Annotated in this window: 41 protein-coding genes and 1 pseudogene (1 of these 42 running past the window's edge); 18 read left to right on the forward strand and 24 right to left on the reverse strand. The window is 51.6% G+C overall.

The window, feature by feature from the left end; all coding sequences use genetic code 11:
• Positions 1 to 100, forward strand: partial view of a flagellar assembly protein A gene (locus ACQ76X_RS23790; protein WP_438496211.1) — the final stretch only. Its footprint begins 1,769 nt before the window's first position; the window shows 100 of its 1,869 coding nt (coding positions 1,770–1,869); its start codon lies beyond the left edge, outside the window; it ends in the stop codon at positions 98 to 100.
• 49 nt (positions 101 to 149) lie between these two features.
• Here ACQ76X_RS23790 and ACQ76X_RS23795 read toward each other — a convergent pair whose 3' ends face one another.
• The gene (locus tag ACQ76X_RS23795; RefSeq protein WP_438496212.1) at positions 150 to 752 is read right to left on the reverse strand and encodes a flavin reductase family protein; all 603 of its coding nucleotides are present in this window, start codon (positions 750 to 752) and stop codon (positions 150 to 152) included.
• 15 nt (positions 753 to 767) lie between these two features.
• On the reverse strand, positions 768 to 1,658 hold the full coding sequence (locus ACQ76X_RS23800; protein ID WP_438496213.1) for a DMT family transporter: 891 nt from the start codon (positions 1,656 to 1,658) through the stop codon (positions 768 to 770).
• A gap of 96 nt (positions 1,659 to 1,754) precedes the next feature.
• On the opposite strand from ACQ76X_RS23800, the gene ACQ76X_RS23805 reads away from it, so the two are divergent.
• The 3 genes and pseudogenes from ACQ76X_RS23805 to ACQ76X_RS23815 all read left to right on the forward strand — a co-directional run.
• Complete coding sequence (locus ACQ76X_RS23805) at positions 1,755 to 2,642, forward strand: LysR family transcriptional regulator (protein ID WP_438496214.1); 888 nt, start codon at positions 1,755 to 1,757, stop codon at positions 2,640 to 2,642.
• Between the two features lie 39 nt (positions 2,643 to 2,681).
• A complete protein-coding gene (locus ACQ76X_RS23810; RefSeq protein WP_438496215.1) occupies positions 2,682 to 3,656 on the forward strand; it encodes an aldo/keto reductase in 975 nt (324 codons plus the stop codon).
• 51 nt (positions 3,657 to 3,707) lie between these two features.
• Positions 3,708 to 3,896: pseudogene (locus ACQ76X_RS23815) on the forward strand (hypothetical protein); the annotation flags it as partial.
• A 379-nt stretch (positions 3,897 to 4,275) separates the two neighbouring features.
• Here the strand turns inward: ACQ76X_RS23815 and ACQ76X_RS23820 are convergent.
• Both ACQ76X_RS23820 and ACQ76X_RS23825 read right to left on the reverse strand, forming a co-directional pair.
• A complete protein-coding gene (locus ACQ76X_RS23820) occupies positions 4,276 to 4,503 on the reverse strand; it encodes a hypothetical protein (RefSeq protein WP_438496216.1) in 228 nt (75 codons plus the stop codon).
• On the reverse strand, positions 4,455 to 4,790 hold the full coding sequence (locus tag ACQ76X_RS23825) for a sigma factor-like helix-turn-helix DNA-binding protein (protein WP_438496217.1): 336 nt from the start codon (positions 4,788 to 4,790) through the stop codon (positions 4,455 to 4,457). Before ACQ76X_RS23825 ends, ACQ76X_RS23820 begins: the two co-directional genes overlap by 49 nt.
• Before the next feature lie 527 nt (positions 4,791 to 5,317).
• Here ACQ76X_RS23825 and ACQ76X_RS23830 point away from each other — a divergent pair.
• Positions 5,318 to 5,575, forward strand: a complete 258-nt coding sequence (locus ACQ76X_RS23830; RefSeq protein WP_438496218.1) for a hypothetical protein — start codon at positions 5,318 to 5,320, stop codon at positions 5,573 to 5,575.
• Positions 5,576 to 5,849: 274 nt separating this feature from the next.
• On the opposite strand, the gene hcp is transcribed toward ACQ76X_RS23830, so the two are convergent.
• On the reverse strand, positions 5,850 to 7,502 hold the full coding sequence (hcp, locus tag ACQ76X_RS23835) for a hydroxylamine reductase (protein WP_438496219.1): 1,653 nt from the start codon (positions 7,500 to 7,502) through the stop codon (positions 5,850 to 5,852).
• A 145-nt stretch (positions 7,503 to 7,647) separates the two neighbouring features.
• On the opposite strand from hcp, the gene ACQ76X_RS23840 reads away from it, so the two are divergent.
• Complete coding sequence (locus ACQ76X_RS23840; RefSeq protein ID WP_038597753.1) at positions 7,648 to 8,355, forward strand: Crp/Fnr family transcriptional regulator; 708 nt, start codon at positions 7,648 to 7,650, stop codon at positions 8,353 to 8,355.
• 74 nt (positions 8,356 to 8,429) lie between these two features.
• Positions 8,430 to 9,821: an aldehyde dehydrogenase gene (locus tag ACQ76X_RS23845; protein ID WP_438496220.1), complete on the forward strand. Its 1,392-nt coding sequence runs from the start codon at positions 8,430 to 8,432 to the stop codon at positions 9,819 to 9,821.
• A gap of 70 nt (positions 9,822 to 9,891) precedes the next feature.
• Here the strand turns inward: ACQ76X_RS23845 and ACQ76X_RS23850 are convergent, their stop codons facing one another.
• Positions 9,892 to 12,852, reverse strand: a complete 2,961-nt coding sequence (locus ACQ76X_RS23850; protein ID WP_438496221.1) for an ABC transporter substrate binding protein — start codon at positions 12,850 to 12,852, stop codon at positions 9,892 to 9,894.
• A gap of 501 nt (positions 12,853 to 13,353) precedes the next feature.
• Here ACQ76X_RS23850 and ACQ76X_RS23855 point away from each other — a divergent pair.
• The 7 genes from ACQ76X_RS23855 (at position 13,354) to pepT (ending at position 21,988) form a co-directional block, all read left to right on the forward strand.
• Positions 13,354 to 14,331 (forward strand): LacI family DNA-binding transcriptional regulator, encoded by a 978-nt coding sequence (locus tag ACQ76X_RS23855; protein WP_438496222.1) that lies wholly within the window; start codon positions 13,354 to 13,356, stop codon positions 14,329 to 14,331.
• A 248-nt stretch (positions 14,332 to 14,579) separates the two neighbouring features.
• Positions 14,580 to 14,987: a BlaI/MecI/CopY family transcriptional regulator gene (locus ACQ76X_RS23860; RefSeq protein ID WP_438496223.1), complete on the forward strand. Its 408-nt coding sequence runs from the start codon at positions 14,580 to 14,582 to the stop codon at positions 14,985 to 14,987.
• The gene (locus tag ACQ76X_RS23865; protein ID WP_438496224.1) at positions 14,984 to 17,251 is read left to right on the forward strand and encodes a M56 family metallopeptidase; all 2,268 of its coding nucleotides are present in this window, start codon (positions 14,984 to 14,986) and stop codon (positions 17,249 to 17,251) included. The genes ACQ76X_RS23860 and ACQ76X_RS23865 overlap by 4 nt, the downstream gene beginning before the upstream one ends.
• A 233-nt stretch (positions 17,252 to 17,484) precedes the next feature.
• Positions 17,485 to 18,498 (forward strand): LLM class flavin-dependent oxidoreductase, encoded by a 1,014-nt coding sequence (locus tag ACQ76X_RS23870; protein WP_081966042.1) that lies wholly within the window; start codon positions 17,485 to 17,487, stop codon positions 18,496 to 18,498.
• 464 nt (positions 18,499 to 18,962) lie between these two features.
• Positions 18,963 to 19,970 carry a hypothetical protein gene (locus tag ACQ76X_RS23875; RefSeq protein ID WP_438496225.1) on the forward strand — a complete coding sequence of 336 codons (1,008 nt, stop codon included), beginning with the start codon at positions 18,963 to 18,965 and terminating at the stop codon, positions 19,968 to 19,970.
• A 31-nt stretch (positions 19,971 to 20,001) separates the two neighbouring features.
• A complete protein-coding gene (locus ACQ76X_RS23880) occupies positions 20,002 to 20,664 on the forward strand; it encodes a class D sortase (RefSeq protein WP_342437556.1) in 663 nt (220 codons plus the stop codon).
• A gap of 91 nt (positions 20,665 to 20,755) precedes the next feature.
• On the forward strand, positions 20,756 to 21,988 hold the full coding sequence (pepT, locus tag ACQ76X_RS23885; RefSeq protein WP_438496226.1) for a peptidase T: 1,233 nt from the start codon (positions 20,756 to 20,758) through the stop codon (positions 21,986 to 21,988).
• Between the two features lie 359 nt (positions 21,989 to 22,347).
• Here pepT and ACQ76X_RS23890 read toward each other — a convergent pair whose 3' ends face one another.
• The 7 genes from ACQ76X_RS23890 to ACQ76X_RS23920 all read right to left on the reverse strand — a co-directional run bounded on the left by ACQ76X_RS23890 (position 22,348) and on the right by ACQ76X_RS23920 (position 30,828).
• Positions 22,348 to 23,481: an NADH-dependent flavin oxidoreductase gene (locus ACQ76X_RS23890; protein ID WP_438496227.1), complete on the reverse strand. Its 1,134-nt coding sequence runs from the start codon at positions 23,479 to 23,481 to the stop codon at positions 22,348 to 22,350.
• Between the two features lie 88 nt (positions 23,482 to 23,569).
• Entirely contained in the window at positions 23,570 to 23,944 is a 375-nt protein-coding gene (locus ACQ76X_RS23895) for a winged helix-turn-helix transcriptional regulator (RefSeq protein WP_038597780.1), read from the reverse strand.
• A gap of 148 nt (positions 23,945 to 24,092) precedes the next feature.
• Positions 24,093 to 25,481, reverse strand: coding sequence for an extracellular solute-binding protein (locus ACQ76X_RS23900; RefSeq protein ID WP_438496228.1), 1,389 nt, complete (start codon positions 25,479 to 25,481; stop codon positions 24,093 to 24,095).
• A gap of 91 nt (positions 25,482 to 25,572) precedes the next feature.
• The gene (locus tag ACQ76X_RS23905; protein WP_438496229.1) at positions 25,573 to 27,234 is read right to left on the reverse strand and encodes a response regulator; all 1,662 of its coding nucleotides are present in this window, start codon (positions 27,232 to 27,234) and stop codon (positions 25,573 to 25,575) included.
• The gene (locus tag ACQ76X_RS23910) at positions 27,209 to 28,972 is read right to left on the reverse strand and encodes a sensor histidine kinase (RefSeq protein WP_438496230.1); all 1,764 of its coding nucleotides are present in this window, start codon (positions 28,970 to 28,972) and stop codon (positions 27,209 to 27,211) included. Before ACQ76X_RS23910 ends, ACQ76X_RS23905 begins: the two co-directional genes overlap by 26 nt.
• A 50-nt stretch (positions 28,973 to 29,022) precedes the next feature.
• On the reverse strand, positions 29,023 to 29,886 hold the full coding sequence (locus ACQ76X_RS23915) for a carbohydrate ABC transporter permease (RefSeq protein ID WP_438496242.1): 864 nt from the start codon (positions 29,884 to 29,886) through the stop codon (positions 29,023 to 29,025).
• Positions 29,887 to 29,931: 45 nt separating this feature from the next.
• The gene (locus tag ACQ76X_RS23920; RefSeq protein WP_038597786.1) at positions 29,932 to 30,828 is read right to left on the reverse strand and encodes a carbohydrate ABC transporter permease; all 897 of its coding nucleotides are present in this window, start codon (positions 30,826 to 30,828) and stop codon (positions 29,932 to 29,934) included.
• 497 nt (positions 30,829 to 31,325) lie between these two features.
• On the opposite strand from ACQ76X_RS23920, the gene ACQ76X_RS23925 reads away from it, so the two are divergent.
• On the forward strand, positions 31,326 to 33,971 hold the full coding sequence (locus tag ACQ76X_RS23925; protein WP_438496231.1) for a heparinase II/III domain-containing protein: 2,646 nt from the start codon (positions 31,326 to 31,328) through the stop codon (positions 33,969 to 33,971).
• Between the two features lie 203 nt (positions 33,972 to 34,174).
• Entirely contained in the window at positions 34,175 to 34,495 is a 321-nt protein-coding gene (locus ACQ76X_RS23930) for a cupin domain-containing protein (RefSeq protein WP_038597789.1), read from the forward strand.
• Between the two features lie 79 nt (positions 34,496 to 34,574).
• Here ACQ76X_RS23930 and hxlB read toward each other — a convergent pair whose 3' ends face one another.
• Both hxlB and hxlA read right to left on the reverse strand, forming a co-directional pair.
• Positions 34,575 to 35,132, reverse strand: a complete 558-nt coding sequence (hxlB, locus tag ACQ76X_RS23935) for a 6-phospho-3-hexuloisomerase (protein ID WP_438496232.1) — start codon at positions 35,130 to 35,132, stop codon at positions 34,575 to 34,577.
• A gap of 7 nt (positions 35,133 to 35,139) precedes the next feature.
• Positions 35,140 to 35,772: a 3-hexulose-6-phosphate synthase gene (gene hxlA / locus ACQ76X_RS23940; protein ID WP_038597793.1), complete on the reverse strand. Its 633-nt coding sequence runs from the start codon at positions 35,770 to 35,772 to the stop codon at positions 35,140 to 35,142.
• A 494-nt stretch (positions 35,773 to 36,266) separates the two neighbouring features.
• Between hxlA and ACQ76X_RS23945 the strand changes: the two genes are divergently transcribed.
• Positions 36,267 to 37,652, forward strand: a complete 1,386-nt coding sequence (locus ACQ76X_RS23945; protein WP_438496233.1) for an MATE family efflux transporter — start codon at positions 36,267 to 36,269, stop codon at positions 37,650 to 37,652.
• Between the two features lie 129 nt (positions 37,653 to 37,781).
• Positions 37,782 to 38,387, forward strand: coding sequence for a class I SAM-dependent methyltransferase (locus ACQ76X_RS23950; protein ID WP_438496234.1), 606 nt, complete (start codon positions 37,782 to 37,784; stop codon positions 38,385 to 38,387).
• On the opposite strand, the gene ACQ76X_RS23955 is transcribed toward ACQ76X_RS23950, so the two are convergent.
• The 9 genes from ACQ76X_RS23955 to ACQ76X_RS23995 form a co-directional block, all read right to left on the reverse strand.
• Positions 38,377 to 39,261, reverse strand: a complete 885-nt coding sequence (locus tag ACQ76X_RS23955) for a carbohydrate ABC transporter permease (protein WP_038597797.1) — start codon at positions 39,259 to 39,261, stop codon at positions 38,377 to 38,379. The genes ACQ76X_RS23950 and ACQ76X_RS23955 overlap by 11 nt on opposite strands.
• A gap of 35 nt (positions 39,262 to 39,296) precedes the next feature.
• A complete protein-coding gene (locus tag ACQ76X_RS23960) occupies positions 39,297 to 40,178 on the reverse strand; it encodes a carbohydrate ABC transporter permease (RefSeq protein WP_438496235.1) in 882 nt (293 codons plus the stop codon).
• Between the two features lie 93 nt (positions 40,179 to 40,271).
• Entirely contained in the window at positions 40,272 to 41,627 is a 1,356-nt protein-coding gene (locus ACQ76X_RS23965) for an extracellular solute-binding protein (RefSeq protein ID WP_438496236.1), read from the reverse strand.
• A gap of 112 nt (positions 41,628 to 41,739) precedes the next feature.
• A complete protein-coding gene (locus tag ACQ76X_RS23970; protein ID WP_438496237.1) occupies positions 41,740 to 42,540 on the reverse strand; it encodes a response regulator transcription factor in 801 nt (266 codons plus the stop codon).
• Complete coding sequence (locus tag ACQ76X_RS23975) at positions 42,500 to 44,230, reverse strand: sensor histidine kinase (protein WP_438496243.1); 1,731 nt, start codon at positions 44,228 to 44,230, stop codon at positions 42,500 to 42,502. Before ACQ76X_RS23975 ends, ACQ76X_RS23970 begins: the two co-directional genes overlap by 41 nt.
• Before the next feature lie 253 nt (positions 44,231 to 44,483).
• Entirely contained in the window at positions 44,484 to 44,714 is a 231-nt protein-coding gene (locus tag ACQ76X_RS23980) for a cold-shock protein (RefSeq protein ID WP_076110972.1), read from the reverse strand.
• Between the two features lie 120 nt (positions 44,715 to 44,834).
• Entirely contained in the window at positions 44,835 to 45,035 is a 201-nt protein-coding gene (locus ACQ76X_RS23985) for a cold-shock protein (RefSeq protein ID WP_019914790.1), read from the reverse strand.
• A 263-nt stretch (positions 45,036 to 45,298) separates the two neighbouring features.
• Positions 45,299 to 45,577 carry a hypothetical protein gene (locus ACQ76X_RS23990; RefSeq protein WP_438496238.1) on the reverse strand — a complete coding sequence of 93 codons (279 nt, stop codon included), beginning with the start codon at positions 45,575 to 45,577 and terminating at the stop codon, positions 45,299 to 45,301.
• Between the two features lie 75 nt (positions 45,578 to 45,652).
• Positions 45,653 to 46,366 carry an HAD family hydrolase gene (locus tag ACQ76X_RS23995; protein WP_438496239.1) on the reverse strand — a complete coding sequence of 238 codons (714 nt, stop codon included), beginning with the start codon at positions 46,364 to 46,366 and terminating at the stop codon, positions 45,653 to 45,655.
• Positions 46,367 to 46,729: the final 363 nt, after the last annotated feature.

Raw genomic sequence — 46,729 nt, forward strand, 5'->3', positions numbered from 1 at the left:
CGAAGTGACGATTGGAGAATATACCGCCAAGATTGACGGGACAGATGAAGAACTTGTCTTCACCGCCCAAAGCCTGCGGTTAAGAAATCAGGCGCAGTAGCTTTCCTCTGCCCCAAAATATCTGATCTAGCTGCTAATACCCAGCCTAATCAAGATTCATACTGAGGTCTGTCCAGCTCAAAAGTCCGGCCAATTGCTGCATAGGATGCGCCGGCCAGACGGCTGACCGGCTTCAGCTTGCCGACATCAATTCGGCCGTTATGAATCAGCTCATCCTCTACATGAAAACCTAGCACTTCGCCGATAACCATATCGCAATGTCCGAGCTCCACAAGCTGCACCAGCCGGCATTCCATCGCAATCTTACATTCCTGTACACGCGGGACCTTGACGGCTTGTCCGGGTACCGCCGTCAGCCCGGCCAGCTCAAGTTCGCTGATTCCGCCGGGTGCATTGATTGAGGTATGGTTGACTGCAGTGATATTGTCCTCATCGACGATATGGACCACAAATTCCTTATTCGCGGCTATATTGCGCGGCGTATGCTTCATTTCTCCGCCTGCTTTGCGGACACAGGAGAACATGACCATAGGCGGATCATCATTTACAATATTAAAAAAGCTGAACGGGGCGGCATTCACGATCCCCGCTTCATCCACCGAGGTTACAAAGGCAATCGGCCTGGGCACAATGCTGCCGATCAGCAGCTTATAATTATCATGTGCCGTTTGTCCATCCGTCTGAATATACATGATTATCCCCCTGTCTTAACTTGTCAGCCGCCGTGCGGCCCGGCCTATCTTAACATTCACCAGAATAATGCTGCATACGATCAGCAGCATACCCACTACCAGATTCAGCGTAATCCGCTCATTTAATAATACTACACTTGACCCGATTGAGATCAGCGGAATCAGGAAGGTGAATGAACCGACCTTGCTGGCCTCTCCTTCATTGATCAGCTTGAAATAAACCATCCACCCCAGCGCAATGACGAACACCGAAATGAACAATGTGTTCACGATAAAGGTGCTGTTCCACGTAATATCAGACCAGCTCTCCACAGCCGAACCGGCAGCCAGCAAAATGACGCCCCCGATCATGATCTGCATTGCCGTCATCCACAGCATATCTACCCGCACCGCATTTCGTTTCGTATACACCGTCGCCAAGGCCCAGCTTAGCGCGCTGGCCAGGGCAAGCCCTACGCCCAAGGCGGAGATGCTTCCGGTAAATCCGCCAATGCTGAGCGCAGCTACCCCGAGAAAACCAAGCAGCAAGCCGAACATCTTCATTCCGTACATACGCTCTCCCAGCCAGATCCAGGCAAAGATGCCGAGCAGCACAGGCTGCAGAAAGACGATGGCCGAGAACAGCCCTGAGGGCATATACTGCAGGCCGATCGTCTGGAACCCGTAATAGAAAACGATGCTGAGAAAGGCCGAAGTCAGATAGACCGGCCATAGCTTGCTGAAATGAAGGGCCTTCCGCTTAGGAAGCGCAGCAACAATGAGGATCACCCCGGCAATAACCGTACGGATTCCGGCAAACAACAAGGGCGGAGCGTAGGCTAGAGCAATCTTGGACAGCGGCCAATTGATCCCCCAGACAATAACCAGAAATATAAGCAAAGCAATGTTTTTCTTCCGCTGCTGCATCTCATCACCCCTTGTTCTATTTTCATTCCAAATGATACAATAAGCACAGTCATAATTGAAATGAATTATATTCATGAGGGGCATACCAGATTCGATATGAACAACAATCAAATTCGCCTATTCGTCAAAATTGCCGAGAGCGGCAGCTTCACCAAAGCCGGGCTGGCACTGAACATGACCCAACCTGCAGTCAGCCGGGCCATCTCCGCGCTAGAGTCTGAGCTTGCAGTGAAGCTGCTGCTGCGCGACCGGCGCAGTGGGCTGATGCTCACTGATATCGGTAAGCGTGTTCTGATTATTTTCCGGGAAATTCTAAATGGGTTTGACAAGGTTGAGCAGGAAATCTCCGCTGAGAAGGGCCTGGAGAAGGGACTCATCCGCATTGGGGCCTTTCCGGTGGCGTCTGCTTATTTTGTCCCCAAAATCATCCGTTCCATTACCGAGAAATATCCCGAGATTGAGATTGTTCTCTATGAAGGCTCGGTTGCCGAGGTCAAGGAATGGCTGGAGACCCGTTTTATTGATGTCGGCTTCATTATTCCGCCGCAAGAAGAGTTTGCCACAATTCCGCTCTACCGGGAGAAACTGTACGCAGTGCTTCCTGGCGATCATCCGCTCCGTGAGAAGCATGTCATCTGTGTCAAGGATCTGGAAGACGAGCCGATGCTAATCTGCCGGGCAGGTTATGAGCCTCCGGTCGTTGATTTGTTCCATCGGGGAGGCAGTAAGCTGAATGTGAAATACGAAGTGAACAGCTACATGACCGCACTCAATATGGTTAAGGAGGGACTGGCTGTTGGTGTCATGTCGCAGCTGTCCCTGCTGTCTCCGCCGCCGAATGTGATCATAAAGGAGCTGGCCCCCGATGCTTACCGGGATATCCATCTCGCCGTCCATACACTGGAGGAGACCTCGATTGCCGTCCGCTTATTTATGGACACCGCACTGCAGCTGTTCTCCGGGGCAGAACTGTCTGTGCTTTGAAGAAATACACTATTATGCTGAACAAGAGGAGTGAACCACTTGAAATATCACCGTTTGGGTAACAGCGGGCTGCAGGTCTCCGCACTGGGTCTGGGGACCAATTCCTTTGGCAAAAGAGCCGATCAGGAGACCTCCATTGATATCGTCCATGCCGCGCTCGATCAGGGCATTAACTTTATCGATACCGCCAATATTTATGCCGGCACCGAATCGGAGCGGATCATCGGACTGGCACTGGAGGGCAGACGTCAAAGTGCAGTTCTCGCTACGAAAGCAGGTCTTCCGAGACACGAAGGCCCTAACGGCAGCGGCTCTTCCCGCCATCACCTGATGCTGGAGCTGGAAGGCAGCCTGCGCCGCCTGAAGACCGATTATGTAGACTTATACCAGATCCATACCTTTGATCCCTATACACCGCTGGAGGAAACGCTGCGGACCCTTGATGATATGATATCCACGGGCAAAGTCCGCTATATCGGGGCCTCCAATTATGCGGCTTGGGAGTTAATGAAGGCGCTGGGCATCAGCGAGGCGCGGAATCTGGTCAAGTATACCTCGATTCAGTGCAGCTACTCCCTGGCTGACCGGACGCCGGAGGCCGAGCTGGTTCCACTCTGCCTGGATCAAGGACTTGGGATTATCCCCTACTTCCCGCTTGCCGGAGGCATTCTTACCGGCAAATATGCCGATGAAGGCTCACCGCCGGAAGGTTCCAGAGCCGAAACCGATCCGAATTTCGGCCGCTTCCTTACCCCCGGCCGGATTGAGCTGGGGAACCGGGTCGGCCGGATTGCCGAAGAAACCGGCACCTCTATGGCTGCGCTGTCCCTGGCCTGGCTGATGAACAAACCAGCTGTATCCACGGTGATTGTCGGAGCCACCCGCGTGGAGCAGGTGCAGCAGAATCTGCAAAGCGTTGCCCTCCAGCCGGATGCTGAGCTCATGGACAAGCTGGATCAGGCCAGCGGCACCTTCCGCAGCGGCGAGCCGTTCGCGGTGTACCGCCTGCCATAGGAGTAGGAAATCTTATAAAAACGCAAAAAAAGAAATCGCCCTTTTGGTAAAATGGAAGTACCACCAACCATTTCAAAAGAAGCGATTTCTTTATACATTCAATATACCAAGGACCAGCTTTACCTGCTAATAGATTTAGAAGAAGATACTCCCCCTCATCCCCTCGTTCGTGTCGTTAACGAAGCCGGGAATCGGCTGGACGACACTATCTTTGACGCCGTTTACCCCGGTGGTGGACGCAAAGCAGCGATCCTCCAGTAACAGGAAAACCGCTGCTTTGTTAACTTTTTTGGTTTCAAAATGAAGAAGGTTTGTTTGTGTTGTATGAATATTTACTTATGGGACAGGGCCGAATTACTAGCGCACCGCTTCCGTTATACATTTTAAGAGTACCCTTGTAGTCTCGATTACTCGGCAAATTTACAATAATATGATAACTCATTTAAATTACCTCCATTTTTTATTTGAGAAGAATTAAGGGAGTAATCTTAGAATGAAAGGCTCCACATTCATTCAAGATTTCTTATTTGCTTTCTCACTAAAGAAGTAAAATTAAGGAGAGGAATTACTAACTTGTGATAATTTTTTCAATACTCGTAGAGTTGGTCTAACCGAACATTTAAAGATCAAGGAATTCCTCAGCTTGAATAAGTTCCAAAAATTCTAACGTTATGAGAGATATAGCATCCTCTTTTGGCAAATGAATATATTTGCTCAACTGTAAAATATCTTCCTTATACAAATCAATCAGTTTAATCATGGCTTCAGGATTTTTTTGCTTCGCGCCCTGTAGCAACTTCATAAATTCACAGTCTGAGATAATTGCTGAATCATTTTTCGTTTCCATTTGCTCACCGCCTGTTGACTGATTTTAAGCTCTTTGGCTACTTCAATTTCAGTCATATCCTCGAGATAAATTTTATAGAGTATAGTCCTACCTCGCGCAGGTAGTTCGTTCATAATCTCTTGGACCCAAACTTTATCTACGCTATGAGCGGCAAAGTTGTCAGAGGGATGATTATCAAAAAGAGGGAATTCTCGTGTTCTGATTTTCCTAGCTCTGTACTTGGCTCTCCAAGCAATCCGGTAAATTTCCTTTCTGTAACGTTCGTAGGCATAGCTTTGATTATCCATTGTGTATTCTCTCCTTTCCCTTCATTTACTAGTAGGTAAAAATTAGAATCTATTACACAACCATACATCCATGAGAACATTTGTCCCGTGATGTTTATGGTGTGTTAGGTTGTAAAATATCTAATTTATTTACCTATAATGAAAGGATTAGAAGGTAGAGAATTGTGGAACCTTCATATATAGTTTCACTTGTGGAAAATGTAGAGTTTCCAGTTACTCTTTGTTTCATTTTGATTCGCTATGTTCTATGAACAATTCAAGAAAAATTAGATCTACTCAGTATTTCATTGGCAAAGGGAACACCAAATGAGCAAGGAGAGGGGCAGCTGCGGTAGTGGAAGAGTTGGACCGCTTGACAGGGACGGCTTGCTGATTCCTGCTAATCGGCGCGGTGACCGACCGAGTTATAGCAGGACCGTACATTATGATACCGATTTTCCACATAGTATATCCCAATAAATTGAAAAATCTGGAGGTTACTACATAACAATTACGAGTCGAAAATTAAGGGAGGTCTTTTTGATGAGGTGCCAGCAGCAACCAGCAGTAATACGAATGAAAATAATGAGTTGTCACGTTATTATGTTCCAGAGCAGGGGAAGGCAGAAGAGGTAAGCCAAAAAGAAGTTGTTTGGAAAGCGGATGATGTCACTCTTATAGCGAAAAAAACTTCGGATTCAATTACGTCAATGCAAGTGAAAAACGCTGGCAATGAGTATGACGTAGAAGTTCCGGAATATGTACTGCATAAGACAACAAGCTTGCACTTTCTTACGGTTATTTAGGTTCATCTTCCTTGTATCGAAACCCCATTCATTTTATGGACAAAGGACAATAATGGGTTTGACTTTATTAGCGAAAATCCATCAAATCAATATATGTTATATCGATATACAATAGGATTAAATCGGGTTGAATCCATAACAGATATTACAAAAAGTGAATTGTCAAAATATAATGGTTTAATTCCTGCCCGTTTCTAGAAAGGGGGTGTCCCAAAAGCCACGAAATGGCTACTTGAGACACCCCCCATTTTCATATGGCACAATGGCCATTCAGTTATACAGCTGCGATAAATTTCTCCATATCTTCTTGTACGGTTGTAATGCCGCTGATACCAAAAGTATCGACTAGCACCTTGGCTACATTCGGTGACAGGAAGGCCGGAAGTGTAGGTCCGAGGTGAATATCCTTCACACCCAGATACAGCAGTGCCAAGAGTACAATTACCGCCTTCTGCTCATACCAGGCAATATTGTAGGAGATAGGCAGATCGTTAATATCCTCAAGTCCGAATACTTCCTTGAGCTTCAGGGCAATCACGACAAGCGAGTAGGAATCATTGCATTGGCCGGCATCCAATACACGCGGAATCCCGCCGATGTCGCCAAGTGCAAGCTTATTATATTTGTACTTCGCACAGCCTGCCGTAAGAATCACTGTGTCTCCCGGCAGTTCGGCAGCGAAATCGGTATAATAGTTGCGGCTCTTCATCCGGCCGTCACAGCCGGCCATTACGAAGAACTGCTTGATGGCGCCGGTCTGAACGGCCTCAACCACCTGATCGGCTACGTTCATTACGGCCGCGTGGGCAAATCCGCCGACAATCTCGCCGGTTTCGATCTCTTCCGGAAGCGCACAGCCTTTGGCCTGCTCAATGATAGCGGAGAAGTCCTTCGCTCCATTGGCATCCGCCGAAATATGCTGCACTCCCGGGAAACCGGTATTGCCCGTAGTATACAAACGGCCGATATAACTCTCCTTCGGCGGCACAATGCAGTTCGTCGTCATGAGAATCGGTCCGTTGAAGCTTTCAAATTCCTCCGCCTGTTTCCACCAGGCATTGCCGTAGTTGCCCACGAAATGGCTGTATTTCTTAAAAGCAGGATAATAATGCGCTGGCAGCATCTCGCTGTGTGTATACACATCCACTCCGGTGCCATCGGTCTGCTTCAGCAGCGCTTCCATATCCTTCAAGTCATGCCCGCTGATTAGAATCCCCGGATTCCGGCCTACACCGATATTCACCTTGGTGATTTCCGGGTTGCCATAGGTCGTTGTATTAGCCCGGTCAAGCAAAGCCATCACATCGACACCCAGCTTGCCGCACTCCATCACAAGTGCAGTCAGTTCATCCGCCGTGAGTGTATCATCCAGAGTCGCCACCAGACCTTTTTCCATAAAAGCATGTGCGCCTTCGTCGTAATAGCCCAGCACTGCGGCATGCTCCATATACGCCGCCATTCCCTTCAGCCCGTAGGTCAGCAGTTCACGCAGGGAACGGATATCCTCATTCTCCGTGAACAGAACTCCTACCGTCTCCGCCTTCGCCTGCAGTTCCTCATCGGTGCCTGCTGTCCAAAGAGCTGCATCATGCCCGGCATAAGGAACCTCTACTCCGGCTGCCTGCAATTTACCGCTCCACTGGCCGCGAAGGATCAACCCCTCTTTGATTCTGGCAATGAAAGCTTCAGGCATGAAATTAGCATTGGTTATTGTAGCGAACATACCCTCTATAATAAATTTCTCCGTGGTAGAGTCGGTCATTCCAAGCTCCCGGCCCCGGAGTGCAAAGATGGAAATACCCTTCAGCGTGTAGATCAGCAGATCCTGAAGATTTGCCACATCGCTAGTTTTCCCGCAGACTCCCTGAATCGTACAGCCCGATCCCTTAGCCGCTTCCTGACATTGAAAACAAAACATATTGCTCATTGCACGTTCACTCCTTTAATAGGTATAGGCTACCAATACAGGACTCCGTTCGCCCCGCCTTTACAGTTAAGGCTAATTGTAGTAGACTTTCGCCATACAATCGGTAACGGATGTTACCAGATGCTATAAATTTGGAGGAAATGCTATGAAACCGGAGCCCGCCGTACTGCAATCCTGCCTGCTGTTCCGCGGGAAAACCGTGAAGGAAATCGAAGCGGTGCTGCAAAAAATAACATATACCGTAAGCAGCTTTCATAAGAATTCACTGATCTTGGCAGAAGGCGATACTGCGGACAAACTCGGCATTGTGCTGGAAGGACGGATTGAGGTTCAGAAAACCCATCCTACCGGCAGCAGTGTAACCATTGCCCATCTAAATCAGGGACAGACCATTGGCGAAGCGGTGTTGTTCCGCAGAGAAAATATAGTTCCGGCTACTGTTACAGCCACAGGCCCCTGCTCCGTCATGTTTATCGGCAAGCAGGAGCTGCTCCGGTTGTTCACCACAGACACGGACATGCTCACACGTTTCATTGAGAATCTGTCGGAGCGCCTGGTGCTGGTCAACCGGAAGATCGAAATATTGTCAGCCGGCCCTCTGCGGCGGCGGGTGATCAGCTTTTTACTGGAGCAAGCAGCTCAACAAGCCTCCGAGGTCATCCGGCTGCCCTTCAGCAGAAAAGAATGGGCGGAGCATTTGAATACGGCCCGCCCGTCACTATCCCGTGAAATGGGCTATCTGCGCGATATCGGCTGGATTCATTTCAAAGGCAGCAGCATTACGCTGCTGAATATGATGGCTATGAACGACTACATCCGCACCGTCCCTTCGGCTCCCGGCCAGGATAAGTAATTCCTGCCGGAAGCTATTCTCGGGGATACACGAACACATCTATATCTACACATCATATATTGGAGGGTTCACTTATGTCGGAGTTAACAGCCCAAAGCGTTGAACAGATGCTGGCCGGGCACAGTGAGTGGTTTCACAGCGGGGCTACGAAGGAGCACGCCTTCCGGCTTCGCCAGCTGCAGAAGCTGAAAGATGCCATCCGCCGCAATGAGGCGAAAATTATCGCGGCCCTGCATCAGGATCTGCGCAAGAGCGAATTTGAAGCCTATGCGACGGAAATCGGCTTCACGCTGGACAGCATTGGATATATGATGAAGCATCTGAAGCGTTGGATGAAGCCGGTCAAGGTCAAATCCCCGCTGCATATATTTCCGGCCAAAAGCCGGATCCTCAGCGAGCCCTACGGAACCGTGCTCATTATCGGCCCCTTCAATTATCCGTTTCAGCTGCTGATCGAGCCGCTCATCGGGGCCATTGCCGCCGGCAACTGTGCCGTACTGAAGCCCTCGGAAAGTACCCCGGCCATTACCGCCGTGATAGAGGATATGATCAGGGAAACCTTCGAACCGTCCTATATCCGTGTAATTCAAGGCGAGAAAGAAGCCACCAATCTGCTGATTCATGCCAAATTCGATTATATTTTCTTCACCGGAAGTGTCCCTGTCGGCAAAATAGTCATGGAAGCCGCAGCCAAAAATCTGGTGCCGGTAACACTGGAGCTGGGCGGTAAAAGTCCGGTCATTGTCGATAAGAGCGCCAATCTGGAGACAGCAGCCAAACGGATTGTCTGGGGTAAGCTCATCAATGTGGGCCAGACCTGTATTGCCCCGGATTATCTGCTCGTCCACAGCGATGTGGCATCCCAGCTGATCACCTTAATGAAACGTTATATTCAGGAGTTCTATGGCCAGGATGCTCAGCAGAATCCGGATTACGGGCGGATTGTGAATGACCGCCAGCTGCGCAGAATTGCCGGAATGATTCAGCGGGACCAATCGAAGGTCATTATGGGCGGCACCGTTGTGCCGGAGGATCTGTACATAGAACCTACACTGCTCTATCCTGCGGATTGGAAGGATGCGGCCATGGAGGACGAGATTTTCGGGCCTGTACTTCCCATTATGGAATATACCCTGCTGGACGAAGCCATCCGCAGCATCAATGAACGTCCCAAGCCGCTCGCCCTCTATCTGTTCACCGAAGACAAACAGGCTGAACAGGAGGTGCTGGCCAGAGTTTCATTCGGCGGAGGCTGCATCAATGATACGATTACCCATGTAGCCAGCACACATCTGCCATTTGGAGGAGTGGGAGGCTCCGGCATCGGCGGATATCACGGCAAGCATAGCTTTGATCTCTTTTCCCACAGCAAGAGCATTGTAAAAAGAGGGACAAAGCTTGACCTCGGGGTTGTCTATCCGCCATACGGCAATAAGGTCAAGCTGGCACGGAGATTGCTGAAATAGAGTGGAGCGATTAGCAAAAGACAGCAGAAAAGGATACCGCCCTGTTCGGGGACCGGTATCCTTCGCTCCATTATCCCGCCCTCCTGCCCTCCACCCAACTGGCTACCTCTTTTTCCGGTATGGGTCTGCTGATGAAGTAGCCCTGGATCTTGTCACAGCTTGTACGCTCCAGAAAAGCCAGCTGCTCCCGGGTTTCCACCCCTTCTGCGGTCACTTTCAGCCCCATATCATGACCGATGGTTACGATGGATCGGGCCAGTGACATATTGTTCGGTGTATCAATGCTGTCAATAAACGACTTATCAATCTTCAGCGTAGTGATCGGCAGCTGCTTCAAATAGCTAAGCGAGGAATATCCTGTTCCGAAGTCATCCAGGGCAATGCCGATTCCCCGTTCTTTCAGCGATTCCAGCTTCGAACTGATCGCCTCGAAGGATTCCATGAAGATCGACTCGGTAATCTCCAGCTCCAAATATTCCGGAGGCAATCCGGTCTCCTTCAGAATCCCCAGCACCATATCGGTGAAATCATCCAGCATCAGCTGGATCACCGAAATATTCACCGAGATATGGTAGCCCTCATAACCTTCTGTATGCAGCTCTTTAATGAACCGGCAGGCCGCCCGCAGCACCCATTCACCGATCGGGACAATCAACCGGCAGTCTTCAGCGATTTTGATGAACGAAAGCGGCGATACAAAACCAAGCACCGGACTGTTCCAGCGGATCAGAGCCTCGAAGCCCCAGATTCCGCCTGAGGCGGTGTCCACCAGCGGCTGATAATGAATCGAAAGCTCATTATTGGAGATAGCATTTCTCAAATGCTTCTCAATGATCATCCGTTCGTCAAAATGCTGCTGCATCGCCCGTCCGTATAATACATACGTCCCTTTGCCGGCTTCCTTCGCTTTATACATGGCAATATCGGCATTTTTCAAAAGCTCTTCAGCATTGATCCCATTCTCCGGATACTGGGCAATACCAATACTGGTCGAGATGTGAACGACGCTGGCATTCAGCTGGAAGGGCTCCTTGAAACCCTGCACAAGCGCTTGTGCATAGGAGATGACCTCATCCGATCCCTTGATATTCTCGAACAGAATCACAAACTCGTCGCCCCCGAAACGGAAATGCTTGCTGCGTCCGTCCGACAAGCCCAGCAGCCGTTCACCGACCTTGACCAGCAGCTCGTCGCCAAAGGTGTGGCCCATCGTATCATTAATATATTTGAAATTATCAATATCCAGAAAGAACAAGGCTGCATGCCCTCCAGCGTGTTCCTTGGTAAACTTCTGCAGCTCCTCGGAAAGGGACAGCCGGTTCGGCAGACCGCTTAAGACATCGTTATAGGCCAGCAGCCGGTATTTCTCTTCGCTGGTCTGCAGCAGTGCCTGATTCTCGACCAATTTGTTATATTGCTCCAGCAGCTCATCCTGCAGTGCCGTAAGCTCCTCATAGGTCGACTCCAGTTCCTGATAGCTCATTTGGAGCTTGCTCTCATATCCTTTGCGGTCCGTAACATCAACCATAGAGCCGGCAAAACGGACAAAACCGCCGTCCACGTTGCGCAGCACCTTACCCCGGGCCTGAAACCATTTATATTCGCCTGATTTGCTCCGTATCCGGTATTCGCAGTAATAGTAGGAACTTTTGCCTTGCAGGTGCTCAGTGCGCAGGCGGTTCTCATGTTCTGCGTCCTCTGGATGGATAAGAGTTCTCCACCCTCCATGGCTCTCGTCCACTTCATCCCGCTCATAGCCGAGCAGCTCATACCAGCTGTCCGAGAAGTAGTAGATCATCGTGGTCATGTCCACATCCCAGATTACCGCATCCGCACCATAGGCAGCCAAACTGAAGCGTTCATTGCTTTTTTCCAGGTTGCTTCGGATTCGCTTGACCAATTGCACGTAGAATAGGAGGATGAGAATAAAGGCCAGCAGAACGGCGAATGCCGCGACAATGCTAAGTACAAGCTTTTTATAGGATTGATAGAAGGAAAAGGGCTTGTTGATGACTTCGCTGCCTTCCGGCAGCTGCTTCAGGGAAACGTTGAAACGCTGCAATTCCTTATAGTCAAAAACCTTTCGCACGGCGCTGTCCGAGACAATAGGGATTTCTCCCGCATTTTCTCCTTCCAGAATCCGCAGAGCCAGGCTGGCTGCAGTTTTTCCCTGGATTTTGCCGCTAATCAGATTTCCGCCAAAGGCCCCGTGATTCAGGCTAAAATCATAAATATGATATACCGGCACACTGCTGCTCTCGCTAAGTTCGCTTGAGAACCGGTCAAATTCAGTAATTCTTCCCGTTGTATCACTGTAGTATGTAGTCATGAGAACCATGCTGTCTGATGAAAGGGTGGATACTTGATCTATGATTTGTTCATTGGAGAGGCTGTTCATCGGGATGACCTGGAGTCCCCGCTCCAGAGACAGAATCTGGTCACTGACCATTTTACCCGTGGAGAGCCCGCTTTCGGAATTGTCGAATACGATGTACACCTTACGGATCGATGGATTGATCTTCAGCGCCATTCGTATCGTTTCTGTAGGATCGATCTCTTCGATGACTCCGGTGATGTTGCGCTTGTCCGCTATACTGTCCACACCCAGCTGATTAATGCCGCTGAATACGATGGGTGCATCGTTCAGGATTTCCTTGCGGTACTGAATAGCGAAGTTCAAGGCAGCATCATCCGTAACGATAATCGCATCGATATGAAGAGCTTGATATTTGAACTTGATCATCTGGTAGAAGTGCTTGAGGTTGTCATTGCTGGGGAATCGTTTCCAGTCCATATACTCCGTGTAGATAACCGGCGGATCGGCTGCTCCTTTAAGCTGCTCTTCAATGCCTGCACCCTGGTCATCCGTCCAGGCAAAGCCCTTCTGATAGGAATGCAGGACAAGCACATTCTGAGGGTGCCGTTCTTCGCTGCTGGCGGACACCGGCTGATACAGTGCCGTGCTGAGCATAATAAATAAAAGCAAAAGCAAGCCATACCGTAACCTGCGCTGAATTTTCCCCTTGCCCATTAGCACACTCCCATTCATCTATCCCAAACATCCCAAAATCAGAAACGGGGAAATTCGACAATTTCTATTAAAAGCGTATGGATCCATTATGATTGGGCTTTGCTATTTATCTATAAGACTAATAGAGTAATATCAGTTGAACTAAAGAACTACCCAGAGGCAAAAGCAGCGGAGGGGAAGTTTGGAACTGTAGGAGCGATAGCGACCGCCTTTGTCTACGGATTTCAACCGCAAATAGCGGTATAAATCAAGAAATCTGTAGACAACAGCGGCCGGAAGTCCAAACATTCACCGCAGTTGCGTTCTATGCCGGATCGGTAAGTCTAAAGTTCAACTCATATAGTAAATAAAATTAATTACAATTTATGACGTTTTTCTTCTTATTATATGGGGAAAGTCTAATTTTTGAAACATAAATAGAAGGTTCATCCCTTCATGGACAGTCCCTTGCATCCAAGTTAGAATGAGTGTGCAAAGACCCGCCAAGACAGGAGGTTCCACATGCCTACAATTAAAGACGTTGCGCTGAAGGCAGGCGTTTCGGTGACAACCGTCTCCCGGGTGCTGAACAACAGGGGGTACTTAAGCGAGGATCTGAAGAAAAAGGTCTACAGCGCGATGAATGACCTCAATTACCGGCCAAACGAACTCGCCCGCTCACTCAGCCGCTCCAAATCAAATATTATCGGGCTGATCATCCCTCATGTCTCTCATCCGTTCTTTGGGGAATTGACCAGCCATATCGAGGAGCATGCCTACCGGAACGGCTATAAGCTGCTGCTCTGCAACTCGCAACAGGACAAACACAAAGAACTCGAATATATCGATATGCTTCGCGCAAGCCGGGTCGACGGCATTATTATGGGCAGTCACACCCTGGAAGTTGAGGCCTACCGGCAAATGAATCTGCCGCTCGTCACCTTTGACCGCAGAATATCGCCGGAAATCCCTTATGTCTGCTCCGATAACTATCGGGGCGGGGTGCTGGCTACTACCTTATTGATTAATAAAGGCTGCCGCAGGCTCGCCCATATCGGTGGGCATCCCGAGCTGAACATCCTGTCTGTGCTAAGATCCGAGGCCTTTGCGGATACCGCCCGGCAGCATAACCTCCCGTACACCTTGCTGCATACGGATAACAACAGCTTTGATGTCGGAGCTTATGAGCGGCTGCTTGCGCAGCTGTTCAACGAACAGCCAGATGTGGACGGCATCTTTGCAGGCAGCGATTTGATTGCAGCTTATGCGCTTAAGGCTTGCCGGGAGCGGGGATTGCGGGTGCCTGAGGATGTGCGGATTGTAGGATATGACGGCATTGCCCTGCGCAGCCTGCTGGCTCTGCCGCTCAGCACCATCCGCCAGCCCATTGAAGATATGGGCAAACTTGCCGTTGATTTGATCATTCAGCAGGTCCACGGCGGTGCCGTCCACGCAGAATACATATTGCCGGTTGAGCTGGAGGAAGGCGCTACAACTTGAGTATGCGTAAAATCCAAAGCATGAATTTTTAGTTGTACAAATTGCAACCACCCCGGGGAAAATCTTCCCCGATCAGGATGCAATGTAATTTACGGCACCTGCCAAACGCTAACCCCCGCTCTGCTGTAAGCAAGCAGAACGGGGGTTTTCTACGTTTGACAATTTAGATCTACAAGTGTAATATCAACCAGGAGATTAAAACTACACTTGTAGATTGAATGTTCATGAAACTGCGAGGAGTCGATTATATGAAGAGCATCCCCAAAATTTCAGAAGCTGAATGGGAGATCATGAAAGTCATCTGGGGCAACCATCCTGTTACAGCTGAACAAATTGTCCAACACCTGCCGGGGTCTATTGAATGGAGTGATCAGACGGTACGCACCTTTATCACACGGCTGCTTAAGAAAAAAGCCATTGGCTTCGAGAAATCCGGGCGAAGTTATCTTTATTATCCGCTGCTCTCCGAGCGGGAATGTGTACAAGCAGAAAGCCAGTCTTTTCTGAAGCGGGTCTTCGGGGGAGCCACCAACCTGATGGTCACCAACTTCTTGGAAGAAGTTACGTTATCCGCACAGGAAATTGAGCAGTTGGAACGGTTGCTTCAGGAGAAGAAAGCACAAGGAGCACGCAAAGATCCAGGTACACAGGAATGAATGTGATCTACAGCCTGTTTGTCGATTTCCTGGATGATACACTAGCCGCGAGCCTGGTGATTCTGGTTGTAATCGCAATTCATGCCATCCTGCAAAAGGTCATCAGCGCCAGGGTCCGTTACCTGCTGTGGCTGCTGGTCATTATCCGAATGCTGCTTCCGGTGATCCCGGACAGTCCGCTCAGCATGTTCCATGTGCTTCAGTTTGGAGAAGGAATAAAGAGCGCTCTCACGGGACAGGCCGCTGATACAGCCCCATTGCCGAATCTGCAATCTGCTGCTCCAAGCAATCAGGAGCTGGACTCTGATTCTGATCCGCAATCAGGCAATCCCGGAACCGGAGACAGCATTAATGCGGGACACCTACAACAAGCGGACGGGCAGGCGCCGGGTGGCCGACATTCCAGTGCGGCTGGTATCTACTCTCCCTGGCTGAAGGCCGCTGCTATAATCTGGTTCGGCGGCGCAGTCTTTCTTTTTCTGAACGGACTTGGCATTATGAGCAGGCAGCTCCGCGGGCGGAAGCGGCTGAGACGGGTTACTGATCCCCGGCCAATTGCGGTGCTTGAGGACGCTCTGAACCGGTTCGGAGTGAAAAGAAAGATCCCGCTCTACACCGGCTCCCGGGCCAAAAGCCCTTTCCTGAGCGGCGTGTTCCGTCCTTGGATATACGTCCCGGAAATGGCGCTTCAGGAGTTAACGTCACCACAGCTGCTGCACATTCTGGCCCATGAGCTTGCTCACTATAAACGCCGGGATACCCTGTGGAATCTGCTGGGCAGTGCGGCCGCGGCTATTCATTGGCCCAATCCTTTATCTTGGCTCGGACTGCACAAAATGAAAACCGACCGGGAGCTGGCCTGTGACGCATACGTATTGGATGTGCTTGGAGAAGAAGAAGCTGCGGCGTACGGATTAACGCTCGTTGAATTTCTCAAGCAGTTTTCTAAAGGACGGACCGACCGCGAAGTGCTTTATTTCTTCGGATCGCAGCACCGTCAGCAGATTACAAGGAGGGTCTCTATGATTCGCTCATTTAAAAAAGGCTCGTACCGGATATCAGCGGCAGCCGTGCTGCTCCTGATTCTGCTGAGCGTGGTGACACTAACGAATGCCTCCGGCGATTCAAAAACTGACAACACAGCTGTTAACGATGATTTAATCAATCTGTACAAGAATAGAAATTATAATCGTCTGGACAGAGCCGTGGAGGAAGCGGGTTTTGCCTTCCAGGCCCCGTCCGTGCTGCCCCCGGATTTTATTCTGGAGAGGGCTTACCTTGCAGTCACTCCGCCTCAAGCTGCTACTGCTACTGCGAAGTCGGAGGATAACGAGATTGAACAAGTTACTCTCTATTATGAACGGTACGACGGGGATACTCATACCGGGCAATTTTCGCTGGAAGCTTACAAGGATAGCAGCGTTGAGCAGATTTATACGGCTCTTGAACTTAGTGAATCCTCGCGTGGCGACGGCGGGACACCTTTTCCGGTTGACCGGAAACCCACTACCATTGGCGGAATAAACACAATCCATGTCAATGTGCATGTCAATCAGTATGTACAGAAATTATTCTATATTTGGGAGCGGGATGGGATTGTATATAAACTATATATAGGCAGCGGAACCCTATCACAGCAAGAAATCGCTTCACTCATGGCCTCCATCAAATATCCGGATGAACAAATGAAACGCAGCTTCGTGAATGAAAAGTTTTTTAATGTAGATGTCATCGATGTGAAGGATTTGCGGATGGCTGCCGATATTATGGGCTTTGTGCCTAAGTTCCCTATGGAAGAGTCCGGCTTTGCCATGAATAGGGCCATGCTCACCTCAAGCATTGAATTCAGTTATCCTCTAGACGGACTGGGAATGTCCCGAACAGTGTTTTGGACAGCATACTCCAATCCTGATGTCACCTTTTTGCAAATGCAGAATCAAGGCTTATATGAAACCTTCAAAGAGGAAGGACAAGTCTTTTTTTACCGGATTGACGGAGAAAAGTTTGCCGTTCCCCTTACCGTTGCTCATGTAAATGGACAAGAGGTGCTGGTTACGGAGCCTTACAAAATCGATGGAGAGCTCAGCAAGCCTACCGAGCCGGATTTCCTCAGTTATTTCTGGCAGGATGAAGGCATAATCTACAAAGTGGGATTCACTGGCGTACCGACGCTTGAGGATCAGCGGACCATTGTCTCTTCATTCATGGAAGTCCCTGCTGCAGACATTGATAAACTGGCCGCAGCAGCGGCGCAGGCTCATTAAGCTCAACCCCGAATCAGTACAACACTGCAGAAACGGCTGTGCCCATAGGCTACAGCCGTTTTTGCAGTTCCATCTGAGCCCAGAACATCCATTATCGCTTCAGTTTGCTTGCTTCAACACTTACTTAAAGTGTGTAAATAATATTATTTCATGTTATAATTATCGGGTAGTTCATTTCATAGCTGTAAATACTGCTATAAGATGCTTAAAGCATCATTACTGGAGGGATTAAAGTGAAGCAACTGCGGGACATTCCCATCTCCGTGCTGGATCTCGCTCCGATTAAAGAGGGCAGTACAGCAGCGGATTCATTTCATAACACACTGGATTTGGCCCGTCATGCCGAAGAGTGGGGCTATAAACGCTACTGGCTGGCGGAACATCATAATATGACTGGCATCGCCAGCTCCGCCACTTCGCTTGTCATCAGTCATGTGGCCGCTGGTACACGCAGTATCCGCGTAGGCTCCGGAGGCATTATGCTCTCCAACCATGCGCCGCTCATGATTGCGGAGCAATTCGGCACACTGGAGTCCCTGTATCCTGGACGCATAGATCTGGGGCTGGGAAGAGCTCCGGGCTCTGACCAGGCAGCCTCCAGAGCGCTGCGGCGCGGCCTGGGCAGCGACGGCAGCGAATTCCCCGAGCAGCTGAGCGAGCTCCGGGCTTACTTTGATCCAAACGGCGCAGGCTCGCGGCCGCTCGGAGTGCGCGCTGTTCCCGGCGAAGGCCTGAACATTCCGATCTGGCTGCTGGGTTCAAGCGGCTTCAGCGCCCAACTGGCGGGGCAGCTAGGCTTGCCGTTCGCTTTTGCCAGCCACTTTGCACCGGATTATCTGCTGCCTGCCCTGCAACTGTACCGCAGCAGCTTCAAGCCATCGGCTGCCCTGTCCAAGCCTCATGTCATGGTCGGGCTTGGAGCTACCGCCGCTGACACCCTAGTGGAAGCCCGAAGACTTGCCACCTCTCAGCAGCAGCAATTTCTGAACATTATCCGTGGACGCACCGGCATGCTCCAGCCTCCGGTAGACAGCATGGACGGACTCTGGTCCATGCAGGAAAAAGCCATTCTGCAGAACAAGCAGAATTACTCTATAGCGGGTGATCCCTCCGCTCTGCAAGAACGGCTTCTGCAGATTGTTGAAGAGACCGATGCCGATGAGTTCATCATCGCATCGCAAATTTTCGACCATTCGGCCCAGTTGCATTCCTATGAGCTCATAGCCCAGCTTTTTAAGGAGAACTAGATCCCGCCATCCGGCACATAACTAAGCAAGGCGATTATTAGGTTGGAAAGCATCGGCTTCCCTTCCTTGTAACCGCCTTGTTTTTTTGTATACTCATCCCAAATCGTTCTTTATAAAACGCTATCATTAACAATGATATGGATAAATAATGAGTAAATCGAAGTAATTAAACGATAACCGGTTATTACATCTTTAAATTGAGTGATTTCAGCCAATCAGTATGTTTTATTCCGTTTTTCTTTATTTACAATTTTGATTATACTGTAGATATTCGTTATAACGAACATACATATAGCTATAAAACTCTGACCACTTTTTTCAGGATACTATCGCCTTAATATGTAGTAGTTCTCCATAAAACCACTCTTTATGACAAAAGTTGAAGAAACATCAGGGTTAAAGTAAGGATTTGTCGAGAGTACGCAGAGAGCAGGATTACTTTCCGGTAGAAAGGAGCGTGGAAAGTGAAGAAGAGAGTTCAGGCCGGCTTTATAGGCGCCTACATTCTGATCATTCTGGTAGGGGTCATCTGGCATGCCGGGGGTGTAAGCGCAGAAGAGACGATTAAGCTCCGGGTCAATTCCCATACGACGAGCACCGAGATTATGAGCAATATGCAGCCGGGCGACGCAACGACCTCAGATTATACGGTGATCAATGAGGGTCATGAACGGTTTAATTATTTTGTTGATTTCAAATTCACCTCCGGAGACGAGGAATTGTACAATATACTGCAAATGACCCTGCAAAAAGAGGGAGTAATCCTCTATTCAGGAGTGATGAGCGAGGCAGAAGGCAGGGTAGCCATAGGTACACTTACCGGAGGCTCACAGGAAGTGCTCCAGATGGATGTGTCCTTTCCGCTGGAAGCCGGAAATGAATATCAGGGGAAGACAACAAGCGTCGACTTCATCTTCTCCGCTTCAGCCTCACCAGAACCAACAGCTGAACCTAGCGCAACACCGGTCGCTACCGCGACACCAGGTCCAACCAGCGAACCTAGTCCGACAGCAAGTGCTACCGTGACACCGGGTCCAACTACTGATCCTGGCGCGACACCGGCCGCCTCCGCTTCAACGGAGCCGTCGGGTAATCCAACAAGCACACCTAGCAGCGGGCCGACAGCATCCCCTGGCATTACTGCCACACCGGGAACATCGGCGGCTCCAACCGGGTCACCAGCCGTGACAGCTTCACCGGGAACCGCTGTAGTGACTGTAACGGATGAACCTGTGCCAATGGGCGGCGCCGACAATGGAACACCACAAGGATCGGCCACGCCGACACCTAAACCGTCTCCGGCACCAAGCGACGACGTCATTATAGATGATGATGAGATTCCGCTCTCCGGACCGGAAGACGGCGACAAATTGCCGGATACAGCAGAACCTTGGTATAACCTGATTCTGATCAGCTTGGCTGTTGCCATACTCAGTATTATCGTCCTTCGCAGACTGAATTCGAAAAAATAAGCTGAATTAGCCAAAGGTTGGAGGTGAGAGTATGAAGAAGCGTTCCGGGCTATCCATTGCCGTGAAGCTGATCTTCATACTCTCTTTGTGTGTGCTGATCTATTCTGTAGTGCAAATCTTAAAAGCACCCGCTGAAGCCCGCCATGCCCTAAACGATTGGGACAAAAAGAGGGAGGAAGCCGTCAGTCTCCAGGTGCCGGAAGAAGAAACTCCGCTGCCCGCAGGGATGGTCAACCTCTCTGGAGAGAAAAACATTTCCAGAACCGATTATACCGGGGGCGAAGTTATTGGAGAGATTTATTTTCCAAGGCTGGATAAACGGGTGGCGATTCTGGAAGGAACCGAGCGCCCCCAATTGAAAAAAGGCGCAGGGCATTATGAAGGGAGCGCAGCGATTGGCGCCATCGGCAACAGCGTGCTGGCCGGCCATCGCGATACAGTGTTTCGCGGCCTTGGCAATCTGGAAGTCCATGATCTGATCGAGCTGGAGACCGCCGAAGGAAAATTCATTTATGAAGTTACCGGCAGTCTCATTGTAGACGGCGATGAACGGGGGGCGATTAAGCAGAGTGATACACCGGTGCTTACCTTGATCACCTGCTATCCTTTCTCCTACGTCGGCTCTGCGCCTGACCGTTACCTGCTCTCGGCGTCATTGCTCCGGCAGGAGCCGCTGTCCCGCGAAGCGGAATAACATATGCACGCCACAACGCTAAGGATGAGACCTTCTATAGAAAGTGATAATATAGACATACGACCGGAAGAAAAAGAGGAGATGAACCATTTTGAAAGAAGAGCTGATCAAACGTTTTGTGTCTTATGCTGAGATGGATACCCAATCGGATGAAGACAGCGACACCTGTCCTTCCACTCCGGGGCAGATGGAGCTGGCCCGTAAGCTCGTTGACGAGTTTAGCGAACTAGGACTTGCGGAGGTTACGGTGGACGAGCATGGTTATGTCATGGCTACCCTTCCCGCCAACAGCGACAAGGAAGTTCCGACGATCGGCTTCCTGGCGCATTTGGATACCGCGACAGATTTCACTGGCGCCGGTGTGAAGCCGCAAATTGTCGAGAATTATGACGGGAACGACATTGTGCTGAACAAGGCGCTGAATGTGGTCCTCTCCACGGAGAGTTTCCCTGAGCTGCCCGGGTATAAGGGGCATACCCTGATTACGACAGACGGCACAACGCTGCTGGGAGCAGACAACAAGGCCGGAATCGCCGAGATTATGACCGCGATGGCGTATCTTCTGGAGCATCCGGAAATTAAGCATGGCAAGATTAGAGTCGCCTTCACCCCCGATGAGGAAATCGGACGCGGGCCGCATAAATTCGATGTCGCCGCCTTCGGCGCTTCCTATGCCTACACCGTTGATGGAGGGCCTCTGGGAGAACTGGAATATGAGAGCTTTAATGCTGCTGCCGCCAAAATCGGCTTCAAAGGCGTCAACGTGCATCCCGGCACCGCCAAAGGAAAAATGATCCATTCGGCCAAAATCGCCATGGCCTTCCACCTCCGGCTGCCATCCGGCGAGGCTCCGGAATTTACGGACGGCTATGAAGGGTTCTACCATTTGATCTCCATGCAGGGATCGGCGGAGCACAGCAAGCTGCATTACATTATCCGTGACTTTGACCGTACCCAGTTCGAGAACCGCAAAGCGAATATTTCTGCGATTGTAGATGAATTCAAATCCACTTATGGCGATGAGAACATTGTGCTGGAATTGAATGACCAATATTATAATATGCGTGAAAAAATCGAGCCGGTCCGCCATATCGTCGATATTGCCCACGAAGCGATGGAGAACCTCGGCATAACACCGGTCATTCGCCCGATCCGCGGCGGGACAGACGGTTCACAGCTCTCCTACATGGGACTTCCGACTCCGAATATTTTTACCGGGGGCGAAAATTTCCACGGCAAATTCGAGTACGCTTCTGTAGATGTTATGCTGAAATCCGTCCAGGTTATCGTTGAGATTGCCAAGCTGTTTGAGCAAAAGGCATAGCCGAAGGTTTCCCCTTGCGGCTGCACAACCCGCTGCAACAATTCGGCCTGCCCGGTCAAGAGCAATTGCTTTGACCAGGCAGGCCTCTTTGCGCAGGTAGTGAAGCTCCTGCGGCTTATCCGCTTTTATTACCTGCGCAAACTGTGCAAAAATAAAACCCTCTGACCGCCGCAATGCGGGTTTCAGAGGGTTTTTGCTTGGTGAGAGCATCCGGGCGGCAGCCGGACAGCAATCAGTATGGGACGCGGATTTCCTGGAAATCGTTCCTCCGCTGCCAGAATAGACCCCGGGCTTGCAACAGTGCGCCCCATAATCCGCAGGCGGCAGTTTTACCGCACCGGCGCTCCGCTGGTTCAGGTTTAGGCTTTGATCGGCATCCAGCCCGGCGTATGGATTAATGCGCCCCATAGCGGGTCCGGTATTACAAGCTCAGCCTGGGCGGAAGGATCAAGCTCCGTCTTAATGTCAGCAGCGCGCCCTTCGGCAACCTTCTGTACCCAGTCCGGATCAATCAGCAGCGGGCGGCCCAGAGCTACCAGGCTGATTCCGGTCTCCAGGCTTTTCAGCGCATCATCGGCCTTATACAGGGAGCCGACACCAATAACCGGAACATCATCTCCTGCACGGTCGACAATCTGCTCAATTCGTGGACGGCTATCGTCCGTGCCGCGGTGAGGCTTGGACCACAGATCCTGCTGCGAAACATGCAGATAGTCCAGCCCCTCCTCCTTCAGCGCATCAATCAGCGCAAAGGTCTCGGCCATCGTAATCCCCGGTGTTTCCGGCTCCTCGGGTGAGAAGCGGTAGCCGACCAGAAACGGCGACGAAGCATGCTCCTTCACCGCATGTTTGACCTCACGCAGCACGGCGAGCGGGAAGGTCAGCCGGTTCTCCAGGCTGCCGCCCCAGCGGTCTTCGCGTGTGTTGGAATGCGGGGAGAAAAATTGCTGCAGCAAATAGCCGTTCGCCCCATGAATCTCCACGCCGTCGAAGCCGGCCTCGATGGCCCGGCGTGTAGCCGCGCCGAAGTCGGCAATAATGCCGGTAATTTCTTCTTCGCTCAGCGCACGAGGAACAGGACCATGACCGCCGCGCGGCAGCTCAGCCGGAACATTGCTCGCGCTGACCGTCTGGCCATCCGGAAGCAGCTCAGGAGGACACTGGCGGCCACCGTGGAAAATCTGCAGAACTGCCTTCGCGCCTGCACCCTTGATCGCTTCAGCCAACTCGCGCAGGCTTGGAATCAGTTCATCACGGTCTGCACCGAATTCGCCGGCAAAACCTTTACCGCCCCGCGTCACATATACACAGGCCGTAATCACCAGTCCCGCACCTTTGGAGCGGCGGGCATAATATTGCAATTCGGGACCGGATACCGTACCGTCCTCGTTGGAAGAAAAGTTGGTCATCGGCGCCATAACGACACGATTTTTTAATGAAATCCCGTTTTCGAACCGGTAGGATTCCAGCAGTGGACTATAATCTGTAGACATCTTTGATTTCCCTCCATTATATACTTAGTGCTACTGGCTCCACGCTTGCAGCTTGGACCGGCAGTCTGTAATCTATTGCTAACTAACGTTATCTATCTCCCTCAGGTATATCCTTCCAGATGACATTATTCCCGTAGTTTTTGCCCCAATCGTACATCATACGCAGTACAGGCAGCAGGCTCTGCCCGTATTCCGTCAAAGAGTATTCTACTCTCGGCGGGACCTCAGCATACACCTTTCTCAGCACAAGCTGGTCTTCCTCCAGCTCACGAAGCTGATTGGTCAGCATTTTTTGCGTAATATGAGGAATAAGCTTCTTCAGCTCACTGAAACGTTTGGTTCCTTCAAGGCCCAAGTGCCATAAGATGATCAGCTTCCATTTACCGCCGATAACGGCAAGCGTAAGCTCCTTCTCACAGTTGATTTCCTTCAGATTGATACGGTCTTTAATATCCGTCGCCAAGGTATGCGGCCCCCTTTCGTTCTTTAACATCATACTACAAAACACCCGGGGTCCGCACATCTCCGGCAGGCGCATCTCGGGGTCATATTCCCTATGTACGCATACAGACCGCAGGCTCGGCCTGCGGTCTGTATGCTGCGTATGCGTTTTATTTGCTGGCCAGGCTTCCCTGCAGGCTGGCTGCGCTGAAGTCCGGCTGCGCTTCAACCGTGGTGTCACCCGCTGCTTTGGCTTTTTCCAGTGCTGCATTATAGCGGGTGTTCAGATCCTGAAGCTCCTTGTCCAAATCTCCGCCGTCAAAAATATATTTGTTGAAGACATCGACTTTCTTCGTTCCTTCCAGGCGTCCTTCGGTAGTTACCAGCGGAGTTGCCGGATAGATGGCATCAAATTTCGTTGGCAGGAAGTTCTCGATTCCCGGAATATCCGGAGCTTTCGCGGCAGCAGCAACGGAAGGAATAACCGAAACCCCGTATCCGCCTTCCTGATAGGCAATCTGTACCTCATCGCTGTACATCCACTCGATGAATTTCCAGGCCGCTTCCTTCTGCTCCGAATCCTTGCTCATCGCCAGGTAGCTGCCGGAGATAACCTGACTGGCACCATTTTGCTGGCCGTCTACTGTTGGAGGAAGCGCTGCGGCCCAGCGAATATCGGTCGGGAATTGAGTTTTGTAGACGCTAGGCTCGACAGAATGGTTGAAGTACATCCCGATTTTACCCTGGGCGAATTGCGCACGCAGCGGGTCAATATCCAGCGATTCCGAGCCCGGCATCATGCTTCCGTCCATCGTGATCTGCCGCAGTGCTTCAAGGGCCTCCTTATACATACTGAAGTCGAACTGGCCGGTCTGGAAGTTGAAGCCCTCTGTACCTGCCGTTTTGCTGAGGGTCGTGATCGGATAAGCGATACGTTCAAAGCCGCTTGCACTTTTGAAATTTCCGGCGAAGCCATAAGCACCGCTGGCTTTACCCGCCTCGGTAATCTTCTTGGCATCCTCCACCATTTCCGCCAGCGTGGTCGGCGGCTCGGTAATGCCGGCCTTCTCGAACAGATCGACGTTATAGATCAGGCGCCAGAACTGGCCGATATTCGGCAGGGTGTAGATTTTGCCGTCCACGGTATTCTTCTCATTAATGAGTACCTTCTCGAACCGGCTTTTCATTTCCGGTGTAATATAACTGTCGAAGGACTCCAGGTAGCCTTTTTTCACCCAGGTTGGCACGTTCCCCGTATCCACACGCAGAATATCCGGTGCTTGTTTACTGGAGAAAGCAATATCCACCGACTGGGCGTAATTCTCGGCCATCACTTTCATCTCAATATCGACATTGGGATTGAGTCCCTCATACTCACTGATCTTCTGCTCTATAAAGTCAGAATCATGACGGTCGATGGTCCAGTAGACCAGCTTTGTTTTCTCAGGGGCTGTATTGTTGCCCTCCGCCTCCGTATTTGTATTGGACGAGGAGCACGCGGCCAGCGAACCGGCCAGCAGGAGCGAAACTCCAGTCAGCATCCACTTATTTCTTTTCATCTAAATTGCCTCCCTTTTCTTTTTGTAATCGCATTCATTTCATATAAAAATTATAGAATGTCCGCCCGATTCTAAGTGAAGGAGAAAACAACTATTCATGGGAGACGAAATCACTGTTTCCGCGCTGCGTGACCGAAGCGTATTTGGAGCGGAAGTCCGTAGGCGTCATGCCGGTATATTTTTTGAAGAGTTCAGTAAAATAGGGGCGGTCCTCATAGCCCAGCGAAACGGCGATATCCTGAACCTGCATGCCTTCCAGCACCAGTTCCTTGGCCTTCTCCATTCTGCGGCTGATAATGTATTGGGCGAGCGTCATCCCCATCTCCTTTTTGAACAGATTGGAGAAATAGCTCGGGCTGAGATGAACCTCTCTGGCACAATCTGCTACGGAAAGGTTGCGGTGCAGATTTCCATTGATATGGGCGATAGCCCGCTCCACCAGCACACGCGCATCGCTGGACTGGCGGATTTGCACGTACGCACAGCCCTGGCGGCAAAATTCCCGGATCTGCCTGCGCAGCTCCTCAAAGGAGGCGGCTCCATTCATATCGGCCAGCTTCTTCTCCAGCGTCTTGACCTCCGAGTCCGAAGCCTTGTCGGAAAAGACACGGTGGATCGAATGGGCCAGTTCAAGACACATCGTCTTGACGATTGCCGGGCCCGGCAGGGCGGGAGCGCTCAGCCATTCATTCCAGATATCGCCTAGTTGCTCCTCCGCTTTGGCCAGATTGGCCGAACGCAGACAGTAGAGCAGCTCCTTCTCTTTGTCGTAAGAGTACCTGGGCAGCGCGGCATCCCCCTCCAGCGATTCCACATAACGGTATACGCTGTTCCCGCCGGTCAGAAACGTATTCGCCAGCGCAGACAACGCCTGGGCGTAGGACACAGACAGCTGTCCGGCCTCCTCGACCTCCCCGCCAAGTCCGATCGACACCGTCTGGTACGTATGACGGCACACGTTCTCCCGGCATTTCTCCGCGAGCTGCTCCGCATCCAGCTCCGCCGGGGGATTCATAACGATGACGAATTGATTGACATGCTCGCGGAAGACAAGACCTTGCGTGTAGGCAGCAACCGTCTCTTCCAGAATATTCTGCACCGCAAAACGGATCAGCTCGACCTCAGATACTGGCAGGGCGGCCGTGCGCTCTGCAAAAAAGTCTATTTCCGCCACCAGCACACAAAAGTCGCGGCTGTTCATTGTAATGGCATAGAAATCCCACTGCTGGCTAAGGTGCTGCTGCCTGCTGCCATAGCGGATGAGCAGACGCATATACTCCTGGCGCAAATAAGGCATGCTCTCCCGCAGCTTCTGCTCCATCCCCCGCATCTGTTCAGCCTGGGAGCGTTCCCGCTCCAGCACCTCTTTGGCCTTCAGGACCGATTCAAGCACCTGAGGCTTGGTAAAAGGCTTGACGATCAGGTCAAAGGCCCCGAGCTTCACCGCTTCCTGGGCATATGTGAAATCGGAGTAGCCCGTCAGGAAAATCAGCTTGATGTCCGGCTGCTCCGCCTGAATGATCCGCATCATCTCCAGTCCGTCGGTAAACGGCATGCGGATGTCGGTCAACACAATATCAGGCCGGTGCTTGCGGATCTGCATTAGCCCTTCTTCTCCGTCGGCCGCTGTTGCTGCAACTACAATGCCGTGCTCCTCCCAGGGGATTCGCTGTGACAAGCCCCGGACAACGGCCGGGATATCGTCAACAATGCATATTTTAATAGGTTCAGCGTGGTTCAGGATAAACTCCACCTTCCATTGGAAATGAGAGAACCGCTTCGGTTTCGATAAGTGGACGGCTGCAGAAGGATAATCCGGCCTCCTTGCCGTAATACAGCTGCAACCGGCTGCAAATATTGGACAGGGCGTACCCGCCGCTGCCGACAGGCTCCTTCAGCCGGGCATTCAGCTTCTCCGCATCCATGCCCGCCCCGTTGTCGGTTACCCGGATTACAAGATTGTGCGCCTCCACTGCCACGGAGATCCGAATCCTCCCCCCGTTCCGCAGCTCCTTCAGCCCATGCAGAATGGAATTCTCCACGAGAGGCTGAATGATAATCTTCAGCACGGGAAGCTCCAGCAGCTCCGGCCCGGCGGTTATCGTATACTCGAACAGTCCCTCGTAGCATTGCTGCTGGAGGTTCAGGTACTGGCGGACATGCTCCAGCTCCCTGCCCAAAGTCGTAATCTCCTGCCCGTTGTTCAGGCCCAGCCGGAACAGGGCGGACAGAGAAATCACCATCTGCTTCACATCCTCATATTCATCCATTTCGCATTTCCAGAAGATTGTATTCAGTGTGTTATATAAAAAATGGGGCTCAATCTGCGCCTGAAGCGCTTTGATCTCCGCTTTCCGCTTTTCTTTTTCCGTATCCTTAACTTCAAGAATCAGCTCGCCGATCCGGTCCAGCATCTGGTTGAATTTACGGCCTGCTTCCCCGATCTCATCCTGAAACGGACTCTGGAAACGGGCGCCCAAATCCTCCTGCTCTACCCGTGACATCGTCTTCTGCAGCTTCAGCAGCGGCCCAAGCAGCAGTGCGGACAAATATCTCGCCAGCAGCAGCGCGATCACAATACAGACAGCCATGATCATCAGCACCAGCCACTGGATGCTGCGCACAGGCTGGAGCAGCTCCTTCTTCGACTGGTAGCTGACCAGCAGCCAGTCGTCTGCATACCGTGATTCGGCATAGCTGACCAGCATCGGCCCGTCACCGGCGGAATACTCGAAATTGCCGCTTTTTGCTTCAAGCAGCTTGTCCATAAATGCCGCCGAGCGTGACCAGTCCGGCCGCTCCTTGTCTCCGAAGACACTTGCCCCCGTCTTATTGATCAGCAGAAACTTTGCGCTGCCGAGGCTGGCACCTCCGCTGACCGTATCTTCCAGGATGTCCTCCTTTACATTAACGGTCAAAAAGACATCCGGCACATAATTCTCCGTAAGCGGCTGCAGCAGCAGGGAAATGACCTGATGCTTTCCGGCGAACAGCTCGTCCTGGTGGCTCTCCACCCAGTTCGATTCCGGATTGTCCTTGATCCGCTTATACAGCAAAGACTCCATAAATGGAGTCGCTGTTCTGCGCAGATTGCCGGCGGAATAGAAATCCCCGTCCGGCGTACTGATCAGTATAGATTCAATGGAGTTCTCCGTCAGCTCCGCCTGTGTAAAGGGGCCTTGCAGCAACGAGAAATTGGCGAAAAAACGGTCTGTGTTATGCGCTTGTATGTCCCTTATGGTCTGCTTGTACGCTTCACTCAGCATCATGGTGGAGGAAGCCACAATAATCTGCTTCAGCTTCTGGTCCAGCACGTTGACCGACTGGTTCAGCACATTGCGGTTCAGGTCGATGGAGTTGCGCTCCATAGCCCGCGAAGCAATCGAGTAGGCCCACAGGCCGGTAATGGAGATGCAAAAGACCGTCAGTGCGGTAAACGACAGCCATATTCTTTTCTTCAGCGAGGTCCGGTAAAGCCAGGCCTTCAGCATGGTTCCACATCCTTTGTTGACCGGCCGCCCGGAGAATCGCTGCGTTAGCCTCAGCCCTTTACTGAGCCAGCCGTCATCTGCATGAATGATTTGTTGGCAAAAATATAGACAATAATCATCGGCAGCATGGACAAGCATGCGCCGGCAAGCATTAATTGGGGCTGCGCCGCATCCCCGATACCGTATTTCAGCCCGGCCAAACCTACGGTCAGTGTCTGCAAGGCAGGCTGCGTCATGGTAAATACCAGCGGCAGAATATATTCATTCCATGCGCCGCGGAAGGTCCAGAGCGCAGTCACCCCCAGCGCGGGCGTCAGGAGCGGCAAGATAACACGAAAGTATACGCTATAGAAGTTGCAGCCGTCAATAAACGCCGCCTCGTCGAGTTCCTTCGGGATCGCCCGCACAAAACCGATCAACATAAAGAATGCGGTCGCATGGGCACTGATCAGAATGATGATGACGCCCCAGAGCGATTTTTGCAGATGAAGCGATACCATAAGATCAAACTGGGGACGCAGCACGACAGCACCGATAGAGATAAACAGGGTACAGGACTGAATGATCACATACAGCCGTTTCCCGTAGAAATCAACCCTTGCTACTGCATATGCAGCCATCGTTCCTATCAATAGAGTTCCTATAGTAGTAAATGTGCTGATAAATACGCTGTTCCAGGTGAAGCGTGCGAAATTCGCTGAAGTCCAGGCCTGCGAATAGTTATCGAATTTCCATTCCTTCGGCAGCAGGGTTGTTCCTGTAGTCAGCTCCAGATTGGACTTAAGCGACCCGAAAAAGGCCAGAACAATCGGGAACACCGCAAAAGCCGCCACCAGAAGCAGAAAAATCCACAGCAGTACCTTGGACAGCAGCGCTTTGGTCTTAACCGAACGCTCAGCTTGTGCCGAAGTCATTTTCGTTTCCGCATGCAATGTGCTCACTGTACATTCTCCTCTCTTTTAATAGATATCATTCAGCTTTTTGGATACATAAAAGTAAACCAGAGTGATCAGACCGACGATAACCGCAGTGGTGAACCCGACCGCACTTCCGTAACCAAACTGCTGGATGCTCGATCCTCCGCTCGATACAGGGAAAAACAGTTTATAGAGATACAGATACATGACTTCCGTCTTGCCGTACGGCCCGCCCTCGGTCAGCACCATAATGCTCTCGTAGCCTTTCAGAGAGACGGTAATGGCCAGCATGATGATCATTTGCAGCACAGGTCCCAGCATCGGAACGGTAATGCTCCACATCTTCCGCAGCGGCCCCGCGCCGTCCAGGGAAGCGGCTTCATAAAGATCCTCCGGAATATTCTGCAGCCCGGCAATAAAGAGCAGCATATAGTTGCCGACCGCACCCCAGATTGCGATAATAATCGCCGTGATTAAGGCGTGCTTGGCGCCCAGCCAGTCTATGGGAGCGGATACAATTCCGGCACCCATGAGCAGCTGATTCACCATTCCGTTGTAGGAGTTGAAAATAACGTAGAACACAATCGCCATCACCGAAGCACTGATCACGGTAGGCATGAAATAAATCGCCCGCAGCAGCTGGCGCCCCTTCAAGGCGCGGTTGAGAATTACAGCCAGTACAAACGACAGCGGGATGGTAATCACAAGCTTGCCGCCTGCATAGATGAAGGTGTTGACCACGGACTGCCAGAAATCCTTATCGCGGAACAGCCGCTCGAAATTATCCAGGCCGATGAAAAGCGGTGTGCCGAAGCCCTGATAATCATAGAACATGTACTTTAAAGCCCAAAAGATAGGGTACACCCCAAAAATCAGCGTCAGAATCAAGCTGGGCGCTACAAAGGTCCAGGCGTTTATTTGACGTTTCGTTTCATTCATTGATTGTTCCTCCTGTCATTGGACTTGCGCTTCTGTCCTAATCATACGTCCCTCTGTGCATACACAGTTAGGGAGAAACCGACTGCGCTAAGGGGGAGAATTTCACTTTTTCATTTAAAATAAGCTCCGAGGTCAAGACCTCACTTTGCCGGGCAGTTTTCAGTCGCTTTGTCCCCTCTGCTTCCTGTTTTTATCCATCCCTGATTCAATCGCGGGACAGCTATAATTAAAGAAGAAACTATAAGTTGAACTAAAAAACTACTTGGAGGCAAAAGCAGCGGAGGGGAATTTTGGAACTGCAGGAGCGATAGCGACCGCCTTTGTCTACGGATTTCAACCGCAATAGCGGTATTCTTCAAGAAATCTGTAGACAACAGCGGCCGGAAGTCCAAACATTTACCGCAGTTGCGTTCTATGCCGGATCGGTAAATCTAAAGTTCAACTTATACAAATAACAGAACAGGATTACAACTTCACAGGGAGGTTTGATTCTACCAATGAATTCAGCATATAACGGCGCAGCCGAAGCCCGCCCCTTCGGCTGCTATGACCGGGAACAACTGGGGGAAATCCGCAGCAGAATTGAACAGATTCCTGCGATTGCGCAGGAATACGCAAGACAACAGCAGCTGTCCGGACAATTTGCCGCCCGCGAGGCGGCCGTTCCGCTTAGCGGCCTCGGTGTATTCCGGGTAGAACCCTTCGTCTTCAAAGTTCCCGCCGGGACCGCCTTCCTGAAGCTGGCTGTTCATGTCCGGGGACAGGGCGTTGCCCGTATCTGCGGCGTGCGCCTGACACATTCCCAGCTTGGGCTGCCGGTGGCACTGATAAACGGCAGCTTCGGGGAGGCGCTGAACGGCTGGACCCAAATGCCGGGAAGCGGCAGTACCATTGTGCTGGAGCAACTGTCCGGCAGCGGAAGCGGCCTGCAGCCTTCCGGCGTGACTCCGGCTGGAGGCGCGCAGGAGGACCATGTGCGGAGCGTACGAATCAGCAATACAGCGAAGGCAGAATGGACGGTTCTACGTTATGAGGAGCTCCTGCCTGTATGCGCAGGGGATTATTACGGTATCCAGACAGAGCTCAGCCTGGAAGCCCCTCTTGTGAACGGCGGGATATGCACCGGGGTTACTTTTCTGGATACCGCAGGACAACCGCTTGGACTGGAGCTGCTGTCCCCGCTTTTCAACCGGCTCACGCTGACCAACTGGGCGTATCTGCTGGAGGCTGCCGGTGCGGATGCCAACCTGTATATGGTCTCGGGCGAAGAGCAGTATGCCGGGCTGGCCAAGCGCAAGCTGCAATACATGCTCACCGATATGCGGCTCGGCATGGATATTTTCCGCCGGGACGGCTGGCATGACGACGACACCTACGGCGCTGTGCATATCGGCCGGGGACTAGCCGCTGCCTCGGTCATCTATGACCAGATTGCAGGTAGCGGAGTGCTCGCTGCCGGGGAAACCGCGGCACTGCTCGCCGATTTCCGCTATATCGCGGCGATGATGATGGATACCGTCTACTACCGGTTCGACCTTACAACCTTCCCGGACGAGAAGGGCGGCAAGCGCAGCAACTGGAATGCCGACCGGGCGACCGGGCTCGGGGTCTATGCGCTCCTCTTCCCGCAGGAGGCAGAAAGCGGAGCATACCTGGAGCATGCCCGCTCCGTGATCGACTGGCAGCTCACGGAAGTGGTTGATACGGAGGGCGCATGGCCGGAAAATGTGCGCTATCACGGCGCCGTACTGCACCGTTATTTCCTTTTCTTTGCCCTGCTGAAGCGCCTGAGGGGAGTTGATTATTTCCGGCATCCCAAGGTAAAGGCGATGTACCGCTTCCTGATAGGCATCGTGACAGCGGAGGACATTATTCAAGGCGGGCCTTCCGGTGCGCCCGTTCTGCTTACTCCGGCTGTCGGCGATGCCAATGTGCAGGAACAATGGTTCCGCCTGCTCGGCTACGCGGCCCGATTCTATGCAGAGGAAGATCCGCAGCTGGCAGCGGAAATGATCTGGACCTGGAAGCACGGCGGCGCGCCCGTCCAGGATACCGGAGCCTTCCCGCTGCCGCTGGTCGCGCTGCTGTATCCGCAGCCGGATCTTCCAGAGCAGAAACCTGCTCTCCGCTCCGTACATTATCCAGGCATCGGCTATGTCATCTTCCGCGGCGGAGAGCAGAACCTGCAGCATTATGCCATTTACGAGGCTTCACCGCTGACCTATCACGCCCATCATGATGAAGGCCATTTCTCCATCTGGGCAGATGGGGTTCCCCTGACGCTGGATGCCGGAACCGGCGGCTATTACAACGGGGACCGGCACTGGTATGTGTCCGGAGCCGCACATAACGTCGTCCAGTTCACCGGTGAAACAGGAGACCTTCTGGACGGTCCGCTGCAAAGCGTCTACCGGGAGGTCTGCTTCTCAGAGGAGCTGGATTATGCAAAAAGCCTCATTCCCGATGCGCGGGCCGGAGAATATGAGCGGCATTTCTTGTTCATCAAAGCGGGTTTTGACGCTTATCTGGTCTGGGACCGGATTGAGGGTGGGACAGACAGTGTCTGGAATCTGCATACGCTGAGTACGGAGGCCGAAGTCACGGAGCAGGCCATTGACGCTGTAGGCTTAGGCGGCATGCGGCTGAGCGCGCATATCGCCGAGCCTGCCCTTCCGGTCATTACGACCGGAGAGGGTGCCGTAGGCGGAGCGTACCCGCTGGCCGCGCAGCAGCATTTCCGTGTGCACGGCAACGCTGGCGAGGACTACGTGGTGCTGCTGCATCCCCGGGCAGCAGCGGCTCCCGCACTTCGGCTGGAGCCGTTGGAGTGCGAAGAAGCCGGAGAAGGCGTCCGCTTGTATAAGATCGCCCGCGCAGACGGCGCTTGGTGTGTCGCCGCCATCAACGGCTCCACAATGACCCGCCGCATCCGCGTTCCCGGCGGCGTCCCGCTCAGGCTGCTCGGCACAGCAGAAACGGCGTTGTCTGGAGGGGCAGAGGCTGGGTACACAGCGGCCCAAGCTGCGGAAGCCCGGAATTCGCAGGCTGGGCTGACAGTTCTCGAGGGCTCGGAAGCGGACATTCTATGCCTTGAGCCTGGAACAATTCAGGTTGCCGTTCTAAAAGGATTTGAACGGGTCTGACCCCTATCTATTCATCTTCACGTTCAGACCGCGAGACCCATCAGCTGCATGAAATACAACAGATTGAGTTTTGCCGCAGTCTAATACCTATTCTGTTGCATGAAATACAATCATCCTAAGCAACCGGCGTTGCCGCCTCAATTACTGCCCTTGTCAGGCAGCAATTGTATTGCAAATTCAACTAACCTAAGGAGGAAATAGACATGAGCAATCTTGGAGTATGGGAACCGGCGGAGCCGGGCGTCAAACGCTGCATCCTGAATGCAGCAGCCAGTCTGATGATGATGGAGGTTCATTTCGAGGAGGGAGCCGAGGGCTATGAGCACAGCCATCCGCATGAGCAGATGAGTTACTGTCTGCGTGGAAGCTTTGTGTTCCGCATTGATGGCAAGGAGTACTGCATAGGTGCAGGCCAGAGTATTGCCATACCGGGAAATGCCAAACATGGCGTGACCGCGCTGGAGGCAGATTCAGCGCTGCTCGATGTCTTTACTCCTATCCGTGAGGATCTGCTTAAGCGCTAGGCTGCAACCATTGGATCAGCGGCAAATTACACCTAAACAAACCACGCCTGTCCGGCTAACCGGACAGGCGTGGTTTGTTTTATTCCAAGTTGGCATGCTTGCCGAACATCTGTGTAGTGGTCTGGCCGGTCTGCTCCATCATCCGCAAAATCACAGCATCATAGAAGACGAGCAGGGTCTGTTCAAACAAGGAGGCCATAGGCTGGATGGTGGCGCGCTCTCCGCCGTTCTGTTCCTTCGGAGAGCCCGGCAGCTTCACCGTATAATCGGCCAGTCTGCCGATCGTCGACTCCGGCGCAATGGTCACAGCGGCAACCGCTGCGCCAACCGCCTTGGCTTTCTCCGCCATCGCGAGCAGACTCTTCGTTTCACCCGATCCCGAACCAAGCACAAGAACATCGCCCGCTTCGATTTCCGGCGTTACAGTCTCGCCGACTACATAGGCCTCTTTGCCGGCATGCATCAGCCGCATAGCAAAGGCCCGGCCCATCAGCCCCGACCGGCCTGCCCCGGCGACGAACACCTTGCCGGAGCGCAGCAGCAGCGCTGCAAATTCCTCAGCTTCTGCTGCATCAAGCTGCGCTGCCGAGCGCTGCAGCTCCTTCACTATTTCCTGTGCGTAGCTAACGGTATCCATACGAGCCTTAAGCCTGGCTCACAAGGCGTTTCATTTCTGCCGCCGCTGCCTTCTGGTCACTTTCACCGGTGATGCCGCCGCCAACGATAACGAGGTCAGGTCCGGCTGCAATGACTTCCGGCAGTGTGCTCAGCTTAATCCCCCCGGCAATCGCAGTTTTGGCCCGCTTCACTACGCTCTTGATCGCATGGAGATCGGCGAAGGAATTTTTGCCTTCGGCCTGATGATCATAACCGGAGTGTACACACACATAATCCACACCCAGTGCGTCCACTTCAGCGGCTCTTGCCTTGATATCCTTGACGTTGATCAGGTCAACCAGAATCTCTTTATTCGTCTTCTTGGCTTCCTCAACAGCGCCTCTAATCGTCGAATCATCGGAAACACCCAGCACAGTAACGATATCCGCACCCGCCTCCACGGCCTTCATCACTTCATAACCGCCTGCATCCATAATTTTCAGATCAGCCAGTACGGTCAGCGCCGGGAAAGCTTCTTTAATGGCCTTCACCGCGTGCAATCCTTCATTAATAACAATCGGTGTGCCGATTTCCACAACATCAATAAATTCGGCCACCTCCGAGACGATTTCCTTGGCTCCGGCGATATCCACAAGATCTAGTGCTAATTGCAGCTTCATATGATAAATCTCCTCTTTATATAGATTGAACTTATAATTCTTCTATTTTGGGATTGGCCGTGACTCCAGAGAATGTTTGGACTTCCGGCCGCTGTTAGGTTTGGATTTCCTGAATTTAACCGCGAATCGCGGTAGAAATCCAAACCTAAAGGCAAACGCTATCGCTCCTACAGTTCCAAAATTCTCTTCCGCCACTTTTCCCTAAATGTATATTCTCAAGTTCAATCTATATAGTGTATTTTTGTAAGTGTTGCACTAAGTGTAAGTTCATGCAGTCCAAAAGGGAAGTAGGCACTTTATTGTGATGTAGTTACCTGGAGGATACTATTGTGCTGCGCAGAGGCTTAAATGATGCCAATCTTGAAATAAATTCATCCAATTTTTCATTATTTTCGTAAAAATACTGCATTTTCATAAAAGCTGTGCTAACATACATTTTGTTTGGGACTAAAGCATTTACATTAGTACGGGCAATAATAATAAGAAGGTGTATTATGGAGCAAGCAAAACATCAAGAGTTCAACCTGATTAAGCTGACCTGGCCGATTTTCCTGGAGCTGTTCCTGTTCATGCTTATGGGCAGCGTCGATACGTTTATGATCAGTTCGGTATCGGACGATGCCGTATCCGGCGTGGGTGCAGCGAATCAGATTATAGCTATAGCTATTCTAGTGCTCAGTGTAATCGGAAACGGCGCAGCCATCGTCGTCTCCCAATATCTCGGTTCGAAGAAACCGCAGGAAGCGGCTAATGTAACCGGAAATGCAATAACGCTCAATCTGGCCGTAGGCCTCATTCTAAGCGCGGTTTTGCTGCTGTTCGGCGGAAGCCTGCTGACTGCGCTGAATGTGCAGGGCGATATCCTCGTCTATGCCAGAATGTATATGAACATTGTCGGAGGCGGTATTTTTCTGCAGGCGCTGCTTAACGCCCTGGCGACCACGATCCGCACGCACGGCTTCACGAAGCAGACGATGATGGTCTCCCTGCTCATGAATATCATTCATGTGGTTGGCAACTACATTCTGATCTTCGGACATTTCGGCTTGCCTGCAATGGGAGTACAGGGTGCGGCCATTTCCACAGTGCTGAGCCGGCTGATCACGCTGGTACTGTTCTTCCTGCTGCTGTACCGGATCGTGGAGGTAAGGGTCAAATGGACCTACTACATTCACCTCTCCAAAAAGTACGTGCTGCAGATTCTCAAAATCGGCATTCCGTCTGCGTTTGAATCCATTACCTATCAATCCTGCCAGCTGGTATTTACGCTGTATATTACGTATTTGGGCGCTGAAGCGATGGCCACGCGCCAATACGCGCTGAATATCTCGAGTTATATCTTCTTGTTCAGCGTCGCAGTATCCATGGGCACCTCGATCATTGTTGGACATTTGGTCGGTGCAAAACGTTCCGAGGAAGCCTATTCGCGGGTATTCTCCAGTGTGAAGTGGGCTCTGCTTGTCACCGTAATTATGGATGTCATTGTTATCGCCTTCCGTGTGCCGCTGTTCGGACTGTTCACCGACAATGAGAGCATTGTCCGGATGGGCGCCCAGGTCATACTGCTCAGCTTCTTCCTGGAGACGGGACGCACCTGCAACCTGGTGATCATCAACTCTCTGCGGGCCTCGGGCGACGCCAAGTTCCCTGTTTATATGGGGCTGATCTCCATGGTCTGCATGAGTCTGCCGCTTGGCTATTTTCTGGTGTTCACGCTTGATCTCGGCCTGGCCGGGGTATGGCTGGCCACCGCTTTTGACGAATGGGTAAGAGCCGTGATTATGTATTTCCGCTGGAAGAGCAGAGCCTGGGAGAAACACGGGCTGATCCAGCATGATGCAGAAACACCGGTTAGCCCCTCCCCTGCTGCGGCACATTAAGTATTCCGCAAGATGAAACAGCTTATATCTTGAAGAAGGCGGTTCGCCAAGGTCTTTTCGACCTGACGAACCGCCTTTTTTCATTTATAATGATTCCATAAAAATACATAACAGGAGACGAGGCCGCATATGACCACACATTCACCGAAAGAAAGTGAAATTGAACATTTCAATGCCCTGGCCGCCGGATGGAACAACAGCGAGGAAGCCGTTGCACTGGCCCAGAAGGTTGTAGAAGCTCTGGGCATAAAAGCAGGGCAGAGCCTGCTGGACGTAGCTTCCGGCACCGGTGTCATACCCGCTGCGCTGCACAAGCTCGGCATCCGCCCAGGCCGCTATTTGGCCCTCGACATCTCAAGTGCGATGCTGGAAGCGCTGCGGGAAGGCTATCCTGAAGCAGAGACGCAGTGTGTTGACTTCGAAGATCCCTTCACTTGCGAATCCGGCTTTGATTATGTGCTGATCTATAACAGCATTCCCCATTTCATAAATCTGGAAATGCTGTTCGTCAACGCGGAGCGGAGTCTGAATCCCGGCGGCACATTTATGATTGCCCATTCCAGGACCAGGCAGGGACTTAAAGAGCATCACGCGCGGATTGGCTACAGCAGCACGCGTGAACCGATTCCTCCGGATCAGGAACTGATAGAGCTGGCTGTCCAGCATGGTTTTGACGGGATTACGATTGAGGATGAAGAATTATACTGCTTCTCCTGCTCACGCGTCAGCCTTTAACAGAACCGGCGGCAATGCCCTCGACAATCCGTTCACTCATAATCAGGAACACCAGCAGAATCGGCAGAATGCTGATCATCAGCGTGGCACCGATCGCCCCCCAGTCTGTAGTATACTGGCCGATAAAATTCTGGACCCCGACAGTTAGCGTCTTGTATTTGTCGGAGCTGATGAATGTGTTGACGAAGATAAACTCGTTCCAGTTGTAGATCATATTGATAATGGCTGTTGTCGCCAGCACGGACGAAGTCATCGGCAGCACAATCTTGAAGAACATTCTGTTCACCGAGCAGCCGTCAATAATTGCCGCCTCCTCCACTTCCTTCGGCAGCGCATAGTAGAAGCCAAGCAGAATCATAATCGTTGTGGGCAGGTTGAACGCCACATACGACAGAATGATCGACAGCGGATTATCCGTTAAATGCAGCTTCAGAAACATACTGAACAGCGGAATCAATGTGGAATGGACAGGGATCATCAGCCCGACCATGAACAGGCCCAGCACCAGTGATCTGCCCTTCCAGATCATGCGGGTCACGGCAAAGGTGACGAAGCTGGCCAGCAGCACCGTAAGCACCAGGGCAACCGCCGTAATCCAGACGCTGTTCAGAAAATACTGTCCTATATTTCCGTTGACCCATACATTTTCATAGTTGCTCCAGTGCGGATGCGCCGGAATGGCGAATGGAGCCATGTTGAATACTTCCTGATTGTTCTTCAGCGAGAAGATGAGCAGCCAGACTAGCGGCAGCACCTGGATCACAGCTACGGCGATAAGGGCGAGGTACATAACGCCATAACCGGTTCTGTGCAAGAGCGGTACCCCGCTGCGCTGCCGAATCGGCGGGTAGCCCGCAGCGGCTTGAGTTCTCATGATAGGCTCCTCCTTTCAAGGCGGGCAATATTTAATCACGAATACTGGATCGTATCTTTCGAAGCAGTCGCCTTACGGATCAGATAAGTGGCCACCAGACAGATGAGCAGCAGGAAAAACCCGACCGCGCTGCCATATCCGAAGTCAAAGCTGCGGAAGGCCTTGTGATACATATAAGATGCCATAACTTCACTTGCCCCGTTCGGCCCCCCGTCAGTCATGACATAAATGAGATCAAAATATTTCAGCGACCCCACCACCGACAGCACCACGGTCACCTTAATCACCTCACTGATAAGCGGTAGCTTGATCCGGGTGGCGATCTGCCAAGGATTGGCCCCGTCTATCCGCGCGGCTTCCATCAGCGATTCGGGAATGTTCTTTAAGGCAGCATAATAAATCAGAATATAAAAACCGGCATATTGCCAAATAATCGGGATAAACAAAGCAATCAGCACAATGAAGGGCTCAGCCAGCCAGGACGGCGGATTGTCGACCCCGAGAGAAGTCAGCAGGCTGTTCAGCACACCATTGGTGGGATGATAGATCTTCATCCACAACTGCGCGATGGCTACGGAAGACAGCAGCATGGGGATCAGGTAAATTTTGCGCAGCAGGTTTGCGCCCTTGATTTTGCCGGATAAGACCAGAGCAATCCCTAGATAACCGATGAGGCTGATGCCCGAGAATAAAGCGAGCAGCAGGGAATGCAGTGCGCTTTGCCAGAAGGCGTTGTCCCGCACCAGCTCCTTATAATTGTCCAGTCCGATGAATACCATCTTGCCGATGCCGTCCCACTGGTTCAGTCCATAATAACCGGTCAGGACAATCGGAATATAAATAATGCCCATGATGAGCAGCAGGGAAGGCAGCACATACAGTGCGATCACCAGCTTGTTGGACATCACTTTCGCCATGGCACAATCCCTCCTTTTCTCACTGAAATACTCGTATTAAAAGGGGCGGAAGTCCCCGCAGCCAACCTGAGGCTTCCGCTCCACACTCTATTGTTAATTGCCTTTCTCTACAGCTTCTTTATGTTTGGTGGCGAATTGTTCGGGGGTTACTGCCTTGCCGAACAGCGCCTGAATCATATCCAGGTGGACTTGTGCAGCGCCCGGTTTCATTTGCACATCGGCAAACAGCGTGATGCTGCTGGCATTGTTCAGCTCATTCAGCAGGTCAACATACAGCTGAGGCAAATTGCTGTTTGCTGTATCAACCTTGGTAGCCGGGATTACACCGGCAGTGGTTACGGATTCCTCGCCCCACTTGGAGACAAAGTACTCCACAAACGCTTTGGCCTCTTCCTTCACCTTGGAGGACTCGGCTACGAACAGGCCGACACCGGGACCGCCCACCCAACTGTTGATGTTGCCCTTGCCGCCATCAACGGTCGGGAATTTGAAGAAGCCTACCTTGTCCTTGAATTCCTGCGGAATATCAGGGTTTGTCGTAAAGTTCGGAAGCTCCCAGGTGCCCATCAGGTACATAGCCGCTTTTTCATTCATGAATTCGGACTTGCCTTCATCGTTGGACAAGCCGTTGAAGCCCTTGTTAAAGGCATTCATGTCAACTAGAGTCTGCACTTCGGCCGCCGCCTGAATGAGGCCCGGATCATCGAAGGAGCCTGTACCGTTCGTAGCTTTCTTCAGCGTGTCACTGCCGGCAATCCGGTCGGCCAGATACATATACCACAGTGAACCGGTCCAGCGGTCTTTGTTGCCGAGGGCAATCGGTGCCACTCCATTATCGGATAGCGTTTTCACAACTTGCTTGAATTCCTCATAGGTGGCCGGTACTTGCAGGTTATGTTTGGCGAAGATGTCTTTGTTGTAGTAAATCGGTGAAATGTTCAGCTCAATCGGCAGCGCGTAGGTTTTGCCGTCCACTGCATAAGCCTCCGTAGTCCCTGCGACGAATTTATCCTTCAGCTGTGCCCCGCCCAGGATATCATCCAGCGGAGCGAACAAGCCGCCTTTTACATATGGCTCCATGAAGCCTGCCGCCCATGTAATTCCGACATCGGGAAGCTCGTTGGAAGCGGACAGCACCTTGAGCTTATTCTTATACTGCTCGTTCTCCAGCACCTCCTGCTTGATAGTAACGTTCGGATGCTCCTTCTGGTATTCGTCTATAATCTGTCCGACCAGTTTATTCTGCTGCGCTGAGCTGCCCGCTGGCCATAAGTGCATCATATTAATCGTGACTTTCTGTGCAGGAGCATCGGTAGCCGCTTCTGTGTTCCCCGCTCCCGCCTCGCTGCCACTTGCGGCGTTATTATTCTTCGTCCCGCCGCAGCCTGAGAGAATCAGCGCCAGCGTAAAAGTCAAAAGCAGGCCTCTAGTCAACTTGTTCCTTGGCATTGCTATAACCTCCATTTTTTCAGTTGTGCGGATTCTGTAACCGCTCTCAAATAAATACTAACATTGCAACCGGAGGTTTATAAGATCACACTCATTGGCAAAACTTCCACTTTTATTGGATTTCCGTCTGCTTATCCCCCATCTGCTGGCGGTAGCGGCTTGGGCTTATGCCTTCAAGTGATTTGAATACCTTGATAAAATATTTGTCCGTGCGGTAGCCTACACGCTCGCCGATCTCGCCGATGGGCATTCGCGTCTGCAGCAGCATTTCCTTGGCCCGCTGAACCCTCAGCCGCGACACATATTCGCTGAAGGGAACCCCCGTCTGTTCCTTGAACAGCACACTGAAGTAACTCGCGTTCAGGTGGATCATCCCGGCCACCTCTGCCATACTTAGCTGCTCTTGCAGATGCTGCTCCACGTAGACAAGCGCTTCTTTCACCGGTTCTCCCATGCCGCTGCGCTCCGGATCCATCTCCAGCAGTTTGTGGTCAACCAGCTTCTCCAGCTTCTCGCGCCGCTGCTCTTCCTCCTCACGCTTCAGGGCAGCTTCAACCACCTGCAGCAGTTCACTCTTATCCAGCGGCTTGAGCAGATAATTGACTGCCCCCAGTTGCAGCGCCTGCTGCACATATTCAAATTCAGCATAGCCGGAAATGACGATCACCACCGGCTTACGCGTCTGCCCCTCCAGCGAGCGGATCAGATCCAGCCCGCTGACCTCCGGCATCCGGACATCGGTTATCAGCAGATGCACCCGCCCGCGCAGCAGCCGTTCACGGGCTTCAATCCCATTATCTGCGGTTTCCACGGTATATCTCCCTGCTGCCCATACTTCCAGCGTCTGCTTAATGCCCTGCCGGGTCCGCGGCTCATCGTCCACGACCAGAATCATTTTGTTGCCCAGGCTCATAGGTATATCCCCCATTGTTCGGTATTTCAAAGGTAATGGCCGTCCCTTGGGACAGTTTGCTGTCGATCATCATTCCTTGAAGATCCGCATTTTCCCGGCCATAGTAAAGCTTAAGCCGCCGCTGAACATTCACAAGGCCCACACCGTTCCCCTTGGAAGAGATGGAAGGACCGCCCTCCAGTGAATTGTAGAGCGCCTGCAACGTGTCCGCATCCATTCCCGGGCCATTATCGCTTACGGTTATTGTCGTCCAGCCCTGCCGGAGTGACGGCTGGACAACAACGCTGACCAACCCGCTGCCGACACGGCTCTCGACTCCGTGCAGAATCGCATTTTCGGCAATCGGCTGGATCAGCAGCTTCGGCACCGGAACAGCCGCCGCCTGCGGAGCCAGCTCGACATTCCAGGTCAGACGTTCGCCCATCCGCATCTCCATAATCTGCAAATACCGCCGGACCTGTTCCACCTCTTCTCCAAGTGTTACCCATTCATCCATGTTCGGATTGCCGATGATATAACGGAACAGCCGCGACATCACTACCACCAGACCGGCCAGCTCCTCTTCCCCTTTCTCCTCCAGCGACCAGTTGAACGCCTCCAAGGTGTTGAACAGAAAATGGGGATTGATTTGCGCCTGCAGCGCTTTGAGCTCCGTGCGGCTTTGCAGCACTTCTTTTTCATAAACTACACGGATTAAGTCGTTCATATTGGCAATCATGCCATTGTATGTGTTGTTCAGCTCCCGAAGCTCCATCGTAGATACAGACTGCAAATTGGGGGTCAGCACCCCGAGCCGCGATTTGCGCATCGCCCGGATCAAATGCATGATCGGCCGCGTAATCATGGTAGACAACACAAACGACATAATCAAAAACAGCACCGTTCCGAGCGCCCCGGAAACCAGCAGCACCGTCCGCAGCACAGAGATCCCCTTCGTCACATAACTGACAGGCGTAAGCACCAGCAGCGTCCAATTGGTCTTGTCCGAGCGCAGCTTGACCTGCACATATTCTTTGTCCTGGAAGCTGACGGTCTGGTCCTTGCTGTGGAGCAGCGGTAGCAGATTAGCCACCGGCGTTTCGCTGCTGCCCAGCGGCTGGCCGTCATCACTGACAAGCAGAATCGACTCGCCGCCGTCGCTGCCCGAGAGCGGATCATTCAGCTGAAAGTAGCTCCGCTGAATCCGCGCCATGAGGTAGCCGCCCCGTGAGAACCAGCGGTCCATCAGGCTGACCTGGCGGATCGCCAGCAGACTCTGATCATCATTCGGATCGACGCCGATCCAGACCAGTCTGCCCTTTTGTACATTGGCTTCGCTAATATAACTGCCGTTAATCCTTGTACTCAAGCTGCCATCTTTAATCGGGAACAACAGCCGGTAATCGGCCGTATACAGCTCAAGGGAGCCGACGCTCGGCATGTAAGCCTGATAGCTAGATACAATTTTCAGCAGCGACTGCCGCTGGTTAAAGGACACTTTCTGGCCGTTCAGCTCTTCAAGCAGCAGCTGCTGGACCGTCGGATGATTGGCCACCTGCTCTGTGAGACTGTCTATCTGGCCGATCAATGCGTCCAGTCTTCCGTTGGCCTGAACCGCAGTCTGCTGGATATGCCGCTCGGAATTATTTTTCAGCAGCGAAGAGACCCGGTCATACACAAATGCTCCCGAAACGACAATAATGATCAGCATCACAAGCAGAAATCCGATAAAGATTTGATTGCGCAGCGTATTCAGCTCTTTGAATCTTCCGTACACTTTGGCCCCTCCTTCACTGATAGCGCTTCCAGCTCTATTCTCCAGAAGTGCTGCCGCTTGGTCAAGACCTATTGTCATTGGGGGCACTCCAAGACAACAAAAAACCCTTAAGCAAGTCCCGGATTTAAGGGAGCTTAAGGGTATCGACGTTAGAAGAAAACCGGTCAAATCAACCAGGAAGAGAAAACTACCTAATTGTAATTCCCTTCTTTATTTCCTTCATCTCATGATTCGTGTTGACAAGCATAGGCAGGATCTTCATGCTTCGAGTCATTGGTGAATTGCATTGCCAGCAGGTAGGCACATATTGAAAAGCGAAATTATCGCGCATCCAACCGGTGCAACCTTCTTTGGTGCAGGACCAAATGGCTGTGTCTTCCTGCGGAAGATCCTCCAGCGCTTTTTTACGAAAATACATAAGTACCCCTCCTTAGTTCGTATCCATACGATTCATTACCTTTTCAGGAACGTTAGGACAGGTATGCGTAATAAAAAAAGCTGCCCTCAACTTGTGTTAAGGACAGCTTTGATTTAAAAATTACAGTTTTACAACGTTTTCGGCTTGTGGTCCACGAGCGCCTTGAGTTACGTTGAACTCTACGCGTTGGCCTTCATCCAAAGATTTGAAACCATCACCAGTGATTGCGGAGAAGTGTACGAATACGTCGCTTCCACCTTCAACCTCGATAAAACCGAAACCTTTGTCTGCGTTAAACCATTTCACTGTACCTGTTTGCATAATATTACCTCCAATATTTTATTTAACACATGTCCTTTTATTCCTACGTATTGTACGAACAAATAAAAATTCACACATTGGAAAAGGATTCATACGCACAAATGATAACCTTTTACAATATGTGAATTAAGGTTTAAATTTATGATTGACTTCATTGTAGCACATTAATTTACCGAAAGCAAAGAAAACGGCAAACTTTTTTTTGGGCAGCTGCCCATGATTCAACCGGAGTGAACCATGAGCCGCTCCCAGCCCCAAGGTTTCTAATCAATATACCCTGCAAGCCCCTTGTCCATCAGATAGTCCATTTCTGCATCGAGAATAGTCTCGACTGTCAGTTCGTCCAGCTTCACATCACGCTGGGCAGTGACATAATCAACCAGGTCATCGTTGTCTATATCAACTTCGCCTTTGCTGTTGGCTTTGGCATTGTTGATAAAGTTCTGCTCATGCTGCAGCACCAGCTTGATCAGCTTCGGATCAACCTTCGTTTGGGCGGACAGCACCTCCAACAATTCCTGCTCATTTACTTTATCGCTCATAATCGTTAGTCAGCTCCTCAGGCATTTATGCTCCATTATTGTAGCACAAGTCAACCTGCCGACGCTTCGTTTCGGCTACAGGCTCCAACCGGGGATTTGGCGCAAATCTCCATCCCAGATCTGCACGGTGCTCTTCACCGGAACATCCCGGGGAGACGATGCCGTCTGAATATAACAGGAGTCAATCCCTACTTCTACAGCCCCGGCAATATCCGTACGCGGATCATTGCCAATCATAATCGCCGAGCTTAAGTCCGCACCGTAGGTGTCCGTCAAATAGCGGTAAAACAACGGGTCCGGCTTACTCACCCCCGCCTCCGAGGAGATGGCCACCCCATCAAACAAATGCAGAATGCCAAGCATAGTCAGTTCAGCCTCAACGAAGGTTTTCTGTCCGTTGGACAGCAGGAACACTTTTTTGCCGCCAGCTCTTAAGCTCTGGAGAATTTCTGCCACTCCGTCGTACAGGGAGATATGAATCATGGATAACGTCCGCACCCATCTCACCGTTTCATGCAGCCATTCCTCGTTCGGACTTCCGCCCAAATCCCGTGCCACCACCCGGAAAACTTCCTCCATAATGAAATCGGGAAACTCGCAGCTCTGCGCAGCAGCGGCAAGCTGGATGTCCCGCTCCGCCAGGAACCTTTCCTGCAGCTCTGTTCCCGTGATGTTCATACCGTGATAACTAAAGTGGAGCGCCAGCCGTTCCCATACCTCGGGACGTTCTTCATCGGTTTCAATATCAATCAGTGTACCGTACAGATCAAAAATATAGGTTTGATACATAAAAATGCCCCCTTATTTCGTTTGTGTCCGGCCCACCGCAGTTAGAATGCCGGATAGAATTCATATTTTCAGTTTACTATAACTATATAAATTGGACTTATAATTCTTCTATTCTTCTATTTTGGGATTGGCCGTGACTACAGAGAATATTTGGACTTCCGGCCGCTGTTAGGTTTGGATTTCCTGAATTCAACCGCGAATCGCGGTAGAAATCCAAACCTTGCCCACTAGAGTAAAGAGCTGGTTTGTACCCAGCCCCTCCTCATCAAACCGTACGTGAGGTTTTCCCTCATACGGCTTTCCGATGTTCGTCACTCATGGGCATGCAACCTTCACGGCCTTTTGCTCCAAAAGCTAGTTTCT

The organism is Paenibacillus sp. IHBB 3054, assembly GCF_051594305.1.
Lineage (GTDB): Bacteria > Bacillota > Bacilli > Paenibacillales > Paenibacillaceae > Paenibacillus_AQ.

Coding starts and splice junctions, on each gene's coding strand:
- ACQ76X_RS23805 (WP_438496214.1), top strand. CDS start 1,755: ATGAACAACAATCAAATTCGCCTATTCGTCAAAATTGCCGAGAGCGGC.
- ACQ76X_RS23920 (WP_038597786.1), bottom strand. CDS start 30,828: ATGAATGAAACGAAACGTCAAATAAACGCCTGGACCTTTGTAGCGCCC.
- ACQ76X_RS23800 (WP_438496213.1), bottom strand. CDS start 1,658: ATGCAGCAGCGGAAGAAAAACATTGCTTTGCTTATATTTCTGGTTATT.
- hxlA (WP_038597793.1), bottom strand. CDS start 35,772: ATGAAGCTGCAATTAGCACTAGATCTTGTGGATATCGCCGGAGCCAAG.
- ACQ76X_RS23855 (WP_438496222.1), top strand. CDS start 13,354: ATGCCTACAATTAAAGACGTTGCGCTGAAGGCAGGCGTTTCGGTGACA.
- ACQ76X_RS23840 (WP_038597753.1), top strand. CDS start 7,648: ATGAAACCGGAGCCCGCCGTACTGCAATCCTGCCTGCTGTTCCGCGGG.
- ACQ76X_RS23950 (WP_438496234.1), top strand. CDS start 37,782: ATGACCACACATTCACCGAAAGAAAGTGAAATTGAACATTTCAATGCC.
- ACQ76X_RS23900 (WP_438496228.1), bottom strand. CDS start 25,481: ATGAAAAGAAATAAGTGGATGCTGACTGGAGTTTCGCTCCTGCTGGCC.
- ACQ76X_RS23945 (WP_438496233.1), top strand. CDS start 36,267: ATGGAGCAAGCAAAACATCAAGAGTTCAACCTGATTAAGCTGACCTGG.
- ACQ76X_RS23845 (WP_438496220.1), top strand. CDS start 8,430: ATGTCGGAGTTAACAGCCCAAAGCGTTGAACAGATGCTGGCCGGGCAC.
- ACQ76X_RS23880 (WP_342437556.1), top strand. CDS start 20,002: ATGAAGAAGCGTTCCGGGCTATCCATTGCCGTGAAGCTGATCTTCATA.
- ACQ76X_RS23980 (WP_076110972.1), bottom strand. CDS start 44,714: ATGTATTTTCGTAAAAAAGCGCTGGAGGATCTTCCGCAGGAAGACACA.
- ACQ76X_RS23890 (WP_438496227.1), bottom strand. CDS start 23,481: ATGTCTACAGATTATAGTCCACTGCTGGAATCCTACCGGTTCGAAAAC.
- ACQ76X_RS23925 (WP_438496231.1), top strand. CDS start 31,326: ATGAATTCAGCATATAACGGCGCAGCCGAAGCCCGCCCCTTCGGCTGC.
- ACQ76X_RS23965 (WP_438496236.1), bottom strand. CDS start 41,627: ATGCCAAGGAACAAGTTGACTAGAGGCCTGCTTTTGACTTTTACGCTG.
- ACQ76X_RS23820 (WP_438496216.1), bottom strand. CDS start 4,503: ATGGAAACGAAAAATGATTCAGCAATTATCTCAGACTGTGAATTTATG.
- ACQ76X_RS23985 (WP_019914790.1), bottom strand. CDS start 45,035: ATGCAAACAGGTACAGTGAAATGGTTTAACGCAGACAAAGGTTTCGGT.
- ACQ76X_RS23850 (WP_438496221.1), bottom strand. CDS start 12,852: ATGGGCAAGGGGAAAATTCAGCGCAGGTTACGGTATGGCTTGCTTTTG.
- ACQ76X_RS23825 (WP_438496217.1), bottom strand. CDS start 4,790: ATGGATAATCAAAGCTATGCCTACGAACGTTACAGAAAGGAAATTTAC.
- ACQ76X_RS23960 (WP_438496235.1), bottom strand. CDS start 40,178: ATGGCGAAAGTGATGTCCAACAAGCTGGTGATCGCACTGTATGTGCTG.
- ACQ76X_RS23990 (WP_438496238.1), bottom strand. CDS start 45,577: ATGAGCGATAAAGTAAATGAGCAGGAATTGTTGGAGGTGCTGTCCGCC.
- ACQ76X_RS23865 (WP_438496224.1), top strand. CDS start 14,984: ATGAATGTGATCTACAGCCTGTTTGTCGATTTCCTGGATGATACACTA.
- ACQ76X_RS23955 (WP_038597797.1), bottom strand. CDS start 39,261: ATGAGAACTCAAGCCGCTGCGGGCTACCCGCCGATTCGGCAGCGCAGC.
- ACQ76X_RS23915 (WP_438496242.1), bottom strand. CDS start 29,886: ATGACTTCGGCACAAGCTGAGCGTTCGGTTAAGACCAAAGCGCTGCTG.
- ACQ76X_RS23930 (WP_038597789.1), top strand. CDS start 34,175: ATGAGCAATCTTGGAGTATGGGAACCGGCGGAGCCGGGCGTCAAACGC.
- ACQ76X_RS23795 (WP_438496212.1), bottom strand. CDS start 752: ATGTATATTCAGACGGATGGACAAACGGCACATGATAATTATAAGCTG.
- ACQ76X_RS23975 (WP_438496243.1), bottom strand. CDS start 44,230: ATGCTGATCATTATTGTCGTTTCGGGAGCATTTGTGTATGACCGGGTC.
- hcp (WP_438496219.1), bottom strand. CDS start 7,502: ATGAGCAATATGTTTTGTTTTCAATGTCAGGAAGCGGCTAAGGGATCG.
- ACQ76X_RS23970 (WP_438496237.1), bottom strand. CDS start 42,540: ATGAGCCTGGGCAACAAAATGATTCTGGTCGTGGACGATGAGCCGCGG.
- ACQ76X_RS23910 (WP_438496230.1), bottom strand. CDS start 28,972: ATGCTGAAGGCCTGGCTTTACCGGACCTCGCTGAAGAAAAGAATATGG.
- ACQ76X_RS23860 (WP_438496223.1), top strand. CDS start 14,580: ATGAAGAGCATCCCCAAAATTTCAGAAGCTGAATGGGAGATCATGAAA.
- hxlB (WP_438496232.1), bottom strand. CDS start 35,132: ATGGATACCGTTAGCTACGCACAGGAAATAGTGAAGGAGCTGCAGCGC.
- ACQ76X_RS23995 (WP_438496239.1), bottom strand. CDS start 46,366: ATGTATCAAACCTATATTTTTGATCTGTACGGTACACTGATTGATATT.